The 57,671-nt window shown below is 36.9% G+C and carries 52 protein-coding genes and 1 tRNA gene (1 of these 53 running past the window's edge); 11 read left to right on the top strand and 42 right to left on the bottom strand.

Translation table 11 applies throughout. The annotated features are described in order from the left end of the window. Nucleotides 1–872 carry the 3' portion of a hypothetical protein gene (locus tag ACMGDK_RS00265; RefSeq protein WP_436806070.1) on the top strand. 445 nt of this gene lie to the left of the window's left edge, so the window shows 872 of its 1,317 coding nt (coding positions 446–1,317); the start codon falls outside the window, past its left edge; its stop codon occupies nt 870–872. A 36-nt stretch (nt 873–908) separates the two neighbouring features. Beyond that, the gene (locus ACMGDK_RS00260; RefSeq protein WP_007845674.1) at nt 909–1,148 is read left to right on the top strand and encodes a DUF8828 family protein; all 240 of its coding nucleotides are present in this window, start codon (nt 909–911) and stop codon (nt 1,146–1,148) included. 48 nt (nt 1,149–1,196) lie between these two features. Here the strand turns inward: ACMGDK_RS00260 and ACMGDK_RS00255 are convergent, their stop codons facing one another. From ACMGDK_RS00255 to dnaN, 3 genes are all read right to left on the bottom strand, one after another. After that, the gene (locus ACMGDK_RS00255; protein ID WP_436806069.1) at nt 1,197–1,607 is read right to left on the bottom strand and encodes an META domain-containing protein; all 411 of its coding nucleotides are present in this window, start codon (nt 1,605–1,607) and stop codon (nt 1,197–1,199) included. A 387-nt stretch (nt 1,608–1,994) separates the two neighbouring features. Continuing rightward, complete coding sequence (gene pheT / locus ACMGDK_RS00250; RefSeq protein ID WP_436806068.1) at nt 1,995–4,397, bottom strand: phenylalanine--tRNA ligase subunit beta; 2,403 nt, start codon at nt 4,395–4,397, stop codon at nt 1,995–1,997. A gap of 302 nt (nt 4,398–4,699) precedes the next feature. Next, on the bottom strand, nt 4,700–5,830 hold the full coding sequence (gene dnaN, locus ACMGDK_RS00245) for a DNA polymerase III subunit beta (protein WP_436806067.1): 1,131 nt from the start codon (nt 5,828–5,830) through the stop codon (nt 4,700–4,702). A 254-nt stretch (nt 5,831–6,084) separates the two neighbouring features. Here dnaN and ACMGDK_RS00240 point away from each other — a divergent pair, with 254 nt between their 5' ends. Next, nucleotides 6,085–6,441, top strand: coding sequence for a diacylglycerol kinase family protein (locus ACMGDK_RS00240; protein ID WP_436806066.1), 357 nt, complete (start codon nt 6,085–6,087; stop codon nt 6,439–6,441). 34 nt (nt 6,442–6,475) lie between these two features. Here the strand turns inward: ACMGDK_RS00240 and ACMGDK_RS00235 are convergent, their stop codons facing one another. The 6 genes from ACMGDK_RS00235 to purB form a co-directional block, all read right to left on the bottom strand. Next, nucleotides 6,476–6,658: a bacteriocin-like protein gene (locus ACMGDK_RS00235; protein WP_436806065.1), complete on the bottom strand. Its 183-nt coding sequence runs from the start codon at nt 6,656–6,658 to the stop codon at nt 6,476–6,478. Between the two features lie 68 nt (nt 6,659–6,726). Beyond that, nucleotides 6,727–7,353, bottom strand: a complete 627-nt coding sequence (locus tag ACMGDK_RS00230) for an SGNH/GDSL hydrolase family protein (protein WP_436806064.1) — start codon at nt 7,351–7,353, stop codon at nt 6,727–6,729. Nucleotides 7,354–7,396: 43 nt separating this feature from the next. Next, nucleotides 7,397–7,792, bottom strand: coding sequence for a barstar family protein (locus ACMGDK_RS00225; RefSeq protein WP_436806063.1), 396 nt, complete (start codon nt 7,790–7,792; stop codon nt 7,397–7,399). Nucleotides 7,793–7,865: 73 nt separating this feature from the next. Next, nucleotides 7,866–11,561 (bottom strand): phosphoribosylformylglycinamidine synthase, encoded by a 3,696-nt coding sequence (locus tag ACMGDK_RS00220; RefSeq protein ID WP_436806062.1) that lies wholly within the window; start codon nt 11,559–11,561, stop codon nt 7,866–7,868. A 30-nt stretch (nt 11,562–11,591) separates the two neighbouring features. Continuing rightward, the gene (locus ACMGDK_RS00215; RefSeq protein WP_436806061.1) at nt 11,592–12,551 is read right to left on the bottom strand and encodes a WG repeat-containing protein; all 960 of its coding nucleotides are present in this window, start codon (nt 12,549–12,551) and stop codon (nt 11,592–11,594) included. A gap of 47 nt (nt 12,552–12,598) precedes the next feature. Further along, a complete protein-coding gene (purB, locus tag ACMGDK_RS00210) occupies nt 12,599–14,026 on the bottom strand; it encodes an adenylosuccinate lyase (protein WP_436806060.1) in 1,428 nt (475 codons plus the stop codon). 261 nt (nt 14,027–14,287) lie between these two features. Between purB and ACMGDK_RS00205 the strand changes: the two genes are divergently transcribed. Beyond that, on the top strand, nt 14,288–14,437 hold the full coding sequence (locus ACMGDK_RS00205; RefSeq protein ID WP_436806059.1) for a bacteriocin-like protein: 150 nt from the start codon (nt 14,288–14,290) through the stop codon (nt 14,435–14,437). A 114-nt stretch (nt 14,438–14,551) separates the two neighbouring features. Here the strand turns inward: ACMGDK_RS00205 and ACMGDK_RS00200 are convergent, their stop codons facing one another. The 8 genes from ACMGDK_RS00200 to ACMGDK_RS00165 all read right to left on the bottom strand — a co-directional run bounded on the left by ACMGDK_RS00200 (nt 14,552) and on the right by ACMGDK_RS00165 (nt 25,060). Beyond that, nucleotides 14,552–14,689 (bottom strand): bacteriocin-like protein, encoded by a 138-nt coding sequence (locus ACMGDK_RS00200; RefSeq protein WP_436806058.1) that lies wholly within the window; start codon nt 14,687–14,689, stop codon nt 14,552–14,554. A 225-nt stretch (nt 14,690–14,914) separates the two neighbouring features. Next, nucleotides 14,915–15,328 carry a hypothetical protein gene (locus ACMGDK_RS00195; RefSeq protein WP_436806057.1) on the bottom strand — a complete coding sequence of 138 codons (414 nt, stop codon included), beginning with the start codon at nt 15,326–15,328 and terminating at the stop codon, nt 14,915–14,917. A gap of 278 nt (nt 15,329–15,606) precedes the next feature. After that, the gene (locus ACMGDK_RS00190) at nt 15,607–15,993 is read right to left on the bottom strand and encodes a hypothetical protein (RefSeq protein ID WP_436806056.1); all 387 of its coding nucleotides are present in this window, start codon (nt 15,991–15,993) and stop codon (nt 15,607–15,609) included. Nucleotides 15,994–16,076: 83 nt separating this feature from the next. Further along, nucleotides 16,077–18,404: a beta-glucosidase BglX gene (gene bglX, locus ACMGDK_RS00185; RefSeq protein WP_436806055.1), complete on the bottom strand. Its 2,328-nt coding sequence runs from the start codon at nt 18,402–18,404 to the stop codon at nt 16,077–16,079. Nucleotides 18,405–18,524: 120 nt separating this feature from the next. Next, a complete protein-coding gene (locus ACMGDK_RS00180; protein ID WP_436806054.1) occupies nt 18,525–19,232 on the bottom strand; it encodes a carboxylesterase family protein in 708 nt (235 codons plus the stop codon). A gap of 95 nt (nt 19,233–19,327) precedes the next feature. Next, a complete protein-coding gene (locus ACMGDK_RS00175) occupies nt 19,328–20,719 on the bottom strand; it encodes a glucoamylase family protein (protein ID WP_436806053.1) in 1,392 nt (463 codons plus the stop codon). Nucleotides 20,720–20,791: 72 nt separating this feature from the next. After that, nucleotides 20,792–22,207, bottom strand: coding sequence for a RagB/SusD family nutrient uptake outer membrane protein (locus tag ACMGDK_RS00170; protein WP_436806052.1), 1,416 nt, complete (start codon nt 22,205–22,207; stop codon nt 20,792–20,794). 12 nt (nt 22,208–22,219) lie between these two features. Then, nucleotides 22,220–25,060: a SusC/RagA family TonB-linked outer membrane protein gene (locus ACMGDK_RS00165; RefSeq protein WP_436806051.1), complete on the bottom strand. Its 2,841-nt coding sequence runs from the start codon at nt 25,058–25,060 to the stop codon at nt 22,220–22,222. 348 nt (nt 25,061–25,408) lie between these two features. Here ACMGDK_RS00165 and ACMGDK_RS00160 point away from each other — a divergent pair, with 348 nt between their 5' ends. Together ACMGDK_RS00160 and ACMGDK_RS00155 are read left to right on the top strand one after the other, a co-directional pair. Next, a complete protein-coding gene (locus ACMGDK_RS00160; RefSeq protein ID WP_436806050.1) occupies nt 25,409–26,077 on the top strand; it encodes a DUF4197 family protein in 669 nt (222 codons plus the stop codon). Between the two features lie 41 nt (nt 26,078–26,118). Beyond that, entirely contained in the window at nt 26,119–26,424 is a 306-nt protein-coding gene (locus ACMGDK_RS00155; protein ID WP_436806049.1) for a DUF493 family protein, read from the top strand. A 40-nt stretch (nt 26,425–26,464) separates the two neighbouring features. On the opposite strand, the gene ACMGDK_RS00150 is transcribed toward ACMGDK_RS00155, so the two are convergent. The 21 genes from ACMGDK_RS00150 to ACMGDK_RS00050 all read right to left on the bottom strand — a co-directional run bounded on the left by ACMGDK_RS00150 (nt 26,465) and on the right by ACMGDK_RS00050 (nt 48,520). Further along, the gene (locus ACMGDK_RS00150) at nt 26,465–26,815 is read right to left on the bottom strand and encodes an ArsC/Spx/MgsR family protein (RefSeq protein ID WP_436806048.1); all 351 of its coding nucleotides are present in this window, start codon (nt 26,813–26,815) and stop codon (nt 26,465–26,467) included. A gap of 84 nt (nt 26,816–26,899) precedes the next feature. After that, entirely contained in the window at nt 26,900–27,514 is a 615-nt protein-coding gene (locus ACMGDK_RS00145; RefSeq protein ID WP_034705905.1) for a deoxynucleoside kinase, read from the bottom strand. A 29-nt stretch (nt 27,515–27,543) separates the two neighbouring features. Beyond that, the gene (locus ACMGDK_RS00140; RefSeq protein WP_436806047.1) at nt 27,544–28,503 is read right to left on the bottom strand and encodes a hypothetical protein; all 960 of its coding nucleotides are present in this window, start codon (nt 28,501–28,503) and stop codon (nt 27,544–27,546) included. A 174-nt stretch (nt 28,504–28,677) separates the two neighbouring features. Further along, nucleotides 28,678–29,700, bottom strand: coding sequence for a glutaminyl-peptide cyclotransferase (locus ACMGDK_RS00135; protein WP_436806046.1), 1,023 nt, complete (start codon nt 29,698–29,700; stop codon nt 28,678–28,680). Between the two features lie 196 nt (nt 29,701–29,896). Continuing rightward, entirely contained in the window at nt 29,897–30,406 is a 510-nt protein-coding gene (locus tag ACMGDK_RS00130; protein WP_436806045.1) for a GNAT family N-acetyltransferase, read from the bottom strand. A gap of 6 nt (nt 30,407–30,412) precedes the next feature. Continuing rightward, on the bottom strand, nt 30,413–30,838 hold the full coding sequence (locus ACMGDK_RS00125; protein ID WP_436806044.1) for an SRPBCC family protein: 426 nt from the start codon (nt 30,836–30,838) through the stop codon (nt 30,413–30,415). An 18-nt stretch (nt 30,839–30,856) separates the two neighbouring features. Continuing rightward, nucleotides 30,857–32,470, bottom strand: coding sequence for a Na+/H+ antiporter (locus tag ACMGDK_RS00120; protein ID WP_436806043.1), 1,614 nt, complete (start codon nt 32,468–32,470; stop codon nt 30,857–30,859). A gap of 244 nt (nt 32,471–32,714) precedes the next feature. Beyond that, a complete protein-coding gene (locus tag ACMGDK_RS00115; protein ID WP_436806042.1) occupies nt 32,715–33,719 on the bottom strand; it encodes a bestrophin family protein in 1,005 nt (334 codons plus the stop codon). Between the two features lie 90 nt (nt 33,720–33,809). Then, the gene (locus ACMGDK_RS00110; RefSeq protein WP_436806041.1) at nt 33,810–34,487 is read right to left on the bottom strand and encodes a DUF2490 domain-containing protein; all 678 of its coding nucleotides are present in this window, start codon (nt 34,485–34,487) and stop codon (nt 33,810–33,812) included. A 131-nt stretch (nt 34,488–34,618) separates the two neighbouring features. Continuing rightward, a complete protein-coding gene (locus tag ACMGDK_RS00105) occupies nt 34,619–35,014 on the bottom strand; it encodes a DUF1398 domain-containing protein (RefSeq protein WP_436806040.1) in 396 nt (131 codons plus the stop codon). A 155-nt stretch (nt 35,015–35,169) separates the two neighbouring features. After that, nucleotides 35,170–35,619: a VOC family protein gene (locus tag ACMGDK_RS00100; RefSeq protein WP_436806039.1), complete on the bottom strand. Its 450-nt coding sequence runs from the start codon at nt 35,617–35,619 to the stop codon at nt 35,170–35,172. Nucleotides 35,620–35,663: 44 nt separating this feature from the next. Further along, nucleotides 35,664–36,206, bottom strand: coding sequence for an SRPBCC family protein (locus ACMGDK_RS00095; RefSeq protein WP_436806038.1), 543 nt, complete (start codon nt 36,204–36,206; stop codon nt 35,664–35,666). A gap of 9 nt (nt 36,207–36,215) precedes the next feature. Next, a complete protein-coding gene (locus tag ACMGDK_RS00090; RefSeq protein ID WP_436806037.1) occupies nt 36,216–36,587 on the bottom strand; it encodes a VOC family protein in 372 nt (123 codons plus the stop codon). Between the two features lie 10 nt (nt 36,588–36,597). Next, a complete protein-coding gene (locus tag ACMGDK_RS00085) occupies nt 36,598–36,993 on the bottom strand; it encodes a hypothetical protein (RefSeq protein WP_436806036.1) in 396 nt (131 codons plus the stop codon). Nucleotides 36,994–36,995: 2 nt separating this feature from the next. Next, nucleotides 36,996–37,466: a hypothetical protein gene (locus ACMGDK_RS00080; protein ID WP_436806035.1), complete on the bottom strand. Its 471-nt coding sequence runs from the start codon at nt 37,464–37,466 to the stop codon at nt 36,996–36,998. A gap of 12 nt (nt 37,467–37,478) precedes the next feature. Continuing rightward, nucleotides 37,479–37,934 (bottom strand): DUF1569 domain-containing protein, encoded by a 456-nt coding sequence (locus ACMGDK_RS00075; RefSeq protein ID WP_111954747.1) that lies wholly within the window; start codon nt 37,932–37,934, stop codon nt 37,479–37,481. Nucleotides 37,935–38,117: 183 nt separating this feature from the next. Further along, nucleotides 38,118–39,302 carry an ABC transporter permease gene (locus ACMGDK_RS00070; RefSeq protein WP_436806034.1) on the bottom strand — a complete coding sequence of 395 codons (1,185 nt, stop codon included), beginning with the start codon at nt 39,300–39,302 and terminating at the stop codon, nt 38,118–38,120. Nucleotides 39,303–39,304: 2 nt separating this feature from the next. Continuing rightward, a complete protein-coding gene (locus tag ACMGDK_RS00065) occupies nt 39,305–40,261 on the bottom strand; it encodes an HlyD family secretion protein (RefSeq protein ID WP_436807237.1) in 957 nt (318 codons plus the stop codon). Nucleotides 40,262–40,265: 4 nt separating this feature from the next. Next, complete coding sequence (locus ACMGDK_RS00060; protein WP_436806033.1) at nt 40,266–41,687, bottom strand: TolC family protein; 1,422 nt, start codon at nt 41,685–41,687, stop codon at nt 40,266–40,268. Nucleotides 41,688–42,106: 419 nt separating this feature from the next. Then, the gene (gene eco / locus ACMGDK_RS00055; protein WP_436806032.1) at nt 42,107–42,595 is read right to left on the bottom strand and encodes a serine protease inhibitor ecotin; all 489 of its coding nucleotides are present in this window, start codon (nt 42,593–42,595) and stop codon (nt 42,107–42,109) included. Between the two features lie 45 nt (nt 42,596–42,640). After that, entirely contained in the window at nt 42,641–48,520 is a 5,880-nt protein-coding gene (locus ACMGDK_RS00050) for an alpha-2-macroglobulin family protein (protein WP_436806031.1), read from the bottom strand. Between the two features lie 78 nt (nt 48,521–48,598). Here ACMGDK_RS00050 and ACMGDK_RS00045 point away from each other — a divergent pair, with 78 nt between their 5' ends. From ACMGDK_RS00045 to ACMGDK_RS00030, 4 genes are all read left to right on the top strand, one after another. Beyond that, nucleotides 48,599–49,294 (top strand): UbiA prenyltransferase family protein, encoded by a 696-nt coding sequence (locus ACMGDK_RS00045; protein WP_436806030.1) that lies wholly within the window; start codon nt 48,599–48,601, stop codon nt 49,292–49,294. A gap of 3 nt (nt 49,295–49,297) precedes the next feature. Beyond that, the gene (recF, locus tag ACMGDK_RS00040) at nt 49,298–50,401 is read left to right on the top strand and encodes a DNA replication/repair protein RecF (RefSeq protein WP_436806029.1); all 1,104 of its coding nucleotides are present in this window, start codon (nt 49,298–49,300) and stop codon (nt 50,399–50,401) included. 61 nt (nt 50,402–50,462) lie between these two features. Next, nucleotides 50,463–50,759, top strand: a complete 297-nt coding sequence (locus ACMGDK_RS00035) for a DciA family protein (RefSeq protein ID WP_436806028.1) — start codon at nt 50,463–50,465, stop codon at nt 50,757–50,759. Nucleotides 50,760–50,828: 69 nt separating this feature from the next. Next, the gene (locus tag ACMGDK_RS00030) at nt 50,829–50,990 is read left to right on the top strand and encodes a hypothetical protein (RefSeq protein ID WP_436806027.1); all 162 of its coding nucleotides are present in this window, start codon (nt 50,829–50,831) and stop codon (nt 50,988–50,990) included. 58 nt (nt 50,991–51,048) lie between these two features. Here ACMGDK_RS00030 and ACMGDK_RS00025 read toward each other — a convergent pair whose 3' ends face one another. The 3 genes from ACMGDK_RS00025 to ACMGDK_RS00015 are packed head-to-tail and all read right to left on the bottom strand — an operon-like array spanning nt 51,049 to nt 54,827. Continuing rightward, complete coding sequence (locus ACMGDK_RS00025) at nt 51,049–53,079, bottom strand: transporter-like protein (RefSeq protein ID WP_436806026.1); 2,031 nt, start codon at nt 53,077–53,079, stop codon at nt 51,049–51,051. 13 nt (nt 53,080–53,092) lie between these two features. Further along, a complete protein-coding gene (gene mtgA / locus ACMGDK_RS00020) occupies nt 53,093–53,737 on the bottom strand; it encodes a monofunctional biosynthetic peptidoglycan transglycosylase (protein WP_436806025.1) in 645 nt (214 codons plus the stop codon). Nucleotides 53,738–53,780: 43 nt separating this feature from the next. Next, on the bottom strand, nt 53,781–54,827 hold the full coding sequence (locus ACMGDK_RS00015) for an ABC transporter substrate-binding protein (RefSeq protein ID WP_436806024.1): 1,047 nt from the start codon (nt 54,825–54,827) through the stop codon (nt 53,781–53,783). A 59-nt stretch (nt 54,828–54,886) separates the two neighbouring features. Between ACMGDK_RS00015 and ACMGDK_RS00010 the strand changes: the two genes are divergently transcribed. After that, nucleotides 54,887–54,960, top strand: a tRNA-Arg gene (locus ACMGDK_RS00010). Nucleotides 54,961–55,301: 341 nt separating this feature from the next. Here ACMGDK_RS00010 and ACMGDK_RS00005 read toward each other — a convergent pair. Then, a complete protein-coding gene (locus ACMGDK_RS00005) occupies nt 55,302–56,792 on the bottom strand; it encodes a recombinase family protein (protein WP_436806023.1) in 1,491 nt (496 codons plus the stop codon). Nucleotides 56,793–57,671 lie beyond the last annotated feature (879 nt).

The following is a 57,671-nucleotide window of genomic DNA, read 5'->3' as shown; positions in this document are numbered from 1 at the left end:
TTTACCTTTCCTTTTCATTAATTGCTCTTTATAACATCAGATATAGTGCTTTATTCTTCATTGGAGGAACCGGACTTTACGGCTTGATATTTTTGAGAAAAAGATATTCCTTGATATTCATTATCTCCAGTATTATAGGACTACTGTTTGTGGGAGCTTATAAACTTTTATTTATTGATTATTTTAATGAAGATTATATCAAACAGGCTCTTTCTATAGGAATCCACCCCACTTCCAAGTTATTGAAAGAGTTAATTCAGGGATTGGCAACTTCTTTCAATCCTTTCATCCATATTGCAGATCCCCGTGGAAGCTTCATCAATTATGGCATTTATGGTATTGGTGCTTTGAATATTTTTTTAATGATTTATCTTTTTGTAAAAAATAAGCTGTCCGAAACAGAATATTTCTTTATCATTATCAGTATTTCCGGCATTGTATGCTCTTATTTTGTTCAGTATTTTTATTCGGTCATCCCTATCGATTACAGGATTATAGGACCTTTTATAATTCCTGTATGGCTTATTTATTTTAACAGACTTTTCAGGATTTTCAATACTAAAACGTATATAATCACAGCACTGAGCTTATTGTCCGGCTTGGTTTTCACCTGGCTGTCCAAAGGAAATTATCTTGAAAACAGAAAAGCTGCCTCGGATTTTTTAAAAAACGAGAAGCTGGATAAAGTTCCTATCCAATTTTTTATTTTAAAAGAAGAGGATCTGGAAAGAATACAGGTTGCAGAACTTTTAAGTACGGTAAATCCTGATATTACCCTTACTTTCAACCCTGAAGATACACTCCGCAGAACGACTCTTACAAGGTATAAAGTTTTGCAAAAAATTAAAATCAACAGGAACAAATATCAATAATTTTATTATCTTTGATTAAAGTTAAAATATAAAAAAATGAAATTACCAAAGTTTTTATTAGCAGACAATTCGGAATTTCCTGAAGATTTATTCGTAGTTCACACAGAATATCCAAGATTTATCTTAAACGTTGAGGAAGAGGAAGTTGAGTGGCTAGATGATTTGGAAGGTGACGATGAAGAGACTATGGCAGACGAAGCTACAAAAGTTGTAGAGGCTGCGTTTAAATGGTGTGATGAAGAGTTGGCTAAGTACGACGAAGAAGAGGAAGAATAATAACTACCTAAACATAAAAAAGGAACTCAAATTGAGTTCCTTTTTATTTTATTCCGCTTTATTGAATTTCAACAGCAGTAAATTATCTTTGTAAAGTTCTAAGGTAGTCCCGGAAATTACATATTTATTAGCTTTCCCTACCATATCCATAAAATTCTGCTCAACGCTCATGTTGTTGCACATCATTTTAGTAGATCCCATCTGTCCAGCAGAAAAATCACCTGTGGAAGGATCTATCTTAGCTGTTCCGAAATAGTTATTGCATCCCCCATTTCCATTGATCTTTTCGCCTTCAATATTAAGAGTCGGAACCTTACCCTTCACGTTATCTGCCAATGTCCATTTTGTATTGGCCAATGAAGGCTGTGCCTTTCCCACTTTAGATGCAGAAGCGCTGGACATTGTACCGCAAGATGCCAGAACGGCTGCCGCGGCTATACTTAAAAAAAGATTTTTCATTTTATTCTTTTTGATTTACTCAAATTTAAGGAAATTATATTATTTAAACGGATGGCAAAGGATTTTATTACTTTCGAAAGCTCTATTTTAGGATTAACTTCTAAAAATCAATGGGATTAATATCTTTATCTACTTTTTAGATAATGTTTTTATTTTGGGCTAAAGCCTGTTTATCTTGGCCAATTTTAAAACGGGATAAATCCCTTTTCTATTGAATGGTTGGTTATCCGGAGAATGATTGATTTTTTTTCTCTTGCAGATCTGCTGATTGAGCAGTTTTCTATACTTTAAAAACATATACTATAAGATTATGTAGAATTTAATTTGCAATGATTACGAAACAAAAAAACGGGCTAAAGCCCGTTTTAATGATATATTTTATCTGGATTAAGATCTTAATTCTGCGTTGTATTCTTTTTGAAATGCCTTGATCAGAGATTCCATTACTTCAGAAATTTCCTTCTCTTCCAATGTTTTTTCCTCATTAAGAAGTTCAAAGCTCATCGCATAAGATTTCTTTCCTTCAGGAAGATTTTTTCCTTCATACACATCGAATAGATTGATCCCTTTGATAAAAGGAGATTTATTCTTTTTCGCGGTCTGATACAGATCCTGATAGTTAATATTCTTATCAATCAATAAAGCAAGATCTCTTCTGATCTTATTAAATTTAGGGATATCTTCAAACTTAAGGACATTCTTGGAACGTAATTCCTGAGCCAGTTCAAGCTCTATTTCTGCATAGAAGCATTCCTGATCAATATCAAAGTCTTTTAATAAAACCGGAGATACTTTTCCAATTCTTACTAAAGTTTTTCCTCCGGCTTCATAAGCTAATGAATCGGAGAACCTTTCATCTGTTAAAGCAATTTCTTTATAATCAACTCCCAGTTTCTCTAATAAGACTTTTACATATGCTTTAAGATTGTAGAAGCTTACTGCAGATTTAGGCTGCAGCCAGTTTTCAGCAACGTCTCTTCCTGTAACAAGAAGTGCAAGCTGTTTTCTTTCTTCGTATTTATCTTTTTTATGGTAAATTTTTCCGAATTCAAAGAATTTGATATCCTGGTTCTTTCTGTTGATGTTGTACACTGCATTCTGAAGGAGACCTTCCAATAAAGATTTTCTCATGAAGGCAAGGTCACCACTCAATGGATTCAGTAACTTTACGGCATCGGTTTCATCTTTTACAGAAGTCAGTGAGTTGTTCATGGCTTCGTTGAAACCAAGTCCCTGCAGTGTTCTTGCCCAGTTATTTTCAAGCTCGTCCTGATCATTAGCACTTAGTTTTACCGGCGTAAAAGATATTTTCTGCGGAGCATCAATCTTATTGTATCCGTAAATTCTCAGGATTTCCTCAATCACATCAATTTCTCTCGTTACATCAGCTCTGTAAGCTGGCACGGAGATTTCAAGTCCGTTCTGGATCTCATTTAAAACCTGGATCTCAAGAGACTTTAAAATTTCCTTTACTTTTTCTCTGTGGATCTTCGTTCCTAAAATCTGTTCGATCTTTGAGAATCTGATGATCACATAATTATCTTCGATTTTCTTTGGATACTCCTCTAACAAATCGCCAACCAATTTTCCTCCTGCAATCTCCTGAATCATTTTAATAGCATGAGTTATTGCTGTTCTGGTAATATTAGGATCTACTCCTCTTTCAAACCTGAAGGAAGCATCCGTATTTAAACCATGAAATTTAGCTCCTTTTCTTACGGCTACCGGGTTGAAATAAGCACTTTCCAGGAATATGGTTTTTGTTTCATCTGAAACTCCTGAGTTCGCACCACCGAAAACTCCTGCAATACACATTGGATTATCTTTTCCATCTTTGATCATGACTTCAGAACCATTTAAAGTTCTTTCAACACCATCCAAAGTCGTGAATTTTGTTCCTTCTTTTACAGTTCCTACTTTCACTTTGCTGCCAGTGATCTTGTCTGCATCAAATGCATGAAGAGGCTGTCCGTAACCGTGAAGAATATAGTTCGTAATATCTACAATATTGTTGATCGGGCTTAAACCGATTGCTTTCAGTCTGTCTTTTAACCATGCCGGAGATTCAGCTATCTTCACTTCTGCAATGACAGCTCCGATATATCTGGGACACAGTTCAGCGTTTTCCACTTCTAAAGTGAAGTTATGTGAGCCTTCACCATTCAAAACCTCGGAATTCAGCTTCTCAAACGTTGATTTTTGCTGGTTGGTTGAAAGAAAAGCATGAAGATCTCTTGCTACACCATAATGTGACATAGCATCTGTTCTGTTTGGCGTTAAACCGATTTCGATCACTTCATCATTGGCCAATTCAAAATAGTCAGCAAAGTTCTTTCCTACTTCATATTTGGTTTCATCCAAAACCATAATTCCTCCGTGATCTTCGCTAAGGCCAAGCTCATCTTCCGCACAGATCATTCCCTGAGATATCTCGCTTCTGATCTTAGCTTCTTTGATCTCAAAAAAGTTCCCGGTTTTATCATAGATCTTAGTTCCGACAACAGCTACAGGAACTGTCTGCCCTGCTTCAACATTGGGAGCACCACAAACAATATTTAATATTTTCCCATTCCCTACATCAACTGTTGTTTTCTTTAGTTTATCTGCATTCGGATGCTTTTCGCAGGTCAATACTTTTCCTACTACAATACCTTCCAGACTGCCTCTTACACTCTCAAATTTTTCTATCCCCTCCACTTCAAGACCTATATCTGTAAGGAATTCTCCGATCCTTTCCGTTTTCAGTTCCGTTTTGATAAAGTCTTTCAGCCAGTTGTTTGATATTTTCATTTGCTATATTTTGAAAAATTATTGAATTTTCGCACAATATGTACTGTACGATTTTTCCCGTACAAATGTCGTGTTTTTTTAAGAAATAGAGAAATTTAGGAATCATTTTAAAACAAATAGTTTTTATTAATTACCCCTTGCTGAATAAGCAAATTTTACTATAAAAAAGATAAATATATTGATATTATAATTAGAATTTGTGGCTATTCACTAAAATTAATCTTTTAAAAACCAAAGCTTATTTAAAATAAAAAAAGAGACTGAAAAAATTCAATCTCTTATATTTTTAATTTATTTTAATATTACAATCCGATTACCGGCATTGATAGCATTAGAATATTTTCACTTTCTTCAAGACCGTCAAGAGGTTCAATAATTCCCGGTCTGTTAGGTTGAGACATTTTCATAGTGATATCGTCAGAACCTAAAATGGTAAGCATTTCCGTTAAAAATTTGGAACTGAAGCCAATATTAATGTCTTCTCCGTTATAATCACAAGGAATCTGCATATCCGCTTTGTTTGCATATTCTGTATCTTCTGCATGAAGGTGAAGAATGTTGGCAGACAGCTTAAATCTTACCTGATTGGTAGATTTATTGGACATGATTGACGCTCTTTTGATCGCTCCCAGAAGAAGATTCCTGTTGATCGTCAGTACATTTGGATTTTCTTTCGGGATTACTGCTGTATAATTAGGGTATTTACCATCTATCAGTCTACAGATCCAGATATGTTTTCCAAAAGTAAATTTAGCCATATTCTCATTGAAGTCGATCGTTACGTCTTCGTTAGAGCTGGCCAGAATATTTTTGAAAATGTTCAAAGGTTTCTTAGGCATGATGAATTCCATTGGCTCGGCATTCATCAGGTCTGTTCTTTTATAAACTACCAGTCTGTGGGAATCTGTAGAAACAAAATTGGTTTCATTTTCTCCAAACTGGAACAATACTCCGGTCATTACGGGACGAAGAGAGTCATTGCTTGTTGCAAAAAGGGTGTTTGTCAACGCTTCCGATAAAACTCCTGCCGGCATTGCCACACTTTGAGATGCATCAAATTCGGGAAGTTCCGGATAATCATCGGCATTATCCAGTGCTACAGCGAAATTGTCTTTCTCATCTAAAATCTCAAGCTGGCTTCCGGTTCCTTCTGCATTATCCTTTACAACGAACGTTAAAGGCTGTTCTCCATACGTCTTGATAAAATCTTGAAAAATTTTAGCAGGAACGGCAAATTTACCCGAATCATCAGACTTTACGTCCAGAGAGGTAACAAGAGTAGTCTCGCCATCAGATGCTGTAATGGTAACGTTATTTCCGTCTAGTTCAAAAAGATAGTTTTCTAAAATCGGTCTCGATTGAGAGCTTGATATTACGCCACTTACAGTTTGCAATGCTTTCTGCAGTTCACCACTTGAAATAATAAATTTCATAGATTTAAAAATAAGTTTCTACAAATATAATAAATAGAAACTATAATGAAAAAAATAATCTTAAGGAGTTTTGAACAAATATCATTAAGCTGTTTTAAGGCATGATTTTAATGCCCGGATTTACATCTAGTCATTAATTTTGATCAAAATCCGATCTTTATTTTCTCATTGATGAGTGAATATTGATATAAAAACGGGTACTGAATATTTTACTTGTATCAAATTACAAATCCTATCTTTGTTAAAAATAAGCTATGCAAAAACCGCCTGTTCACAGAAGTTTTTTAAACGCTTTCCGGGGTATTTTCCTGATGATAAAAACAGAAAGAAATTTCCGGATTGAACTTGCTGCTTTTTTTATAAACCTGGTTCTGATATTCTATTTTAAGCTTTCATCAATTGATACCATGCTTATTCTTATAGCGTCAATAGGTGTTTTAAGTGCTGAAATATTCAATACAGCTATAGAAAAGATATGTGATATGATTCAGCCTGATTTTGATAAAAGAATAGGGTTTATTAAAGATATTTCTGCGGGAGCCGTTCTTTTGATGGCGATTGGATCTGTTATAGTAGGAATTATTGTTTACTGGAAATATATATTTCAATAAAAAAGCATTTCTGAAAGAAATGCCTGTAGTTTTTTTAAGAGCAGTGAAAGTCCCAGGATTCGGAGGTCATACAGCCGTTAAATTTTGGACAATACCAGCCATAAGGATAATTACAATATCCGTTTTCATCAACAGGGACAGTAATCAAAGGTGGGTTTACCCCTTTTCCATTTACATTTTTCAGTTCCTGTCTTTTAAGTCTTTTCAGATTTTTCATACTTTTTTATTTGTAATTCTAAAACTACAAATAAAATTAATATTTCACCGCGTTAAGATAAATTAATCTTATAAATATTTTTCTATAATTGGTATGGCAGTTTCAGCCATTACGCCGTAGCCTTTTTCATTAGGATGAACACCGTCTCCGGAAAGCAGAATTTCCTTATCTCTTAAAAATACAGTGTAAAAATCAATATAATGCAAGGCATTTTCAACAGCAATGTCTTTAATAATCTGGTTATAAACAAGAACTTCCTTATTTGTTCTTAATTTCCCTGTTGCAGTTTTTACTCCGTCAATTGTCTGGGAAACCGGCAGAATGCTTACCAGATAAATATCATTCGCAAACTGTTTTGCATGATGAATGGCCTCATTCATATTATTTTTAAACTGGCCAGGACTTACCATAGGTATTCCATCTTTAATTGCCAGATCATTGGCTCCGTACCCAATAAAAACTATATTTCCTTCGGCTGAATTCCTGGCCGCCAGTTCATAAGGCATTCGTTTTAGCAAGCCTTCTGTAGTTTCACCTCCTATTCCCAGGTTAAAGATAATCAACTCATTGGCTCCTTCATGAAACTGCTGCAGGGCATATCTTTTAAGGATATCAACCCAACCTCCGAATACTCCGTCATATTCTCCATACGTAATGCTGTCCCCAAAGAACAGCCCATAAATCATTTTCTTCATATTTTAGAAGCTAGATATTAGATGTTAGAATCTAGTTTTTTTATCACTCCAAAATTAGTGTAATATTTTTGTGTGATTCTATAATTTCGACTAAAATTTCAAATAAGGTTTGTCCGTTTCCTGACAGCAAATCATCCAGCTTTTCCTGCATCAATTCTATATTAAATGGTTTTCCCTGTCTGATCTTGTTCTGGTAAAAATTCCGGGTTGATTCAAGTCCTAGATCTTCTTTTGATTTTTGGGACTCTTTCCATCTGATTTCAATTTTTTCTCCACTTTCAAATACTCCAAAACCTCCGTACAGGATATCGTCAAAGCCATCCAAAGTTCCTATTTTCCAGTCTGTATCTTTCATCAAAACTGAAGAAACCTCATCGTAGAATCCGGGCAGGTCTGAAAAATGACTGCCATTTATAGTGATTATTTTATAGGAATTCAATATTGTCTTTTTAGAAGTTTAAGTCTTTGTAAATATAAAAAATGACCGCCATTCAATGGCGGTCATTTTTATTTTATTTGAAGTATTCTACTCCGTTTTTGAATATATTGTGATAATTCGCGGTCGGTATGTTTTTCATGAGGCCTTCTGCAAAACGCTCAGGATGTCCCATTCTTCCGTAAATCTTTCCGCAAGGGCTGGTAACTCCTTCAATTCCGAATAATGAGTTATTTGGGTTGAAAGGCATTCCGTGGGCAATGTTTCCGTCAAGATCAATATATTGGGTAGCAATTTGTCCGTTTTCGTAAAGCTTTTTGATTTCTTCTTCGGAAGCCATGAAACGTCCTTCCCCGTGAGAGATCGGAATGGTGAATACCTGATCTTTCATTCCTTTTAACCAAGGGCTTTCGTCATTAATCACCTTTACATTCACCATCTGGGAAATATGTCTTCTAATGGCATTGTGGGCCAGCGTCGGAGAGTTTTCATCCAGATCTTTGATTCTACCGTAAGGCAACAGACCGGATTTAACCAATGCCTGGAAACCGTTACAGATACCGATGATCATTCCGTCTCTGTCCAGTAATTCGTGAACAGCGTTTTTCATCTTCTCGTTTTTCAAAACGTTTACGATAAACTTTGCGGAACCATCCGGCTCATCACCTGCTGAGAAGCCGCCTGAGAATGCAAGGATCTGAGATGTTCTGATCTCCTCCACCCATGCATCAATGCTTTCATCCAGCAATTGGTGGCTGATATTTTTTAAAGGCAAACTGCTGATCACAGCGCCTTCTTTCTGGAATGCATTCAGAGTATCGTACTCGCAGTTTGTTCCCGGAAATACAGGAGCAAATACTTTAGGCTTGGCAATTCCGTATTTTTTAATGACAATATTTCTTGGATGGATTGAGTTTGATTTCTCATCAATTTCAACCGTCAGCTTTTCTTTTTCTTTAGTTGGGAAAAGGTTTTCAAAAGTTCCGGTATACGCTGCCAGAAGATCCAGGATTGTAGATTCCAGACCGTTTATCGTTAAAACACCTGAGTCTTTTACTTCACCTATCTGCTGAAGAGAAGCATTACCCAGCTCTTCTTTTGATTCGATGATTAAGCTACCGATATTTTTAGCCAACAAAGCATTTTCGTCAATACTGATCTCTGCTCCCAGCCTGTTTCCAAAGCTCATTTTGGCTAAAGCTACTGCAGCACCTCCTTCTTTAATGGTTTTTACGGAAACAATTTTTCCGGCTTTGATGTTTTCAAAAATAAATTCGAAAATTCCTTTTAAGCCTTCATAATTTGGAAGTCCGTTTTCCTGAGGAATATGGTTGAAGAAATATATTTTGTTTCCAGCCTCCTTGAATTCTGGGGAAATTACATTTTTCTTGTCACCATTGGCACAGGCAAATGAAATTAAGGTCGGCGGAACATTCAGATCCTGATACGTACCGCTCATGGAATCTTTACCTCCGATTGCTGCAAGACCAAGATTGATCTGGGCATCATAAGCTCCCAAAAGAGAAGCTAAAGGTTTGCCCCATTTCTCAGGATTTTGGCCCAGTTTTTCGAAATATTCCTGAAAGCTTAACCTGATATTCTTATAATCACCACCCATAGCAGCGATTTTAGCAACACTTTCTACTACGGCATAAGAGGCTCCCAGCAGTGAATTCTGTTTTGAAATCCCGGTATCAAATCCCCAGCTTGCAAAGGAAACAGTTTCAATATCTTTTGCTCCTAAGATTGGCAGTGTCTGAGCACTTCCTTCCATCAATGTCTGCTGGTATTTTCCTCCAAGAGGCATGGCCACTGTTGTTCCTCCTACAGAAGAGTCAAACATTTCCAGTAATCCTTTCTGGGAAGCTACATTTTTATCGCTTAATATTTTAAGGAAGTTCTCTTTTGTAAAAGATGTTTCTTCTTCTTTTACTTCTTCAAGATGGGTAATTTTTACATCCTGTGATTTTGAACAGCCGTTAGTATCTAAAAATTCTCTTGAAAGATCAACAATTTTATCGCCTTTCCAGAACATCTGCATTCTACCTGAATCAGTCACTTTCGCTACTTCTACAGCCACAATATTTTCATCTTCACAGAATTTGATGAACTGCTCTTTATCTTTTGGATCAACTACAACCGCCATTCTTTCCTGAGATTCGGAAATAGCAAGCTCAGTTCCATTTAATCCTTCATATTTTAAAGGTAAAACGTCGAGATTCACTTCTAAAGAATCTGCAATTTCTCCGATGGCTACAGAAACGCCGCCTGCTCCGAAATCATTAGATTTTTTGATAAGTTTTGTTACTGCAGGATTTCTGAACAGTCTCTGGATTTTACGCTCTTCAACCGCATTTCCTTTCTGAACTTCAGAGCTCATCGTATGAATAGAGGTTTCGTCCTGCTCTTTTGAGCTTCCGCTTGCCCCGCCAACACCGTCACGGCCTGTCGCACCTCCTAAAATAATGATGGAATCACCATTGGCAGGCTTCTCACGTCTTACCCAATCAATAGGAACTGCTCCGGTAACGAAGCCTACTTCCATTCTCTTGGCTTTGTAGCCTTCATCGTAAATCTCGGAAACCATTGTAGTTGCCAGACCGATCTGGTTTCCGTAAGATGAATATCCGTTGGCTGCCTGTTTTGTGATGGTTTTCTGAGGTAATTTCCCCGGTAAAGTTTTATCAACAGGTTCTAACACATCAGCAGCACCAGTCAATCTCATCGCCTGGAATACATATGATCTTCCGGACAAAGGATCTCTGATAGCACCTCCCAAACAGGTTGAAGCACCTCCGAAAGGTTCAATTTCCGTAGGGTGATTGTGGGTTTCGTTTTTGAATAATAAATACCAAGGTTCTTTTTTACCATCGTATTCTGCTTCGATCTGGATGGTGCATGCATTGATCTCGTCTGAAACAACAAGATTCTCCAGATTACCTGTTTTATGAAAATATCTTCCGCATACTGTTGCCAGATCCATTAAAGAGATTGGCTTCAGCTCACGGCCTAAGAATTTTCTTTTTTCGATATAATCATTGAAAATGGTTTCCAATGTGTGTTTGAATGCTCCTTCAAACTGAATATCTGACAATTCTGTTTCAAAAGTGGTATGACGGCAGTGGTCACTCCAATAGGTGTCTAAAACTTTCAGTTCCGTTTCGGTAGGATTTCTTTTTTCTGTTTTAAAGTATTCCTGAATAAATTTCAGGTCATCCAATCCTAATGCAAAACCATGATTATTGTAAAAATTTTCAAGCTCAGCATCATCGAAACTGATAAAATTTTCATGGATCAAAACTTTTGTCGGAATTTCATCTGCAGGAATATTTAAGATAGAAAGATCTTTTTCCTGAGACTCCACTTTATTGATCAGAAGATCCTTGATTTTGACAAGATCTGCTTCAGAAACTCCTTCAAACTGGATCAGTTTTCCGCTTCTTACTTTAGATTTTTCATTCTCCGTCAGTAAAGCGATACACTGTTGTGCAGAATCTGCACGCTGGTCATATTGGCCTGGCAAAAACTCCATGGCAAAATAGGTTCCTTCGACAGGATTTTCTTCATGTAAAATATCAGTAACCGGATCTACGAAAGTGCTGTTGACAACCTTTTCGAATTCACCGTCATTCAAATTGAAAATATCGTACACATTATATACTTTCACATTTTTGATTGACGGCACAACCGCTTTTACTTCATCAAAAATTTTTGGACTTTCTACATCGAAAATTCCTCTTTTTTCTACGAAAATTCTTTTGTTATTAGACATTAGATGCCAGATATTTAAATATTATTAGACTTATTTACTTAATTTATTCGGATTATCGGGATGTTCTTTTTGAAATTGCTGAGCCTGTTCGGTCTCATTTTTCAGCCATTTCTGAAAAGGAATTTTTTCATTTTCAAACTCAAGTGCAAAAATACTTTTACCGTTTTCTGAAACTAGAAATTTAAAATCCGATATTCCTGCTTCCGTTTTTCTATAATCATACGTATTTACCTGATAGAATGGAAAGTTTTCTTTTGGCCTTTCTACAATTTCAAAAAATAACTTCTTTTCGTTATCAGAGAGTTTTGTGTAATGATTTACATAATAGATTTCTGAAAGCTTTTTATTTTGTTCATTGAAAAACTGAAGAATTGTCTTCTCTTTTTCATTATAATTAAATGGGTTTGGAAAATATTTCCCCCCAACTTCTACTACATTTTCGGATTTTGAAATGGGCGTTGCAATTTCCCCTTTGAAATTCATGACTCCCCAAGTCTCGCCAATTATTGCTTTGTGCTCATCTTCTGTTTTTTCCCAATCACAACCATCACAAAAAGCAGTGTAGCCATACTTGAAAGGCGATGCAAAATCATGAGTCGGTTCAATAACAACTGTTCCATTTCTGTCTGCAAAACCCACTTTTCCATTTTTAACAAACCTCCTTACACCTTCGGAAAAATAATCTGCTCCGTTGTCGTAAAAGAAAGGCCTATAAAGGAAATTACCTTTTTTATCATAGACATATCCCCATGCATTTTTTTCTTCTGCCTCTCCTTTTTTAAAACCATCAAAATAAATAGTTTCACCTTCAACTACTTCTCCATTTTCAAGGTTTGAGAAAATTTTAAATTGTGCAGGAACAATAATGTCACCTTTCTGATTTTTAACTCCAACCAAAGAGTCTTTTGAAATAAAATATTTTAAAACCTCTTTCTTCTGGGAAAAAGAAAGGATGGGTATCATGGAAATGAGTAAAAGGGTTCTTTTCATGTTGAATATTAAAATAAAAAATGCAGCCCAAAAAGACTGCATATATTTTATACTTTAAGATCAGCCTCCAGTCCTATCAAGTCTTTATTTTTATCCAGAATCGGCTGTACTTCATTGTTGATGAACTCCTCTGTCTGAATTGGTGCGAAACCGATAAAGTTTTTAGGATCTAAAACTTCTTTTAATTTTGATTTATCTAGTTTTAAAGAATCATCGTTTAAGATTCTTTCAATAAGGTCATTTTCTTTTCCTTCCTCTTTCACCTTTTTGGAAGCTTCCATAGAATGAACTCTGATTACCTCGTGGATTTCCTGACGGTCACCACCGGCTTTTACTTCTTCCATGATGATGTATTCTGTCGCCATGAAAGGAAGTTCCTCCATAATGTGCTTGTTGATTCTGTTTGGATAAACAACAATTCCGTTCATGATGTTATTCCAGATCAATAGAATAGCATCTACCGCTAAAAACGCCTGAGGAATTGTTAATCTCTTGTTTGCAGAGTCATCCAATGTTCTTTCAAACCATTGTGTAGAAGCTACCATTGCAGAACTTGTCGTCAGTGACATCACATATTTTGCCAATGCTCCGATTCTTTCACTTCTCATTGGGTTACGTTTGTAAGCCATTGCTGATGAACCGATCTGGTTTTTCTCGAACGGCTCTTCAATTTCTTTAAGGTTTTGAAGAAGACGTAAATCGTTGGTGAATTTATGAGCAGATTGGGCAATATTTCCTAGTAAGGCCACCACTTTAGCATCAATTTTTCTGTCATAAGTCTGACCAGAAACACCGAATACTTTTTCAAAACCGAATCTTTTTGAAAGTTCTTTATCTAAGTGTTTTACTTTAGAATAATCACCGTTGAAAAGCTCAAGGAAGCTGGCAGCAGTTCCTGTAGTTCCTTTTACTCCTCTGAAACGAAGAGTTTCCAGGAAGAAATCCAGCTCTTCAATATCAAGAACCAAACTCTGTAACCAAAGTGTTGCTCTTTTACCAACAGTCGTCAGCTGAGCTGGTTGGAAATGAGTAAATCCTAAGGTAGGAAGATCTTTATACTGAATAGAGAAATCTACTAAGTTTTTCATTACGTTAACCAGCTTTTTCTTCAAGATCAAAAGCCCGTCACGGATCTGAATAAGGTCTGTATTGTCTCCTACAAAAGCCGAAGTAGCCCCCAAATGGATAATTCCCTTTGCTGAAGGCGCCACATCACCATAGGTGTGAACATGAGCCATTACATCATGACGGAATTTTTTTTCATACTCAGCTGCTTTATCGTAATCGATATTTTCAGCATTAGCTTTCAGCTCAGCAATCTGCCCGTCTGTAATATCTAGACCTAAGTCTTTTTCAATTTCAGCCAAAGCTATCCAAAGCTTTCTCCAGGTACGGAATTTGTTATTATGTGAGAAATTAAACAACATTTCTTCACTGGAATAGCGCTCTTCCAATGGATTTTTGTAGGAATTCATTCTTTCTTTTACTTTTTAGATGTACAAAAATACGGATTTTCAGTGAGAGATGAAAATTGTCGATGCTGTTTTAAATTTTAGTCAAAGTTGGTCATTTATTCGTGTTTTTAAATAAGCTAAAATCTGTTTTTACAGTTTATTTTACAAAAATGATTTTAATTTTTCAACAAAAGGTGATTTTATCCAATTTATTTTCTAATTTAGTAAAACGTACAACTTAAAATTTACAGAATAAAATAACAAATCTAAAATCAACTTATTATGAAAAATCTAAAAAAACTATCAAAAAGTAATTTAAAAATGATTTCGGGCGGATGGGTTCCTCCACCGGGTGGATACTGCCCTGCAGGAGCTTGCCAATATACAGAAAATGGACCATGCAGAATTTACGACCCTGAGAAATGTTATTAAAAAATCTGATCTGAAACATTTCATACAAATGCAGATCAAGTTCTAACAATATTATAGAAAAAGCCGTTCTTCTGAACGGCTTTATTTTTTCTTAATATAAAGAACCATGTTACCCTATGCAAGTCCACATTCTGTTCCTACCGGGATACATTTTTTCACGAATGAACACCAGAAATAACCTGGCAAGCACATAGGAATACCTCCCTGAACTGTTTTCAATTCTTGTTTTGTAAGTTTTTTTAGATTTTTCATAATACTATTTTTTGTTTTTTTCCTACTTTATCAGCTTTTCGGATTTTGCTATAATTTGGCTATACTAATATACATTTTTTAGCTGAAAGTATAATTCAATCTTTATTATTTATCCTTTTAAAAATTATCAAAGAATATTTTTAATTAAAACAAACCAAAACCTACCAGCATTTCACAAAAAAAAGCCACTCTTTACGAGCAGCTTTTGTGTATTAAAAATTAGATTTACTGATAAATCACAACATTATCTTTTTTAAGCTGATATCCTTTTTTCTTAAAAGGAACTAAAATATAAGCTTCTTTAATATAGCTTCCACTTTTCCACTTTTTGCTTTTTCCTTCTCTCTCAAGGATAATGCTTTTTGCATTTTCATACGGAATGAAAACTTCAGCTTTTTTCATATCCTTACTAAAAATAACAGCTGTCATTGAAGTGTAACTTTTATCTGAGTTCACTTCTTTTAATTTAATTTTCTGTTCGAAAACCCTCACACAATCATTTTTGATTTGTGAATATGTATAGCCTGCAGAGCCTTTACAGCCATGAACATCTTTATCACCTCCTAGAACAGGCAATTTTTGTTGGGCAAAGGCTAAAAAACCAAGGAACATTGCGCACAATAAAATAGTTTTTCTCATATTAGAATATTAATGGTTAAGTTTTTTATACAATAACAATAGTAACAAGGTATTAGTTAATCTAAGATACAAAAAACCGCTCATTTTGAAAGGTTTACAAATAGATTATTTAAGTTATGTGTTTCCTAGATATTATATCACCAGAGTTGTTCCCATCATATTATACAATTCTCTAGGCCCTAGTAGAAAATACGTGTTCATAGAATTACACTCTTTATGCAACTAAAAAAAGAGAATGTCTTAATGGACAGCCTCAATTATACTTTATAAATCTGGATTTACTGATAAATCACAACATTGTCTTTTTTAAGCTGATATCCGTTCTTTTTGAAAGGAACTAATACATAGCCATCTTTTTTCCATATTTTACCTCTTCCCGCTCTTGTAAGAATCAGGCTTTCTCCATCTGTATCCGGAACAAAAACTTCAGCTTTTTTCAAATCTTTACTGAAAATCACGGCAGCCATTGAAGTAGAGCTTCCTTTAGGAGCAACTTCCGTTAATTTAATCTTCTGCTCAAAAACCCTTACACAATCTTTTTTAATCTGGGAATAGGTATATCCTGCAGACCCGATACATCCGTGGGCATCTCTGTCACCACCTTTGATCTGTGCGAAAGCAAAAGAACCCAGAAACATTGCGCTAAGTAAAATCGTTTTTTTCATAATTATTATCTTAAAGTTACAACTGTGCTATTAAAAATCATGCCAAAAGGAAAAGCCACTCAAAAGAATGGCTTGGGCTATTATTATTTAGTCCAGTTGATTTTTGAATGTTTCACATCATCAGAATTGGTTCCTATCATGATATCAAATTCTCCCGGCTCCCAGTCAAATTTCAATTCTCCATTGTAGAATTTTAAGCTTTCCGGTGTAATATCGAAAGTTACTTTTTTAGATTCTCCTTTTTTTAGGAAAATTTTCTGGAATCCTTTCAGTTCTTTTACCGGTCTGGTAATACTTCCTACCATATCTCTGATATACAGCTGCACCACTTCAGCCCCGTCATAATTTCCGGAATTAGTAACCGTTACTGAAGCCTGAATTGTCTGATTTCCTTTTGGATTCGGGTTTGAAACTGACATATCGGAATAGCTGAATTTAGAATAACTCAGACCATAACCGAACGGATATAAGGGTGTATTACATTCATCCATATAATTAGAACGGAATCTTTCATATACACATTTATCAACTTTATCCTGGCTCAACGGACGCCCAGTATTTTTTGCATTATAATAAATTGGAACCTGTCCTAAGCTTCTTGGGAAGGTCATCGGAAGTTTTCCTGAAGGATTTACTTTTCCAAATAAAACGTCCGAAATAGCATTTCCTGCTTCTGAGCCTGCAAACCATGCATTCAGGATAGTATCAGGCGTATCTTTTACATTGGTTAAAGCTAAAGGACGTCCTGTGTAAAGTACCATCGCGATCGGTTTTCCGGTCTTTTTCAGTTCATTCAATAAATCAACCTGAGACTGAGGAATGGTGATTTCCGTTCTTGATGAAGATTCACCGCTCATTTCCGCAGATTCTCCAATTGCCAGAACGATAACATCTGCTTTGTTTGCTATATCAACAGCTTCTTTTAACAATTGTTCTTTGGAACGGCTGTCTCTGTCTGTTTTTTTACCGTGAGCCGCATAAATATCTTCTAATTTTGCATCGTAATCAATGTTGGCACCTTTTGCAGAAAGGAATTTCACTTCTTTCCCATAATTAGCCTGAAGACCCTGCATTAATGAAACTGAAGCTGCATGCTTTGTAGCAACGCTCCATGTTCCGGCCATGTTCAGAGAGTTATTTACCAACGGACCGATTACGGCTACTGTACCTGATTTTTTCAGTGGCAATACATTATTCTCATTTTTTAATAAAACCATAGACTGGGCTGCTGCACTTCTTGCTATATTACGGTTTTCCATATTGTAAACCTCTTTTGCAGCCAGTTTTGCATCACCGTAACGGTAAGGATCGTCGAATAATCCAAGATCGTATTTTGCTTCAAGAATTCTTCTTGCGGCCATATCGATCTCGGCTTGTGTAACTTTCCCTTCATCCAGGGATTTTTTAAGGGTCGTTAGAAATCCTTCTCCTACCATATCCATATCTATTCCAGCCTTCAGGGCTAGAGCAGATACCTGCTGAAGATCTCCCATTCCGTGTTCTGTCATTTCATTGATCCCGGTATAATCGGTCACTACAAAACCTTTGAAATTCCACATTTTTCTGAGCACCTCGGTTTGCAGCCACCTATTTCCGGTTGCCGGAACTCCGTCCACCTCATTGAAAGAAGCCATTACAGAAGCTACTCCTGCATCTACTGCTGCTTTATATGGCGGAAAATATTCGTTGAACATTCTCACATGGCTCATATCTACCGTATTATAATCACGCCCGGCCTCGCCTGCTCCATATAACGCGAAATGCTTTACACAGGCTAAAATGGTGTTACCTACAGAAAGATCTTTCCCTTGATACCCATAGACCATATTTTTAGAAACTTCACTGCCTAAATAAGGATCTTCTCCGGAACCTTCAGAAACCCTTCCCCATCTCGGTTCACGGGAAATATCCACCATCGGCGAAAAGGTCCAGTTTATCCCATCAGATGAAGCTTCTTTCGCAGCAACTCTTGCAGATTGCTGTACCAGATTCATATCCCAGGAAGCAGCGAGGCCCAACGGAATAGGGAAAGTGGTTTCATAGCCATGAATGACATCCATTCCGAAGATCAAAGGAATTTTCAGACGGCTTTTTTCTATAGCGACCTTCTGAACTGCTTTAATTTTATCAGCTCCTTTTATATTAAATAATCCTCCTACTAATCCCTGCTCTACTTTTTTTCCGATATCTGAACTTTGAGCCTGCCCTGTCGTAAAATCTCCGGAGGTAGGCAGATTGAGCTGGCCAATCTTTTCATCTAAAGTCATTTTAGACAAAAGATTTTCTACGAAAGCTTTTCTTTTTGCCTGATATTGGGCTGTCTGATAAGACTGGACCGGCTTGGTAACCATTTCCTGTGCAGAAAACACGGGAGAAAGCGCTAAGGCTGCAAGTACAATTAACTTTTTCATAAATCTATCTTCTTAAATTATAGTTCTAATTTTATTGTTTACTGGGGTTTTTATTTTGTTGGATAACGCAAAGGCGCTGTTTCTCTAAGCTTTATATTTTAAGACGCAAAGATCCAATCTCTATTCTCCTTTTTTCTTAGACAACATCCATTCGTACAGTTTTGGATCCGAATAGGTAGAGTCCCAGGAATTGTGGTTATCATTCGGGAAGATAACCAATTCTGCCGAAGGGTTTACAGGATGTAAACTCTGGTAAAAATTAAGTGCATTTTCAGGCAGAACAATATCATCCATTCCGCCATGAAAAATTTTCATATTCAGATCTTTGTACTGATTGATATTAGCATACATGATCCTATCTGTAGGTGCGCAGACAGACACTACTGCTGCAAACATTTCAGGGTGTTCCATTGCCAATTTCAATGTTCCCCAACCTCCCATTGAGAGCCCTGTGAGATAAATTCTTGAGGCATCAATTTTATATTTTTTCTGAATTTCCTTGATCAGATTATAAATTGTCACTGTATCCCACCATGAATCTGCAGGACATTGTGGCGCTAAAATAGCTACGGGTTCCTTGATCAGGTTTTTGTAAGTAAACGGACTGTGAGCCTTGACTGCTTCGAGATTATTACCTCTTTCTCCTGAACCATGAAGAAATACAATCAACGGGACATTTCCTTTTACCTTTTGGGGATAATCGAGAATATAAGATATCTTCTCTGTTCTTTTAATTTCTTTATTGAGTTCTGCTTTTATTTCCTGGGCATTCACCTGTAGTGAAAATGGCAGGATTAAAAGCGGAAGGTGTTTCAGTTTTAATTTCATATTGTTATTCGATTTTGGCTAATTATTTAAACGAATGAAGTTTTCTCGATTGAATATAATTTACTATTGAATAAAAATAGCATTTAAAAATCAGATTATTTGATTCCGTACTTCTCAGACTGGAAACTTAGTTTTTTAAGGCCCTGCTGAATTTCGGGTGCATTCATAAATAATTTCCAAAGGAATCCTGTTCTGTAGTTTTCAATCATAGGCGCTATTGTCCCCTGATCTATTGCTAGGTATCTTGGGGTAAACCAGTTGTTGTAATTCACTGAAGTTGCATCATAGGGTCCTGCTGACCCAATAAATTCTGGTTTCTGAGTATATAGAAATTTCAGAAAGCTCATAGATTCTTTTGGGGTGTAGGGAAAGCTGCTCAGGGCTGCGGTAGGTGTTATCACGCCATTGTCATTGGTTGGCATATGAGCAGTGTATCCTGTACTTCCGTCTTCATTTCTTGTGTATCCGGCTGTTAGTCCCCAATAGTTTGGTCCATAACCTTTCCACTGTTTTGGGTTTTCAACGCAGTATTTATAGTCGATAAGGACTTGATTTTTGTTTAAGTCAAAATAATTTTTCACCAGTTTATCAGAAAGCCCGGTAGGATCCAAACCGATGTAGGAATATTGTGACCAGAAAAGCGGTCCGCCATATTCTTCGGCATAGTTATGTTTTACGTACAGAGAAAGTCCATATTTTGTTTTATCTGTAAGGTAAGTTCCGTTTCTCGTCCAGCCTTTGTAATACGTTTCGGCATCGATAGGATGTGTCGGTGATGAAGCGGCTAAGATGTACGTGATAAGGCATTCGTTATACCCTTCCAGAGGAAAATTCATTTCCCACTGATATTCCGGTGACCAGTGCCAATAAAGGACTTTTTCACCTCCTTTTGTATACCAGTTCCATTGAATTCCTTTCCAAAGCTCATCACATTTTGAGGCAAGGGCTTTTTCTTCTGCATTTCCGCTTTTAAAGTATTCGCGTACCATCAGAATTCCTGAGGTAAGAAATGCGGTTTCAACCAGATCTCCCCCGTTATCCTTTTTCCCGAAAGGAACAGTTCTTCCTGTTTCTCCGTTGATCCAGTGAGGCCAGGCACCTTTATGACGGTCTGCTTTGGCAAGGAAATCCATCATATGGGTCAGCCTTTTTACAGCTTCCTGCCTTGGAATAAATCCTCTTTCCACTCCCACCAGAAGTGTTGCCAATCCAAATCCTGAGCCGCCCGTTGTCACTACATGTTTGTCATTATCCGGATAGATATTGTCTTCGTGGTAGCGCTCTCTTCCCAGCATGGATTTTGGCTCAGCATAATCCCAAAAATATTTCAGGGCATCTTTCTGAACTCTGTCCATGAGCTGTTCATCGGTGATGCTACTTTTCACAGCTTCATTTTGAGTAGTTTCCTGTTTCGGAGCATTGGAGTTTTTGCAGGAATATGCAAAAAATAAAGAGGTTACAGCAATTGATAATACGGTCCTTTTCATGAAATCTTTTTTAGCTGGTTTTACTAAAAGAAGAGGAGAACTTTCATTCTCCTCTAAAGTTTTATTATTTATTTAATATCCTGGATTTTGCGTCAAAACCCCATTGCTCTGTCCTATTTCTATAAAAGGAATCGGGAAAAGCTCATTCTTTCCAGTCTTGAATCCATAAGGAGCCAGCACTGTAGCAGCCTGTCCTGTTCTCACAAGGTCTACAAAACGATCGCCTTCCATAGCAAGTTCAACTCTTCTTTCATGCCAGATCGCTGTTCTCAAAGCAGATTGAGAAGATGCTGTGGTATTTGGCAACTGGGCTCTTGTTCTTACTTTATTAAGATTTGTAATTGCTGTTGCAGTATTTCCCAATTCATTTGCAGCTTCTGCATTGATTAACAAGACTTCAGCAAAGCGTAAAACTCTGATATTTTGGACAGACCCATCGTCACAAGCTGTATTTTGCTGACTTTTAGGCACATAAGCTTTTTGATTATACGTATTAACGGACGTTGGATTGGCATTAATAAGGTCACCTTCCGGTGTAATTTCGCCGTTTCTCAGAATCGTCAATTCTTTACGAATATCACCAGGCTCAAAAGCATTCTCCAGTGCTTGTGAAGGAGTAAAAAAGCCCCACCCGAACTGATCCTTTGCTCCTTGTACCTGTGAATACTGGCTTCCTTTGTACTGTCCTGTACAAGCGCAGTCAATTTCGAAAACTGATTCCGAACCAAATTCACCAGCCACTCTAAACAAATGGTTGAAATCAGGATCTAATGAATATCCCATTGCAATTACCTGGCTGGAAGCATCATAAGCTTTCTGCCAGTCTTTTTTATACAAATAAACTTTTGATAACATTCCTAAGGCAGCACCTTTGGTTGCTCTACCTAAATTTGCGGCATCATATGATTGTGGCAAAGCCTGTGAAGCTGCCGTTAAATCAGAAATTATAAAATTATAAACTTCATCTGATGTATTTCTAGGAATATTATAGTTTTCCTGAAGACCATCAAAAATTGGAACGCCTCCGTATATTCTTACCAAGTTAAAATAAAAATAAGCACGTAAAAATTTAGCTTCGGCTAAAAGTCTATCTTTTAAAGCAGTATTCATTTCAATAGCCGGAACTTTTGAAATCATCTGGTTACAGCGGGCTATTGCCTGCCACTGCCCACCCCAGTATCCTTTAACACCATCATCACTAGCAGTATAAGTAAACTGATCATACGCATTAATGAAAGAGGCATCTCCTGGGTTTGAGCCTTTTAATACATCATCAGCCGGCACTCCAAAAAGATATTGATATGGAAACGCTGAATTATCCCAGCTTCTTAAAAAATTATAAATTGCATTGGTAGCCTGTATGGCATCACTTTCTGTTTTAAAGAATTCTGAAGCATCAGTTCTCCCTTCAACAGGTATATCTAGATAATCACTCTTGCAGCTTAAAACTGCAGAAAGCATGAATATGGAAAATATGATTTTTTTCATGATAAAATTAAATTAAAAAGTTACATTAACCCCAACCGTATATATTGCAGATATAGGATAAATATTATTGTCTATACCCATCTGTACTCTATCTGTATTCAAGATTTCCGGTGAGAAACCATGATACTTAAAGCTTGTCCAGGGGTTTTGAGCACTTGCATAAAAACGTAACTTCTGGATTGCAGTCCCTAAAACATCTTTTGGAAGGTTATACCCTATCTGAATATTTCTGATTCTGAAAAAGCTTCCGTTTTCTACATAAAAACTGCTTGGAACAATAACTCCCTGGTCATTGGTGGTCATGGCATATGTATTTGAAGTACCTTCTCCATGCCATCTGTTATTGTAGAAATCTAGATCCCAGCTTTCATTCCCAAATCTCTGTTCTCTGTTATAGTTATAAATTTTGTTTCCGGATACTCCCTGGAAATCCATTGCCAGATCAAAATCATAGATAGTCACATTAAATCCAAATCCATAAGTAAATTTCGGAATCGGACTTCCTAAAAATGTTTTATCATTAGCATCTATCACACCGTTTCCATCTCTGTCTTCAAACATAAAACCTCCCACAGTTTTTTTCACAGACGAATAAGTAGGAGCTGCAGCTACCTGCGCATCGTTTTGGAATACTCCGATTACATTATACCCATAGTATGAACCTACAGCCTGTCCTTTTTCAAGTCTTATGATAGGATTACCAAATAAGCTTACCCCAGGCTGGTTATATGAATCTGCATATACACTTGTAATTTTGTTATCCAGGGTAGTAATATTACCAAAAACACTGAACTTAATATGGTCGTTCACTTTTGCATCATAACTAACAGAGCCTTCAAATCCTTTATTGTTGAAAGAATAGGCATTTGTTACAAAATTATTAGCATTACTAGCCCCAGATGTCGCTGGTTGGTTAATACCATAAACTACATCTTTAGAATCTTTATCAAAATAAGTGGCCTCAATTTTTAATTTGTTATTAAGTAAAGCCATTTCAAGCCCTAAGTCCCGACCGGTAGTCGTTTCCCATGTAATAGTTGGGTCTACAATTCTAGTAATTGTCTGTGCAGGATTACCAACACCACCAAAATAAGCTCCACCTGTAAGAATACTAGTAAGATTATCATAATCTCTCGAAACTTCCGGATTACCAAGTTTACCCCAGCTTGCTCTTAACTTCAATAAATTAAATACATTCTGATTACTCATAAATCCTTCTTTCGAGATCACCCAGCCTATACTTACTGCTGGAAATACTTTATATCTGTCATCAGAAGAGAACCCTGTTGCCCCATCTCTACGAACCGAAGCATTTAAAAGATATTTACCTGCGTAATCATAATTAAGTCTTCCAAATGTCGATTCAATCCTTTTTTTATAAGGAGTAACAGCACGTGGATCATCTGGTGGGCTTATAGTAGTTCCATAAATTTCATTTCCTGTAGAAATATCAAGACTACTATCTTTACCATTAAATAAAATATCCCGAGCTTCTAAATAGTTTTCACGATAATAATTTTGGGTACGTGAAAAACCTGCCAGCAATTCAATATTATGAAGACCTAGTTTTTTCTTCCAAGACAATGTGTTATCCCACACATAATCTCTGTTTCTGGAATCTCTTGTTACCAAAAGAGACCTGTTTGGTAAAGGAATATAGGTTGCAGTAGGAGTAAATTCATACTTACTGGTATTTGTATTATCAGAAGTATAGCTCACTCTCAATGTAAAGTCTTTAAGAAACTTATACTCAGCCCAAATATTATTCAGCATACGTTGCTGCCTGGTTTTTGAGCGGAATAAATCAAGCATTGCTCTAGGGTTTGTTACACTTACCAAAGTAATATAGTCATAATTATTGGTAGTAGGATCAATCGAATAGAAAACAGGTGGAGCATTATATGCTGTCAGTAAAGGGTTGTTTGCATTATTATTATGAATGTCAGCCCAGGTAAAGTTATCTCCGATCGTTAAATTATCAGTAATCTTATAAGAAAGATTAATTCTAGTATTTAATCTTCCAAAATCATTTCCCGAGTTTATACCGCGTCCTGCTTCTAAAGTTCCCTCATCTTTTAAGTAGCCTAAACTTAAAAAATAATTCAATTTACCTAGATTACCTGAAGCAGAAATATCAGATGAGCTGATAATTCCTTGTGACAACACTTCATCGAACCAGTTTGTATCTGCTGGAAATTGAGATCTTGATATAATTTTTGTAGGATCGAATGTCTGTCCACCTACACGTATATCATTCATATACTTTTCATTATATAACTCAACGTATTGGTCTCCATTAACCATTTTCGGAACGTTGGTTACCTTTTTAACTCCAAGATATGAGTTGAAATTAAAGGTGGGCTTTTTACCCTTACCCGTTTTTGTTTTAATAATGACTGCTCCATTAGATGCCTTAGCCCCGAAGATAGCTAAACTGGATGGATCTTTCAGGATGCTCATTGATTCTATATCCTGTGGATTCAGGAATGAAATATCATCCGTAATCATTCCATCTACAATAAATACCGTTTTCCCGGTTATGGATCCAATACCTCGAATATCTACTCTTGGTGATGCGCCAGGTGCACCGGAGTTAAGAATCTGAACACCAGACACTTTACCTTGGATAGAACTGATGGGATTTGAGTTAGGCCTGTCTGATATGTCCTTAGCACTAATTGTAGCAATGCTTCCGGTCACATTTTCTTTTTTCTGAGAGCCATATCCTATCAAAACCACTTCCTCGATCTTCTGCTCTTTGAGAGTGTCTTTCGGTGTAGTCTGCGCATTGACGTTCATACCGAAGTATAAAACCGCAATGAGGCATGAATACTTTAAATCACGTTGTTTCATATAGTTCAATTTTATTCGTACAATCAATTTTAAAACATGTCCTTCTTGGTGGAGTTATTTAAATTCTCAAAAAAAGACATTACTCAAAAATAGAAAAAAAATCGAACATTGTTAACATATCATAAAAATTTAAAAAAAACAGGAAAATATTAAACAAAAAATCAAATAAACCAAATAAGGACAACTAAACTTTATTATAACTATCAATTTATAGCAAAATACCCAATCGGAAATCTTTTATTTTCAGCAACAAATCCCCCAAATCGGTAATAAGAATTTAATATTTTGTTAATACGGTTATAGTGTTTACCTTTGGCGCAATATTTGGAAAAATAAGAAAAAAGAACAATGAAAAAATATATTATAGCAGCAGCGCTGTTAATTGGAACAGGAACATTAATTTTCACGAGTGTTCAATCCTGCACAACAGTGGCTACTTCCGACCTTGGGTTATCTATTATTAAAAGGGTTTTACTGAACGGTATAGATAAAGGGATGGGAATTTACAGCAACAAGGAAGCTTTCCTTCAAAACAATATGGTAGATAAGGCTCTCCCAAAGGAGCTTAGAGACATCAACTCTACCCTTGAAAAAATTGCTCCTTCCCTGGTAGCTAAGGAAAGAGATTTTATTGCACAGGCAGCAGCATATACTGTTAACATATCAAAACCTATTCTGCAAGGGGCTGTAAACAGTTTAAATGCACAGGATGTTACGAGAATCATCCAGGGTACAACAGCAACACAGATCTTAAAAGAGAAAACCTCTCAACAGCTAGTGGCTGCCATCGCTCCCAAAGTGGATGAGAAACTGAATGAATATGGAATTGCAAAAACAATTAATACCGCTCTTTCAGGAAATAATCTTCTAGGAAGCCTACTTGGCGGAAGCAGCAATGTAAATACTGGTGGATTAAGCAGACTTGCATCTGAACAGCTGGTAAACGGACTGTTCAATATCATCGAAGATTACGAGCACCAGAACTCAAAAGCACTGCTTGGACCGCTTGGAAAATAGAAAAATTTTCGCTATATTTATATATAATTTAACAACTGCAGATGGACATATTACAAGGAAATCAACACGCAAGCCCTCAGGATTTTTATAATTCCCTGAAGGAAAAACTGGAAGGTCACCATGACTTCCCTGAAGATTATTTATTTAAATTTATCATTCCCACAGATCAGGCAAAGCTTACTGAAATTTATAAAGTTTTTGACGGTATTAAGTTTACATTGGGAAACCGAGAAAGCAAAAACGGAAAATATACTGCATGCAATATCAACGCATTCGTTCTGGATGCAGATCAGGTGGTGAATATTTATAAAGATGTCGCTAAAATAGAAGGCGTCATTCTATTGTAAAAAAAGAAAAAGTCAGCTTTCGCTGACTTTTTTATTTGTACTATTTTTCAATAAAGAACTTTACATTTTCAATAGGTCTTCCCAGCATGGCAACAGATCCTTTGATTAATATAGGTCTCTGTATCAGGGAAGGATTCTCAGACAGGATCTTGATCCACTCTTCCTCAGAATAATTTTTATCAGCATAATTTTCCATATACAGCTTATCTGTTTTACGGATCATATGAAATACACTCTGATTCAGCTTTTTCAGTACCGTTTTGATCTCTAAGATGCTCAACGGATCTTCCATGATGTTGATGATCTCAAAAGATACACCGTTTTCATCAAGATACTCGAGTACAGCATTTGATTTAGAGCAGCTTTCGTTATGTAAAACCTTAACCATCATAATGTTACTATTTAAAATTGAACTTTCCCCTTAAAGTTAGGAAGAATAAATGGGGAGCTTCTCTTAAATTCTGATAAAAATTTGTTAAAACAATCCGTTCAGCTCTGCTTCAATCTTTTCAAGGATAAATCCGAAATCTTCGGGCTTTTCTACAAAATCCAGGTCATCCACTTCAATTACCAGAAGTTTTCCTTCGGTATAATCGGAGATCCATTTTTCGTATTTCTGATTGAGTTTTGACAGGTATTCAATACTGATCGATGCTTCGTATTCCCTTCCTCTTTTGTAAATCTTTTTTACAAGATTCGGAACGTCGGACTTAAGGTAAATTAACAGGTCCGGAGCGGAAACGAAAGACTTCATCAGACCGAAAACAGATACATAGTTATTGAAATCCCTGTCTGAAAGAAGTTTCATATCATTCAGGTTTTCAGCAAAAATGTGCGCATCTTCATAGATCGTACGGTCCTGGATAATGTTTTTACCGCTTTCTCTGATCTCTTTTACCTGACGGAATCTGCTTCCCAAAAAGTAGATCTGAAGTGCAAAACTCCACTTGCTCATATCCGCATAAAAATCTTCGAGGTAAGGGTTATGGTCTACATCTTCAAACTGTGCATCCCATCCGTAATGCTTGGCAAGCATCGTGGTCAAAGTTGTTTTACCGGCACCAATATTTCCTGTAACTGCAATATGCATTCTCCTTAGTATTTTTTATTTAATCCTGACTAAACACCTGCAGCCTGAACATCAAAAGCATCTTCCATCAGCTTCTGTAGAGTATTATCCGGAGCCTTTTCCTCAGATTCTTTCTTCTTCTCCCCGTCAGCTTTCTTCACGTCTTCCCCCACAGGTGGCTCTGGGGCTGGCGGTGCAGTTTCCTGCTTAATTTCGGGCTCTGTCTGCTGTTTAGTTTCTTTTATTTTTTCAAGGTTGTAAAGATAGAGTTTGTTCGCTTTGATTTCAAAATAAGAAAGGATGTTTTTATCCACAATTTGCGCCTCTTTATCTTCAAAAATTTTAACCATTCCTTTTTCGGGGTCATACTTCAGAATCGAATTGTCCGCGACCACTAAAATAACATCGTTCTCCCGTCTGAATCTTTTCCCGTTTTCAAGCGGAGCTTCAAAGAGTTTTTCAAATTTCAGCGAATATATCCTGATATGTTTTCTGGTCAAAATATAGACTTTGTTTTCAAATACAAGGAGATCCATCATATCATCAAAACTGATATCAAAAGGATAAGAATTAATGGTTGTATCGTTCCTGAAATTGTACTGGATCAGTCGTTTCGTACTGTCATCCAGAAGCCACAGCTGCTGGAGATCTTCTGCATAGGCCATTTTTATAAATCCGAATTTCTGTCTGAAATCAATCTTCTGGATCTCATTCATATTCTGATCTACAAATTTCATTTCCTGGGCATTTTCTGAAAATAATGCCAGGCTCAGCGGATTCTGCACAGACTGTACTTTATACGGGACCGTCAGCATCATTTTTCCCAGCTGCTTTCCTAGAGAATCATATTTGGTAAAACTGAAATCTTTGTTTTTATAGATATAGAGATTGCCGTAATCGTCCGCCAGCATGTCTTTAGCCTCCTTCAGTTTCAATGTATCCAAAGGAAGGGACTTCTGTGCATGTACTGTACAGAAAAGCAAGATAAATATGATGTAAAGTAATCTCAAAATCTATTTTGGTAAAGATAACTTTCCTATGCGGAACGTCGGCAATTTACACACTTTTATTTAAATTTAAAAAATGAATTATTGAATAGTAACCCATCCATTTTTAGCCTATCTTTTAGTGAAAAACAGCGCTCCTGAGGAACGCTGTTTTTTATAGATTAATCTTAATTCGGATTATTTAATCTGAACTTCGTAGATCTTCGGCCAGTTTTTACCTGTTACCAGCATATTATCCCCTTTGAAAGCAATACCGTTCAAAACATCATCACTTCCTTTGGTATTCTGCTTGGCAATATCTGTAAAGTCAAATGTACCTACTACCTCTCCCGTTGCAGGATTGATCTTTAATACGAATGGTTTCTGCCATACATTAGCATAGATAAATCCGTTATGGTATTCCAGCTCGTTCAGCTGATCATAGATTTGCGAGCTTCCTGCCACCGCAACATATTTGATTAATTTTGAAGGGTCATTAACGTCAAGGAAGTATAAAAGCTTGCTTCCGTCTGATGCGATCAGGCTTTTTCCGTCATAGGTAAGTCCCCAGCCTTCGCCCAAAACATTCGGGTAAGCAAATTCTGAAAGGAGCTTTAAAGAGCTTTTATCATAGATATAGCCTTTTTTGCTTTGCCACGTCAGCTGATATACCTTATCGCCTACGATCGTGCTTCCTTCAGAGAAATCTTCCTGAGCCTGCTTTGTAGAAGCCAGCGGAGTTGTAGTTCCCAATGTATATTTCAGGATTTGTGAAGAACCGTTCTGCCCGTCACTTTCATAGATCGTATTTCCTTCAATCTGGAAACCCTGCACAAAATTCTTTGGATCATGTGGATATTCAGCTATGATCTGATAAGCGATACTTTTTTCAGGATTTTTTGCAAATACATTGATGGTTGCATCCTGATTAAGGGTTTTTCCACCTTTTGTTTTGATATTAAAAGTAACGGCATTATCACCTAATGTAAAGAATTTAGGATCAACAGTTAAGCTTGAAGTTTCTTTGTCACCAAAGCTGATGCTGATACTTTCTGCATTTTCCGTCACTTCTTTAGGAAGCTCAAGTTTATCACCGAAATGATATCCTTTTTCTACCATTGAATTATTATACTCATTCAGAGTGTTCAGTATCTTTTCATCCTTATTACAAGACGCCAACATCAAAACCACCGCCAAACCTACTATTATATTCTTTTTCATTGAATTTCTAAATATTTCCCCAAAAATAGCAAATTTTATTCCGTATTGCCAATATTATCAGCAGACTGAACGAATTGTAATATATAACCGCTGTTTCTATACACTGCCAACTCCCTCCAATCCTAATTAAAAGTCTGATATCAAAGAAGTTTTACTTTGTTTTAATATCTTCCAGGGCATAGCGTTGTGAATGTTGTCATTGTTTCAGTGATTCAAAAGTACCTTTGTTAATTTTCATATTAATGGAAAGCCAAAGCTCATTATCGATGCTGACTTCGCTCATGACATCCAGATCAATTTCAAACCCTACTTTCTTATAGCATTCAATGGCTCCGGTATTCCAGTCGTACACGTTCAGTTCAGCTTTTTCTCTATTCAAGTAGCTGAAGCCATATTTCAGCAGTTCCTGTACAATTTTCTTTCCATAGCCTTTTCCCCGGTTGTTTTCATCCCATATCAGTATTCTTCCAAGCAGGAAAGTATGGTCTTTCAAAAAGATTTGAGCATGGCCAATCACACTGTGTTCTGATTTGTCAAAAACCCTGAACATGAATCGGTTTTCGTTTTCCAGATCACTTTCCAGCTGTTCTTCAGTCAGGGGAAAATGATAGGCAGGACCAGCAAACTGGAGGAGTGCTCTCTTATCTTTTATTTTAGAAATCAATTCAGGGGCATCTTCTGTTTTAAAAAATTGCAGCTCGACCATATCTTTTTATTTTTCCAGGTATTCTTTCATACTCTTTCCAATAATTCCGTTCCAGCCTTCAGTAAAACTTTTCCTTGAAAAGTTTTCACCCAAACCATTGAAACCTTCAATATGATCATGAGTCAATGTTATCAACGTTCCAATGTCTTCTTTCTGAAGGTCCCACGTTACAGTAGTTACGGCATCTGACAGTTCAGGATATGACCACGTATGTTTTAATTTTTTTTCAGGAATTATTTCCAAAATCTGGCATTGGTGATGATATTCTTTTGCTTCACCGGGCTCATAGAAATTAAATTCTTTTCCTGTTTCCAGGATAAAATCCTGGATATCAAAATACCAGAATTTCATTTCTTTTTTATCAGTCAATGCTTTCCAGACTTTTTCTGCCGGAGCATTTATTTTGTACTGAACAGTGATTGGTGTATTCATCGCATCAGGTTTAATTGTTTAACTGTGGGAGAATCCGGTAATCTTTGCTTCATCAAAATCAAGCTGCATTTCAATGGTTCTCATGACGTGGTCATCAAATATTTTCTCCTTTTTCATTCTGTGTAGCTCATTTCTCTGGGCCTGAATGATCTGGCGGAGCACATCTTTATTTTCATTGATAGCATTGACGTAATCTCCTGTAGAAGCCATACATTGGGCTTTATCTGCCATTAGCATCATTTCGGTTTCCAGCTTATGTTTCTGGTGACGTACCAACGTGTTTTTTTCTGCCAGCTCGGAAAAATCATTTTCCATTTTGTGCAGTGCAGTTTCTTTAAGTTTACGCATAAGGATCACTTCCTGCTTTTCTTCAGGGAGCTCACTTCCCGCATCATCTATTTTTAACCATTTTAAGATAGGGGTCAAAAGAAGTCCCTGCCCTACCAATGTGATCAATATAATAACGAAAGTTACGAATAAAATAATATTACGGTGCGGAAAAGCTTCTCCGTTTGGTAAGAAAGCAGGAATTGAAAGCGCTGCAGCCAGAGAAACCACTCCTCTCATGGCAGCAAAACTGATGATAAAAGGTTCCCGCCAGTCCGGTTTGGGAACTTTTAACCTTAATTCTTTTGAACAGAGCCTTGGGAAATACATGACAGCATAACTATACAATATTCTGGTAAAAATGATAGCTCCACCAATTACAACGCTGTAGAAAATGCCCTCTGAAATTGTGTAATCTTTCATAGCGGCAACAACTACCGGAAGCTCAAGGCCGATAAGGATAAAAATGATGGTATTCATCAGAAATATGAGTACACTCCAGACATTTCCTGACTGTATTCTTGAGGTATGGCTTAAATAGCAATGTGAATTATACGACATCAAAAGACCTCCGGCAACGACGGCCAATACACCTGAAAAATGGAAGTGCTCTGCTCCTACATACATGATGTACGGAACGATCAGTGTAATCACTGTATCAATATTGGAGTTGGAAGGAATGATCCTTAATAACGCTCCGAACAGAAGCCCTGTGGCTATTCCCACGGCCACTCCACCTACCGCCATCAGAAAGAAATCCTGAATAGCATCCCTCCATATAAACTGACCAGAAATCACGGCTGCCAAGGCAAATTTAAATACAATTAAACTGGAGGCATCATTGATAAGACTTTCGCCTTCCAGAATACTGGTAATCTTTTTAGGGATCTTCATATGCTTCAGTACAGATGTGGCTGCTACTGCATCAGGCGGAGAATTCACCCCTCCAAGCAGGAAACCCATGGCAACAGTAAGTCCCGGAATAATAGAAGATGAAAGATAAGCTACTACAACTGAGGTTAAAAATACAAGCCCGAAAGCCATCGAAAAGATCTGTTTCCGCCATTTGTGAAAATCCTGCCACGAAGTAAACCAGGCGGCTTCAAAAAGAATCGGGGGAAGGAAGATCAGGAATACAAGATCCGGCTCTATTTCAATATGCGGCATCCCAGGGATCAGGCTGATCAGAAGACCGGCAATAACCAGGAAGATGGGATAAGCTACTTTCAGCTTTTGCCCTATCATCACCAATATCATTACAGATAAGAGGACTGCAATGGATATGATAACATAATTGTGAATCATTTTGAATAGTTTTTTTAAGTTGTTTTTTGAGTTTGGTTAAGCTTAAGGCGCTAACTTTCAGATAAACTGAACCTTTTTTGTTGGTTATCGCAAGGGCGCGAAGGTTTTTAAATATTGAATTGTTTTTAAGGCAAGAAAATTAAAGATTTTCAGCTATGCTTTTTACTTTTTTATACTTTGCTTTTTTGTCTTTTTAAAACCTATAAGGTTGGATTTTTATTAAATTGGAACCGAACTTTTGGTTTTAAAGTACAATATTGTTTTTTGGAGTAATAGCCGGCGGAAGATCAGATTCATCCAGCATATCTCTCATATCAATCTCTATAGTACGGCTGATCTGGGTGATCGGCACATCGTTCGGGCTTCCTTCAAAAGGGTTTACGGAGGCTTCACCTACACTGTCCAATGTATGGAAACACCAGGTTACCATCAGTGAAAACGGAATATTGAACCATATCGTCCAGCCTTCCAAAACAGTTCCTTCACCTAGTTTATCCAGTTCTTTCAGTAATCCAAATGGGACAAAAAGAATGAACAGAAGCAAAAGATATGTTGTAATGGATGAGAAGTTTCTTGGATAAGGAAAATTCTTGATCCTTTCTGCTTTTCCCTGGTCATCTGTAAATTTTATCAGCTGCTGGTTGATCTGTGTCCATTGAAAATCGTTGATATCTCCTCTGGTATAAGCTTCGGATAATTCTTTGCTTTGACTGGCCATCAGCTGTGTTGCTCTGTTTTTTTTGCTTAAAATGTATTGAAGCTCAGTTTCAGAAAGATATTTTTTCAGCTCATCGTCCAACTGACTGAGCCTTTCCGGAATATCATATTTTTCAGCATATTCATCATACTGTGCTGTTCCCATATTTTCCCAGGCTCTGGGTTCCCTTAACTGAAAACGAAGTGCTGTAAGCCATGCATAATGACGGTGAAACATTTCTTTTACTTTTTTAGGATCTCTTGCAGAAAGGGAATCTCTCAAAATATAACCAAAACTACGGCTGTCATTAATGATAGCACCGTAAATCTGTCTGGCTTCCCAAAGTCTGCTATAGCTGGCATTATTTTTAAAACCCACAATAAAAGCTACTGCCGTACCCAAAATAGCGATTGGCTGCCAGGGAACGGAAACGAATTTCCAGCCTAAAAAGTATAATACCGTAGGTATTGCCGACAATATCGTTAGAACATAGATACTTCGTCTTGTCCAGGTAGCGAACTCAAGCGCCCCAAATCTTTTCCCTGAATGCATATGTGTTTATTTGTTTTGATCTGTTGATTCTATTTTTCTAAACTAACAGTTTTTTTTCTTCATCAAGGCATCCGGCACGGACTGTCAGTATTAATTTTTATTAAAAGGAATATTATTATAAAAACCGATTTGGATTTGTCCGCGGTTTCTGTTTTCCTGGATCTGGTTCATATAACCGGCTTCTATCCGCATGTTTTTATTGATAACATATCCTAAAGCTCCATATACTCTGTTTCTGTCGAAAACCGGACTGTCAAAATGCAGAAAGATCTCATTATATACTGACGCATACAGGGATTTCGGAAGCATTTCTTTTTGGGTAATTGGTATATTCAGTCCAATCATATAACGAAATCTCATTCTAAAATCATCCTGCAGAAAACGCTCTTCCAACCGGTATCTGTGCTGCAGATTAAAGCGTCCGAACTTCTGTTTTGTAATGAACTGCTGGAAAATCCTGTGTTCAATATTCTCTTTTTTCTCTCCATTCACATAAGGCTGACTTAGAATAAAGCCGTACCCCAGTAAAATATTGTTGTTATTTTCTGTAAGATCATATCCAATTCCCGTACGGATCAACAGCTGTTCAAGATCTCCTACCGCATCAAAATTCCGGTACTGGACTTCGTTGTGCCAGTTCAGTTTCTTGCTGATCTTATTATTTCCAAAATACATGTACCATGCTCCCAAATCATTTTTCTGTGCAACTGCCGTTATTGACCCCAGACTTAATACTGTAAATATCAGCTTCGTAAAGATCTTTTTCATGTTATCTAATTACTATTATCTATCGTACACAACAAAATTAATAATTTAAATCAATAATAACAAACAATATTGAGTGGGAATTTAACTGATTATTTTCAATTAAAAATATTTCAAATTAATGAGTATAGTTCTTAATTAGCCGGAATCTGCTCTATCAGAATCTCATTGCCTTCTGTATCAAAATAAGTACAGGTCATGGCATTAAGATCCATTTTCCAGCCTTTTATTCCGTTCTCTGCACAGTCGATGCAGAATGTGGGATAATCTGTTCCTCCTTGCTGATGAAGCTTTAATCTTGTTTGAAAGCGTTCAAGACCCAGATGTTCTGAAACAGTAAGGTCGTCATACTTCTTTCCGGTTTGTGCTGTCTCGTTATCTGTATCATAATACTGGGTATTCCCATCAGTAACGTCAACAGTGTACTTTGAAACACCAAGGTTTTTTATAGCCTTGATATATTTGGGGAAATCCGCGCCGCTTTTTACTTTCTGATGTTCTGCTTTGATCTGCTCAATTGTAAATTTCATTTGTGTTATTTTTATGTGTTTTTAATGGTTCATATTTCAGCTTCCTGCACTTTATCAAAAGTATGCTTTTTCAAAATGTAATTATATTATAAAATAAAACCGGCAGATATCTCAGCCGGTTAGTTTAACTATATTTCGTATACAAAATATAAATCTTAAGGATGCTGTTGCATTTTTGCAGGATCATCATAGTTTACCATCCAGTTGATCCCGAATTTATCGGTAAACATTCCGAAATAAGCACCCCAAAAAGTATCTGCCATAGGCATTGTTACCTGTCCTCCGGCAGAAAGCCCATTGAATAATTTATCTGCTTCTTCTGTAGATTCTGCATTGATTGAAATAGAGAAATTATTTCCTGCTTTGAAGCCGGAAGACCACTCACCTCCTGTATCACTTCCCATTAAAATAGTTTCTTTAGATATTGGAAGAGATACATGCATGATTTTGTTTTTATCTTCTTCAGGAGTTTCTTTGCCTTCCATTGGAGGCATTTCCCCGAAAGTTCCGATGTAAGGATATTCTCCTCCGAAAACTGATTTATAGAAGTCGAATGCTTCTCTGCAGTTTCCATTAAATGTTAAATAAACGTTTACTGATGCCATTGATTGTTTTTTTAATATTAGTTAAGTTTTAATGAGCTTCTGTTTTAAGGTCTCTCAGATAATTCTTTTAACCTGGAAAGTCCTTTCTGGTAATCTTTTCCTATAGCATCTTCCATATTCATAAACAATTTCATCACTGTGAAAGGATAAGGTATTTTTGAGGTGAATCCCCAGGTGGCCTTACTTCCATTACCTTCCGGAACAATTTTCACGTAGGCATTGGCTTCACTTTCATACGGTGTTAAAAATTTGATCTCCGTATCTATTCTTTTGCCTGCTGTATCCACTTTCTTTACTTCCTGGCATCCTTTTCCGGCAGCATCTTTTTCACTGTCCCAGCATACTTTTTCACCGGGCTGGCCGGTAGTTCCGGTCCAGTCTTTTTTCATGGCCGGATCCAGGTCATTCCAGGGGCTCCACTGGTCCATAGCTCTTAAGGTATTGGTCTGCTGCCATACTTTTTCAACGGGTGCATTGATCGTTATTGATTTTTCATAGACACAGTCTCCTGAGATAAAAGCAGCCACAACCATCCATAAGATGAGGATAGAAGCCAGGACAAGGATAATTCTTTTTAATATTTTCATAATTTGGGTTTATCGGTGTTGATCAATTAATATCATGTTTCCGTCAGGATCTTTCAGGAAAATATGTTCCGGTCCTGAAGTGGTTTCATCTGCTGCTTTTTCAAGCTCTACCCCGTTTTCTTTTAAATGTTTCTGAATGTCACGTACGTCATCAAAAGACTCCAAATTTTGGGCATTTTCATCCCAACCCGGATTGAAGGTAAGCATATTTCCGTCAAACATTGCCTGAAACAGACCAACCAAAGTGCTTCCGTTTTTCATGATCAGGTAATTCTGTTCCATACTTCCGCCCATAGCAGTAAAACCTAGTTTTTCGTAAAAATCCTTAGACTTCTGAAGGTCTTTCACGCTTAAGCTGATTGAGAATGCTCCTAATTTCATAGGTGTAATTTTATTTTTTTAAAGCCAATTTACTTCCTGTAAACACTAATCCCCACACAAGAATTCCTAAGACCCAAAACCAAACCGGAGTAGGCAGAGAGAACATCATATATAGAGTTATGAACAGGAAAATAACTCCGCAAATGACTGCAGAGGTGTGTTTTCCATTGTTAGCAACTTTTGAAGCTGTAAATCCCGAAACGAAGGCTGCCAGTGCATATCCAATGATCACAAAGAACAGCGCCATAAAAGGTGCATGGGCTACATATTCTTTCATGGCTACCATATCACCGCTTGCAGCTCCGGCAGGAGGCGGATACAGCTGATGGCCTATTTTTTCAATGATGGTAATGCAGATAATCCCTGCAATGAGCCCGGCCGGAACGGCCAGTATTCTTCTTAACATGGTTATTGATTTTTTAAACGGGTTTTGAAGTCCAGTTTTCCATCATAACTTTTCCAATCACCAATAAATTCTATATACTGACCTTCTACTTTTTCAGTTTTTTTATTCCATTTGAAGGTATAAATAAATTTACCTTTAAAAATACCGGAGTGTTTTCCTTTGGGCTCCTCTGCCAGCTCATAGTCTCCAAATACTACTCCCTTTCTTTTAGCATCTTTATACTTTGTAATCGTTACTTTACCTTCATACTTCGCATAGTTTTCATCCACGAGAGAATAGCCGGAAATAAAATATTCCTGGTCATTTTTTTTATTCTGTTCGGAAATATTAACCTTGAGCTTCAGTTGCTGTCCGCGATCTCCTATTGTTCCGATATAAGGTTTGCTGTTGTTCAGCCAGACCGTTGAAATATCCGGCATCTGCCCCCATGCAAAATTGCAGGCAAGAATGAGGATCCATAAAAATTTTTTCATAATGTGTAATGTTTAAACGCCAAATTGGGAAAGGTGATGGTTCAGATGCTTGGCAAACATATTATTCCACTGCTGCGAAGTTAATTTACCAAAAGAAAATGATTCTTTTCCATCGAAGGCTTCTGCACCCAACTGCTGTGTTTTTTGGATAAAACCGATCAGTCTTTTCTTCTCTTCGTCAAAATTTTTCCTTCCGGTAATTAAGAACTGGGGAGCTGTAGGGGAATCTCTTGGATAGGCTTTTTCTCCAACCACTTTAGGCTTTACAAAAGTTTTTAGAATAAATTTCGCAATAGAGCCTGGTTTTTTATGCTTTTCAGGTTCGTACACCATTTCATAGGATACGCTGCAGTGGGCAAGCATCTGATCAACCGTCATTTTCCCCCATAAACCGTGGGTGTCCTCTACCAGCTTATTTATCCTGTCAATATAGTTCTGAGCATCTTTTGCATCAAATACATTTTCCATAATATGTCTAATTATCTGAAAGCAAATATATCAGTTTTTTCTTTTGATTTTTACAGGGTGATAAAAAAAACGATGACGTGTTTTCTGGGAACAGGTTTTAAGGGTTTGGAATGTAGATTTATGAATACAAAGTGTGAGGTGAATAGCTAATACAAAATAAAGCTTACTCCAACTCTTACACTTTTAAATATTCTCCGTTTCCTTCGGGGCAGCATTTTTAAAAATAAACCAAAGCTTAATCTTTAAGGCAATCCAGCCAAGAACAGCATAAACCAAAAGTAAGATGCTTAAATGCTTTAGATAAGGAAATGTAAGTTCTACGGAGCCCTTCTGAATCAATAAAATTTTAAAAGCCTGCAGGAAAGGAGTCAAAGGAATGATGTTGGCAATGAACTGAACGAAGGCAGGCATCGCGCTTAACGGCCATGTGAATCCGCTGATAATAAATGCCGGTGAAGCAATAACCATCAGGATTTGGGTTGCCTTCAATGCATCCGGGATAAGAATACTAATTAATACACCTAAGAACGAAGCAGAACCAACAAATACCGCTGTCAGAAGAATAAAATTGAGTATTCCTTCGGGCATCGGAACCCGGAAAATCATATGCATAAAGTAATAGACCCCAACGATAAGAATGGAGAAAACCCAAATCGGGATGACTTTAATCAGCATGGTCGGGAAAGCCCATTTTTTCATTTTAATGTATTCTTTTGCAAAAGAACCTCTTTCAAACTCAGCAGCAAAACTTACCGCCATTGCCAAAAGAATAACCTGTTGAAGAACTACAGCCAGCATCGCCGGCCACATAAAGATCAGATAATTTCCTGTGGTGTTGAAAAGTGTGATATAGTTGGCTTTAAACGGCTCATATTGTGTAGCAGCTTTTGTAGCAGGCATTCCTGCTTTCTGCAAAGCTTTGATTGATGCTCCTGCTGAAAAAGTTCCTATGGTAAGCTGAAGTGCTTTGGATGCAAAATTGGCGGTAAGAACGTTTCCGGTATTGATGTATACGTTCAGCTCGGGGTATTTTTTCTGGAGCATATCAGCTTCAAACCTTGACGGAATAATCACAACAGCAGCTGCTTCATGTCTGATCACTTCATCTTTTATACTCAGAGGTTCTTGCGCATATTTAATGATGCTGATGCTTTTATTATCATCCAGCATATCGGTCAACTGGCTTGACAATGGTGTATTGTCCCGGTCGATAACAAGAACCGGAGTATTTTCCACTTTTCCGCTTTTATAGACGAAACCCAGCAATGTGGCATAGAATACCGGAGCCAGAAAAAATACGGTCCTCAGGGTAGAATTGCCGATAAAAAGCTTGAATTCCCGTTTTAAAAGCCGAAAAAATTCTTTCATGATTATTTCAGGATAACGTTAGCATTCACCAATATACTTTTGGCTTTATTCATGTCAGCAGGCTTTACTTTGATTTCATAAACAGCGTCCTGCAGCTGGTAATCAGGGTAAGCGGTTGTAATATCTGCATATCTTGTGAGCTGTTTGATGTATACAACTGTTCCGGTGAGGGTTTCTTTATTATAAACGACCTGCATATTCACCTTCTGCCCTTTTTTGTATCTTGCAATAGCACTTTCGGGAACTGTAAACCTGAAATAGGTGCTTTCGGGAATATATCCGTTGAATAAAGCAAAACCTGCCGTAGCCAGCTCGCCGGTATTCAAGCTAATCGTTTCGATTTCCATATCATTGGTGGCGATGATGTATCTTTCGGAATAAGCTACATTCGCTTCCTGAAGCGCACCTTTGGCCTGTGAAGCCTGTCCTGCCGCCATTTCCACTTTTTCAAAACGGGTTCCTCTTTTTACATCATCTAGTTCAGCTATTACCGCATCATATTGGGCTTTTGCGCCCTGAAGTTTTGCATAAACCTCATCGTATGCCTGAGGAGACATGAGGCTGTCCCGGTACATATTATTGGCTCTTTTAAATGATTTCTGGGCAAATTCATACTGCTCCTTCAAGCCTTTATATTTAGCCTGAAGCTGTCTCAGCTGATCTGCCGTAGCTCCGTTTTTCGCCATCTGCTCCTGAGCCGTGGCAGCACTTACCGCACCCTGGGCCTGTGCAATTTTTGCAGAAACCTCCGGCACATCAAGCAATGCCAGGGTATCGCCTTTTTTCACAGTCTGTCCTTCCGTTACATATATTTTGAGGATTCTTCCGGTCACTTTAGGCGCAAAAGAAATCACATCCTTTTTGGTTTTTCCTTCGGAATCGTTCAGGCTTTCTTTTTTTTCGCTGCAGCTCCCTACTAGAAAAAGAACAGCAAAGAGTATGAATATATTTTTATGCATCATTTTAATGGTAAGAATTATAAAGTTTGGTAATATCAAGCTCCTGAGTCGATCTCATCAGTTCTATTCCGGCTCTTCTCTGGTTAAAAAGGGCATTTTGGTATTCAAGCTCTACCACTTCAAGATCATTTTCAGCATCGATGAGCTGTGATGATTTGCTCATGCCATACCTGAATTCTTTTTCGGCCTGAACCAGTGCATTTTTGGCCAGTTCTTTTTCTTTAGCTTTTAAAGTGATCTGAGCGGTTGCTATGTCGTAATTGGTTTGATTATTGGCCAGGTTCAGGGTTAATTTTTTTAAGGCGTCTTCTTTTTTGTTCTGAAGGACTTCTTTTCCCACTTTCGCGGTTTCTTCTGCGTGTTTTCCCTCTTTTCCGTCAAAGATCTCCCACTTAAAACCGACACCAGCCGTCAATAATGGAAGTATATTTATATTGGTAGGCCTCCAGTCCAGTTTTGCTCCTTCATAGCCCAAAGCCGGAACCGCCGGAATTACATTTTCCGAAGTTTTGATACGGCTTCCGTACAGCCCGATATAGTATGCTGATGCCATCAGCTGTACTTTGGGGATCATCCACGTTCTTTCGGCTTTTATTTTGTAATCTGCTGCTGTTATTCCATGTTCCAGTGCACGGACCTCAGCTCTTTCTTCTATTGTTTTTTCTGAAGGTAAAAGTTCTACGGGAGAAAGTACCGGATCAATCATTCTGAGACGTTCTTTATTAATTCCCGTAAGGATATACAGCTGGGTAAGAAGAAGCTCTTTTTTGCCTTCATATTCTACCATTTTAGCATCCAAAGTGGCCTGTGCCAGTTCTATTTTTTTATGATCATATGGAGTGATCAGGCCATAACCGAGAGCTTTATCTGCTGTTTTCCGATTGATATCCAGCCTCTTTTTACTTTCATCCAGAACTTTTTTAGACTGGTGGATCAATGCCAGCTGATCATATGCCTTGGAAATATTGGCCACAACATCATCTCTGGTTTTTTCAAGGAGAATATCTTCGGAAATTTTCTTTTCTTCATTGGCTTTTTTCAGGTATTTTACTTTTCCACCTGAATAGAGGAGCATTTTGGCATCTGCTTTTGCAATTCCTGAAAAACCGGAAACATTGAGGTTATTATTAAAACTTCCTTCGGGAATATTGATAAAAGGTGCGAGATTAATTTCGGGTGATGTTAATCTTGCGGTCGCGTTCATATATCCTACCTGTCCGCTTACTTCCAGAGTGGGAAGAAAAATGTCTTTCAGTTTATGCCCGTCAAGATCTGTAAGTCTGTTTTGGGTAATCTGCATTTTAAGGTCGGAATCCCGGACCATTGCACTGTCTAAAAGTTCTTTAAAGTCCGGCGCAGACTGTGCCCAGCCAAAAGCAGGGAAAGCCAAGAAACTAAACGTAAAAATCAATAAATTGTTTTTCATGGTTTATGTTTATAACAAATATAATGCAAAAAAATGTTAAATCACTGATGATAATTCTTCAATATGGTAAATTTAAAATAAGTTTAAAAAATGTTTAGTTTTAATCATCTATTTGTGATCAAGATAGAGGATCCGTTTAAGTTTAATTTAAGGAATGTTTTAATTGGGAAAAATTGATTTTTTTATGAAGTTTTTTTTATTTAACGAGTTTTATCGCAAGGATAGACAAAGTGATTTTAAATGATCTTAGCTTAAGAGAAACAAAGGCGTTTCACTTATTAAAGTAAGACAATGCAAAGATTTTGTGATTTACTTTGCCAACATTCCAGTCTTTATATTGTAAATTAAAGCAGTACGTTTATTTTAAACAAAAACTCCCCACGAAATGTGAGGAGTTATTATTTTAAAAGTCATTCAGATTATCTCTGAACCGCTGACTTCATTTTAGCATCGGGACGTAAAATCCTGTAACGAACTTCAAGGTCTTTCGGTACGTAGAATACCAAAGGTAACTTGCTGTTATATCTTACAATCTCAGGTTTAAGCGTTACAAATTTCTTGGTCTTCTTTTGATCCGGACACGCCATTAATGTGCCTCCAGCTTCACCATTCGACTCTACTTCATAATAATTGTAGCCCCAACCCTGAAGATCCTGGGTTTTCACCTCTCCCATCAGGAAATATTTATTACAGTCCAGCATCTTTTCAGCGCCTACAAAAAATTCTATTTTTAAATCGTTTTCATTTTTTGCGACTGGCAGCTGAATATATACCTGCTTGAATCCGTCTTTAGCTTTTGGGAACATCTCAATCTCCAGCTTTTCAAACTTTTCTGCTTTCTTTTGTGCGAAAGCATTTACACCTGCAAACATAATCAGTCCCGTCATTAAAGTTTTTGAAAATCTCATCTTATTTTATTTTAAAAATTTTTACTACTTCCCTATAGCCAAAAATCATTCCAAAATCTGAACTTGGGTTCCTTTTGTATGGGCATTCATCTGCGGAGCATAGTAATTCTGCATCGTAGTGATCCCATTGGAGAACTTTCCGGCTGCATTGGATACCAGATCATATTCAAAGACATATTTTCCTTTCGGCATGTACTGAATATAGAAATTGGTGGATGCATCTTTGGTAGACTGATAATAGCCTAAGCTGTTTTTCCACTGGTAGCCGGACAATGCATCGGTTGGTTCAAAACCTGCCGCACGCATATCTTTAATATGAATGAATTCCATATCTCTGTCTGTATTCAGGATCATTCTTACGGTTACTTTATCGCCTATTTTTAAAGGTGTATCTGCTGAAATTTTCTGAAGCTCTTCGCCGTTTACTGTTTTCACTTTTTTGTAAAGTTCTTTGGCAATGGAAATATAGTTTTCAGAAGATTTTATTTTATCCAAGTCTTCATAATACTGCCAGAATAATCCGCCCTGCACAATTCCCGGACCCGGCTTGGTCACGGTAACAGTTCCTAAATTCTTATCTACTGCATCGGTTTTCACTGTTGATTTCACATAGCCTGTAGCCTGGGTTTGCGGAGCTAATTCTTTTCCACCCCAAACGATCGTTGCCTTATCACTTTCAGCACTTGTCCATGATTTTCCTGAGTTTAAGATCGTAAAGATCACTTCCGAGGTTCCTCTTGAGCTTCCCCATGAATTCACTTCTTTCTGTGTAATCAGCCAGATCTTCATATCTTCGATCATTTTCTGATCATTAGGCTTTAATGTACTGAACGCTTCTAAAGCACCTGCATGATTAACTACTTTGGATCCGAACCAGCCCCAGTCGTTTAAGTTCTGCTTCCAGTAAACGCCCTGAGTTTTTGTATCGGTAGAGGTTTCTTTCAGATAGTTCATTAATTTATCTGAAACGTCTTTTAAGGCATAATCATTCATCAGTAAAGCAGCACGGTGAAGTCCGAAGAAAGTGAAATCTGTGATCTTCGCTGTTTTTGCTTTCTGTTTTACCAATGATTTCAATGACGCTCCTTTTCCTTTTAACGGGTACTGTTTTTCCCAATAGTTTCGGGTATCAAGATAATCAATGGCCCAGTTGTTCCAGATGTTATCCTTCACATTCCAGTATTTGTTGATTTCATTGTCTACATACTGAACGAGTTTCGTTACCAATTCTTTCTGCTCTGTTCCCTGATAATCTTTCGCATTCTCTTTTAACCATTTGTTGATCTTACCTAGGTTTTTAAGAATGTACAGCGACGTTCCGTAAGAACTTGGATATCCGGGATACCAAGAGAAGCCTCCATCAGGATTCTGAAGTTTTCTAAGATCATCCCAATCCTTATTGATTGAATTTCTCATCGTATTGGCATCAAATAAAAGAGCCAGTTTCTGCATCTGTTCGCCTTCGTTTTTACTTTCCAGCACCCAAGGAGTTTCTTCCAGTAAAAGCTGTTTCAGTTCCTGATTTTTTTCCAGGTTTGAATTCAGTAATCCTTTACTTTGATATTCTTCAAAAACAGTCTTCATTTTCGGATTGGCCTTGAATATTTCAGAAGCCAGTACATCCGCAAACCATTTGTTAAAGATCACATCGGCAGAACTGTTCTGATCATTTTTCAGACTAGGTAATGCGAACATGATTTCCCAGATCGGATTTGTGGTCAGTTCCAGGGTATTGGAAACATTCGTGATGGTCGCAGAGTTTGTATTGGTAAGGTTATCCAGAACAAATGTCTTGGTTTCACCTTCTTTCACAAACACAGGTACAGCATCTGTTACCAGCATTCGGTTCGGAAGCACGGCAACTGCCTGCTGTTCTCCATCTGAATAAGCTCCTGCTTTGGCTACTACTTTTAAAATGATGGAAGACACATTATTCGGAACTTTAAGCTTCCAGGTTAATGCAGTGTTTCCTTTTTCATTTAAATTAAAATTCTGCATCCCTGCACTGATCCCGAATTTGGATGAAATATTTTCGTTTGTAAAGGCGTCCAGAATCTGAAGCTCTGCTGAACCGCTTAATTTTTTATCGGTAAGGTTAGAAAGTTTTGACTGAAGATTCAGCTCATCGCCTTCTCTTAAGAATCTCGGATAATTTGGTGTTACGGAGAATTCTTTCTGTGTCACCACCTGTTTTTCCAATACTGCTGCTCTGGCATCTTTGGTGTGAGCTAAGAACATCAGTTTCCATTTCGTTAATGCTTCCGGAGAAGTAAATTCAAAGCTTACATTTCCTTCTGCATCTGTTTTCAGATCAGGATAGAAGAAAGCGGTTTCGTTCAGGTTTTGACGTACTGGAACTTTTTCCAGGTTTTCTTTTGAATCTTCTTTATCTAGGGCTTGATCAGCCTCAGTATTCTGAATTCCAGCAGCATTAGATTTCATCACTTTTTTGGCCTTATATCCTACTGCCACCACCTCTTCGATGTTTGCTGCTCTTGCATTAGCAACCGGAGCTGGCATTGCCGTACTTTCTAACTGTATTCCTGCCACTCTTCCTCTTAGACCATAACTGCCAAAATCACCATCGAACCAATTAAAGTTTGGTATCTCTACATATTTCCCATTGTAGTATTTCACTCTTTTCTGATAGTATTGCTGAAGAAGATATTGTCTGATATCGTAAGATGTAACGATAGAATATGGCGTATATAAATTCTGCCAGCTAAAAGTATTCACTGCAAACTGATCCAATGACATATCGTACATATTTGCCAATACTTCAGCGTTTACTTTTTCTTTATCATTTCCTGAAACTTTCACCGTCCATTTTTCTTTTAAGTTCGGTTCCAGTTTATCTCTGAAGGTAACGGTTTCAATTTTTACAGGCTGTTCGGTGTCTTTTATTTTTAAAGTTACAGATTGGGTCTGCACATCGTTGAATGCGGCAATCTGGAACTGGATATTCAATGCTGACACGCTTTTGTCTTTCGGAATATCAGTTGTGTATTCAAGGACTCCTTTTTTCAGTTGGTGCACTTCTGAAACTGTTTTTCCTGAACCGTCCTGGATGAATACGTTGACAAGCGCATCCGGAACTGCGGAATACACATACACTTTAGCCTTCTCTCCTCTCGAGAATTCATTCTTAGGCTCAATAACGGTCAGGAAGGTTTTTTGTGAAGATTTTAAAGCTCCTTTATCCCAGATACTGAAGTTCTGAGAAGATTTTATGGTGTCTTTTCCTTCGATATTATACAGTTCTAGCTGGTAATCGCCTGCTTCCAGTTTTCCTAAATCCAATTCCGCCGTCGGTTGCTGCTGTTTTTCAGAAATTATCTTTTCTGCTTTCAGATTTTTGGTCTCTTCGGCTTTGTCAAACAGATCGTGTGGGAATTTGCTTATGAATTCTTCTCTGGAATACTTCGGAAGATCCTGAACTTCTGTTGCAAAATTATCTCTGAAAATTCTATTCGGTACCGCCAGTTTTGACAGTTTTACGTTATAGGATTTTTTAAGATCCTGTTCATTATAATTCAGGGTTTCTACTTTCAGTTTTACATTTTCATCACTGAACGTATTCTTGATTCCGTCCGCTTTAATATAATGAGAAACTGAAGCTACTTTCAAGTGTGTATTGGCAGACTGCGTTTCTCCATTGATATCTGTTACCGATGCATTAATCTCATAGTTATCGATCTGAATTCCTTCCAGTTTTTCATCTTTTTTAAGATCAAGACGAATCACAAATTCTCCTTTTTCATTGGTTTTAGCCTCGCCAAGGATAGAATTTTCATTATCATCACCACGCGGATACCACCAGAAATATCTCCATCTGATGTTATGTTTTTTGATCTCGTAATTTACGGTTGTATTGCTCAAAGCCACTCCGGAGAACATCATTGCTTTTCCTTTCAGCTCTATGGTCTGTCCGTATTTGTATTCTTCTTTTACAGGATCAAAAGTCACTTCAAACTTCGGTCTTTTATATTCTTCAACTCTGATGTCTTTATAACCCTGAGATCCTTCATCTGTTCTCAGATAAAAAACTCCGTTCAGCTGACCTTTCGGAAGAATAAAGCTTCCGTGATAAGATCCGAATTCATTTGTAGAAAAATTCTGCGAAGAAACTTCCTGACTATTAGCATCCAGAAGTGTGATTTTCTGTTTTAAGCCCGAAATTACAGCTTCTGTCTCTTTATCTAGCTTAGTATTGATGACTTTGAAATAAACAGTCTGTCCCGGTCTGTAAATTGCTCTGTCTGTAAAGATCTGAGCCAGAGTTCGGGCCTGCTTATTTGGATTGTAATCTTCTGCATTTCCGCTATTTCCATACACCTGCATGATCTGGAAATCATTGGTCTTAGGCTGGCGGATGAGGAAAGTTCTGTAATATTCTTTGCTGTCTGTGGAAGGGAATTTAAAAACACCGTTCGCATCAGTTTTTCCGTCAATTTTATTTAAAGTTTTATTAGCAACAAATTCATAGAAAGTAAGACTTTCATTTGCTGCAGGCTTTCCGTTTTCACTATTCACCAGCTTCAGTGTATTGGAAAGCTGGTTTCTGTCTGTTTTTGTCTGGTAAATTATTCTGTTTCCGGAAACCAAGAAGTAGAAATTCTGTTTGGAATCATTGTCTTTTAGCTCAGATCCTGCAACGGAATATTCAACAACATAAATTCCGGAAGGCAGAGGTTTGATCTCCAATGAAGTTTTATGAACCTGATAGTCTTTGGAATCGCCAAGCTGGAAGGTTTCTTTTCTTACCAGGCTCTTTTTAACTTTTCCAAAGGTATTGTTATAAGAATTCTGTACATACTGCATCAACGTAGTAAAATCTTCTTTTACTTCATAGATGTTCAGAGAAAATTCCGCCACATTCTTATGGTCCGCTACAAAATGGATCGGCAGATTATTCTGGGTCTGCTGCTCATATTTAATGGTAAGAAACGGATTGATGATCTGGTTTTCCTTATTTTTTATGTTTTCAATAAATGGAGATTTCGGATACTGATTCTTTGCCTGAGCTGCGATGGCCAAAGCTTCTTTCTCTTTCTTTTTGGCAAGAAGCTCATTCATGATATCTTCCATGATAATCACTTTATAATCTCCTTCTGTTTCAGATTTCAAAAGATTCTGAAGCTGCTCAAGCTTGTCTTTACATTGATTATAATTGCAGTTCTCCGTCAGCTTTTCTCTCATGAAATACAACTTTGGATTTCCGCTGTTTTGTGCAATCAGTTCATCAAAAGTGGCATTAATCTGTGTTCTGTTCTCTGTTAATTCATTTTTTGTAAAAAGACCATTTTCAGAAAGAAAACTGATCTTTTTCATAGAATACCACTCATAGACGGTCGGAAAATAAGCAATATCCTTAATCTCTGTAAAAATATCCTTATACTTTGACAGTGGAATTTTCTTCATCTCCTGCTTCTGCTGGTCAAGCTCCTGATAGCTTTTTTTCAGATAGTTTTTAAAGTCAAGCTTAGTCCAGGTTTCGATCTGGGAAAAATCCTGAGAATTGATATTGGTTCTGCTCTCTATTTCCCATGAGTTCTGGTTATAATAGTCCATAAAGAAACCATTCAGAAGAACATTATATACCAATTTCTCTTCTCCTTTAAGTTTAGAATCTGTTTCCTGAAGCTTCTTAAAAAATTGGGATGCAGAATCATTTTTATCATCATCTACTGTTTGGTTGACAATACTGAATTCCGCTTTCAGGGAACGGATGAGCTGTATGGTATTATTTTCTTTCATGGCGTGGTTTTGTATGTCTAAAATGATGGGAAGATTAGATTTATAAGCACCTTTCGCACTGTTTTCAGTTACTTTCTTCCACTGGTCGTCATAGTATTTTTGTGCCGAAACAGCAGAAAAGCTCAGCATTAGAAGCAAAAGCATAAAAATCTTGGAAAATATTTTCATATATGTTATTTTTGATAAATGAATTTCTTAAAAATACTGAAAAAAACTGTCATTGACAGCCAAATTTATGTCTCCGTTATGGGAACTTTATTTGCAGTATTTTTCATGAAAGAGCAAAACACATTCCGTTTCCCTACCATACTGCTCATTTTCATTACTTATTTCAGCGGTTATCTTTACACGAAATACCAATATACCAGACACTTTTTGAAAATACTGGTGCTGAACGCAGCAGCGGGTATTGTGTGTGCTTTTCTGATCATTCATAATCATAATGGGATAAGACTTCTGAAATGGTTTATCATTGTGGTTCTGGGATTACTATACAACAGTTTTTTCCTGGATGTTTATATCCGGAAGATTCCATTGCTGAAAGTATTTTATGTAGGCCTGGTCTGGGCGTTGGTCAACAGCTGGCTTACACTCCCGGAATTCAGTCTTGCTATTTTCCTGATCAGCTTCTTTTTTATAACGGCGCTCGTTCTGCCTTTTGATATCCGGGATATGAAAAGTGATACGGTACAGACTTTTCCCAAACTGATCGGCGTACAGAATACAAAATATATTGCTTACCTTCTAGTCTTTATCAGCATGCTTATTGCTGCATTTTTTCTTAAACCTGTTTATGGTACTGCATTTTTTCTATCGGGAATTATCACCTTTATCCTGATCTATTTCTCTGAAAATAAAAGAGATGACGCTTATTTTTCTTTCGGGATAGAAACCTGCTCTGCACTTCCTTTTTTATTTTTACTAATAATGGAGTATTTTTGACGAATGATAATCAAAAAGCTTTCCCTTTACAATTTCAAAAACCACTCGGAGAAGAAGTTTGAGTTTTCTCCGCAGATCAACTGTTTTGTGGGAAACAACGGCGCCGGAAAGACCAATATCCTGGATGCGCTGCATTATTTATCTGTAGGAAAAAGTTTTTTAGGGAATACTGATTTTAACAATATCAAAAGGGAGGAAGATTTTTTCTCCATTGATGCAGAGATCCTTAATGAAGACAGTGAGGATATTATCAAGATTTCTCAGCCTAAGGAAGCCAAAAAGATCATTAAAAAGAATGATAAAAGCTATGACCGACTTGCGGATCACATTGGATATCTGCCGAGTGTAATGATTTCACCATATGATTCCAACCTGATTTCGGATTCGGGGGAAAGCCGGAGAAGATTTCTGGATTCTATGATATCCCAGACCGATTCGGAGTATCTTTTTGACCTGATACAGTATCAGAAAACGGTACAACAGAGAAATGCGCTGCTAAAATATTTCGCTAAAAACAGAACCTGGGACAAGGATTCTCTAGAGATCTATGATGGCCCGATCTCAAAATTCGGAACCAATATTTTTGAGAAAAGAAGAAATTTTGTTGAAAAACTCGGGCCTATTGTTCAGAATTTTTACCAGATTATTTCCGGAGGAAAAGAAATGGTTTCTGTTTACTATCAGTCAGATTTAAGTGACAGCTTTGACTCCGCTCAGCCTGAGAAAGCTTTTAGAACCCTTTTAACGGATAGTCTTGAAAGAGACCGGATGCTGACGTATACTTCAAAAGGAATTCACAAAGATGATCTTCTGTTTGAAATGGATCATGTATTGATCAAAAAAATAGGTTCACAGGGTCAACAGAAATCTTTTCTCATCTCTTTAAAGCTGGCTCAGATGAGTCTTGTAAAAGAGCTGACAAAAAAAACTCCGATCCTTCTTCTTGATGATATTTTCGATAAGCTTGATGATACGCGAGTTTCACAGTTGATCGAGCTGGTTAATCAGGAAAGTTTCGGACAGATTTTCATTACGGATACGCACAGGGAACGTACGGAAAGTGTGGTGAAGAAAATTAATGAGGAAAGTATAATTTTTGAGGTTTGATAAAGTTTTAAGATTATTCTCGAATATCAGACGTCAAATCCCAAACCCAGAAAATCATTCCATGAAGAAGAATAAAAAACGTGAATTTCAATCCTCGGAACTTGTAAAATCTTTTGCAAGGATTTATGGTTTTGAGCATAAGCTGATTGCTTTTGAAATTAAAGATTTTTTGGAAGATTATTTGGATGAAAGCCTTTTTAAGGAGATCAAAAGCGTTAATATTGAGGACAAATGCATCATGATCAGGATCGATTCTCCTTTGCTCAAGCATGATTTTCAGATGCGGAAAAGCTTTTATCTTAAAAAATTCCAGGATAAGTTTGGAGAGGATAAATTCAATGATATAAAAATTACATGATCATATTTATCTAAGCTTAGTTTTAAAATTAAATCATATATTTGGGAACAACAAATAGATCACCAGACTATGAAAAAATTAATATCAAAAAGACTGACAAGAGAAAGATTAAAAAAAATCCAGGGAGCTGCAGGCCAAATTTGCTGTGCTGTAAGCTGTGCCAATGAAAACGAATGTGCATACTGGACCCAACTTCCAGCAAAATGTCCATTACTCCCTATCTGTATTTAAAATTAAATAATGCTCCTTAACGGGGCATTATTAATAAAGATGATGCAATCAAAACAATCTAACGCTCTTCCGGCTTATTAGAAATAGTACTGCTCATCAGGTCATCCGCCTTTTTATCCAAACCTGAACGCAACGGGAAGAAAAACTTAAACGGATGCTTTACAAAATATTTGAAAATCTCCCTGTAAATTTCACTTACCTGCCCAAAATTCATTTTCCTTGATCTGAATGCCAAAAACATGGACAGACTAAAGCTTACCAGGAAGTTGAAGAATCCTATAAGAAAAACAGTGAAGAAAGATATACAGAAGGTGTAAGTATCCACAGAAAAATCTTTTCCATAAAGCCCTAAAGCAAAATTTCCGGCCGCGAAAGTAATATGCCTGATATCAAGATCCAATCCGAAAAATAAGCCTACCGGAGCTGTTGCTCCTAAAAATACCCCAAACCAGAAATTGGAAACGATTCCCGGCCAGTTTTTAGCATAATATTTAGATAAACTTTTTGCAAATTTCTTTCCTAAAAAACTTCTGATAGAAAGATTTTTTGCAATTCTTTCCGGAATCTGGTAGAAGACTGAATTGTTTCCTATATTCCCTGAAATAATCCCTGAAATAAACAGGTAAAATCCAGCAATACTGGCATGTAATATAGCTTTTGACTTGAACGGATCAAGGTCTTTTAGTAATTTATCTGACCGTTCTACGGCTAAATTCTGGGAGAAAAATACATCCAACCCATAAATGATCGCCAGCGCAATCGGGAATGAAAGAAGCACATTGCCTACAAATGCAATGAACTGGCTCCTGAAAAGCTTTGATACCAGATGGGCAAATTCAGTATTATTACGCTTGCTGTTTCCCTCTTCAGACAAAACTTTGGTCATCGTAGCCGCAGTCATTGCAGGCTGTTTGGTAGCCAGCGTAAAACCCATCAGATAGATCATAATGAACCCCATCGCGTAGTTCATTGAGTATAAGAAGGCATGTGAAAAATCGCTTCCGGGAATATATCCGTAAAGCATTTTCAAAACACAAAGCACACCAACGATAATTCCTCCTCCACTGGCTTTATAAAACATCGTCATATATTCCTTCCGGGTAGATGTGATGTAATGAGTACCGGTTTCTGCCGTGTGGTTGGTTATAAGATGCGAGAGAAGACGTGTGCTGTCGTTAATCAGGTCTGCAATATTATTTTTATGGGACTTGTAGCTGAGTATATTAAAGATCAGCTGTTTAGACTTTATGGTAATATCCTGCTCATTATCAATCACCAAAAGCTGTACGATCTCATAGATCCTTTCGGTCTGCTGGCGGATTTTAAGCAGCGACTGGTTGATTTTCCCGGAAATCCCATATTTAGCAGAATTTTTAAAAGCAATATTGACAAATTCATGACAGTGCTCTGTATAGATCTTGATCTGCTTATAGCGGCTGTCTTTGGAATGAAGCTGCAGCTCCGGATCATTTTTAAGATCTTCAGTAAGGGCTTCCAGTTCATTCTGAAGAGCCAGAAAAGGATTATCCAGGTTTCTGTATTGAGGTGCCATTCTTACGACCTCCACTTCCATAGCCATCCCTGTAACACGCCAGGAAAGAATGCTCATCGAAAAGATCAGTTCTTTTTTGACATTGGGTCTGGTAATGAAATCTGAAGCGCCCAGAAGGCTTAAAAATTCATCAATTTCATTCTCCGGAAGATTGTGAAGATATTTCAGATCGCTTTTGGGTCTAAAGCTAACGTTATCAATCATGTACCACACCGTTTTTTCATTTTCTACGGGCGGAAGTATTTTGTTAAGGATTCTTTTTTTAAGTTCCGGAAAGAAAGCATTTTCCGAAAGAATATTAGCTTCGGTAAGGGAAAGGTTGAAGGGTCTCCCTTTGAAAATATTATGGATGTAATGTTTAAAATTTTCAGCAAAATCCGGATTATTTCTTAGAAAATTAAGGACATCTGTAAAATCTGCCCTTTTAATGCTCTCTAAAAACTCGGCAAATGGTTCTAAAGAAATAGTCTCGTTCTTAAAAGAGAAATATTTTTTAAGAACTGATTCAAAATTTGTGCTGGAATTAAAAAATTTCATTAGGGCAAAGATACTATTTCAAACTCACATTCCTCATCTGTCTCATGATCCAATTGTGTTTCTTTCTTAAATAAGGGGATGGATTTTTAGGATCATATTTCTTTGGATTAGGCAGTACGGCAGCAATCCAGGCTGCATCTGAAGCACTTAAATCTTTGGATGATTTTCCAAAATAATACTGAGCTGCAGCTTCTACTCCAAATACACCCTGTCCCATTTCGATCGAGTTCAGGTATCGTTCTAAAATAATGTCCTTGCTCCACACTTTCTCAATAATGAAGGTATAAACGGCTTCCAGTCCTTTTCTGAACCAGCTTCTTCCCTGCCAAAGGAAAATATTCTTTGCAGTCTGCTGGGAAATGGTGCTTCCGCCGCGGATTTTCTTTCCTTTCTCATTATTCTTCATGGCCTTCTCAATGGCTGTATAATCAAACCCGTTATGATTAAAGAATTTCTGGTCTTCAGAAGCAATCACCGCTTTTTTAACATTATTTCCCATTTCATCATAGGAAATATAATCTCTGTGCAGCTTTCCAAATTCGAAAAGACCTCCAATCTGCGTAATGGTAACCGGCGGATTAAAGAATCTGCCCCAAATAATAAAAACTACATTCAGGACAAGAATAATAAAGATAGCCTGTTTAACTTTTTTCCACATAATTTTGTCTAAAGGAACTGCAAAAATAAGCAATTCACCCGAGTTATTGAAGCTCTTTCATATAGGTTAACTTATATTCCGGAAGAAGTTCGGGATGGAAGATTCTGATGTAATCTTTCAGGATAAGATCGGCCCGTACAGCACCACTTTCAAAAAAGTCATTGGCTTTGATTTTTTCTTTTCCTGCAACGGTATAAATTTTTCCTTTGTTGAATACTTCCAGCTTTCCGTAGAAAGGATTGCCGGCCAGCATCTCTTTTTTTGAGGTGTGATTTCCTGCATTCACCCAATACTGCACTTTCCCTGATTTGGCATATACTTCTTCAAAACTCATCGTCAGAGACTTTTCTTCTTTATTGTCTTTCATGATATAGGAAGCATTGGCATCTGTAATATAGTTGGCCACAGAGGTTTTTCCGCCCGGAAGATACCATACATCTCCGTACATTTCATTGGCCAGCACCACTGGTTTTTCTTTTCCTTTTAATGCCAGCTGCTTCAGGTCATTATAATTTTTTTCAATTTCTTTATATCTAGCTTCAGCTTCTTTCTCTTTTCCAAAGAATTCCCCAAAAATTTTGATATACGCAGCTTTTTCTAACGGAAGCTGTTCCATATATTCATCCAGAAAAACTACCTGAATTCCATTATTTTTCAGAAGCTGATAGGCATTGTCGAAACTTGCAATATAATTGGTGAAAACTGCATCCGGTTTCATGGAAATGATCTTTTCTACATCATATTTCTGTTCGCTCCCCACATTCTGGATCTTACCTTCCTTTAAAAGATTTTGAATTTTCTCTGAATAAATGTACTCCGGACTGGAAACTCCAACAACCAGATTTTCCGCACCCAATTCAGAAATATATCCTGCCATGCTTGCATTTAAAAGGATAATTCTCTTAAACGGAGTCTGACTTGATTTAAAATTATAGGTGAAATTTCCTGACTTCAACTCTAAAAGACCGTCATGCTCTTTAAATTGAGTGCGACTGGATATATGGGTCCAGTCCGAGGACGATTTTTTTTGTTCTCTTTTACAGGAGATTAGCGCTATAACCGTAAATAAAAGTAAAATTCTCTGTTTCATCTTTCAAAGAAAAGAAAAAAGTGCTATATTTGCAAACCTTAAAACATCAAGGAAACGACGGCCTCGTGGCGCAACTGAATAGCGCATCTGATTACGGCTCAGAAGGTTACAGGTTTGAATCCTGTCGAGGTCACTTAAGGAGACAACTATTTGATAGTTGTCTCTCTTTTTTTACGCATAAAAGTCTCTATATCAAACTTTTACAGCCTGACATTTTATGGTTTGAATTTTTTGATGTGAAATCCCTAGTCCATCTGAAACAGACAGTCTAAAAGTGCTCTATCAGAGATTTCATCGGTATTGAAGCATAGTTTGAAATCCCATTAAGGTTCTAGTATTTTTTTCTCTTTCGGTTTATCATAATTTTTTGATACTAAATATAGTAATTCCAATATAATTTTAGCGTCCTTCTCATTTACCTGAACTCCATTCTTGGCCAGAATAATAATTGCTTGTTCTACTGAAACATTCCTATCAATGAAATTCATTTTTCTTATTAGTTTTTCGGTTACTTTTTTTTAATAATATTTTTGAAAATGCTTGATTCAAGTCCAAAGAGAGATCTCCTGTTTTATAATCAATATTAACTGGTGGAATAAGACTCACAAGACTTTTTTTATCTGAGATGTCAAACTCGGAAAATTTTCGAAAAACTTCGACTAATTCTTTATCTTTTATTTGATCCCTTTTATCAATAGCTTTTAATTTAAGAAAAATATCACGCGCTTCCTTCTTAAGATGCCTAATGTTAACTTGATTCTCTTTTTTTAATTCATTGTAGTCATCAATTTTTAATACTCCTGCTAAAAACAACTTTCTGCCTTGAGAAAGAACTTGCCCCTCTTCTTTTATTTTTCTCTCAATTAAATTTTGATTGTACAAATAACTTGCTTTCAGTGTCTTTATATTCTGGTCTTGTAAAATACATTTAAATAAGTCAATTGTATTATTTGATAGTATTAATTGCTGAAGCTTATTTTGATAACAATCATTCAGAAAAACTGCGTTTATCCTTGTCCTACAGCGATCATGACAATGATAATATGGGTATTTTTTTGAACTTCCTTGTGCAATACTTCCAGTGAGTTTTCGATCACAAACAGGACAAATCAAAAAACCTCTAAGAAAAAACATTGCTTTTAAATCATCCCTCTTAGCTGTAGTTTTTCTTTTTGTATTAATGACAGACTGAACCTGATAAAATAACGATTCAGATATTAAAGGTTCATGCAAACCTTTTATCATTTGTTCTTCATTAGATTTAAGTTTGACTGATATAAGCCCACAATAAACTGGATTCCGTAAAATTCTGAAAAAGTGTGACCGTGAGCATATCAATCCTTTCTCATTAGCCATTCTCATGATTTCAGAAATCTTATGATCGTTCTGGGCAACTTGATGAAAAGACCACTTTATAATATCCGCTTCAGGTTCTTTAGGAGCAATAGTTTTTTTACCATCCATTAATGTCAAATTAATAAATCCGATAGGTGCCTTATTAGGATACCTACCCATCAACTTCGCTCGACGAATACCATTTGCTGTATTTTGAGCCCTCCGAGTATTTTCCGCTTCCGGAACCGCTAAATATACAGCCAGCATAACGGTACTTTCCGGCACAGAAAAATCTATTGGTTGATCAATAGCCATTGCTGTTGTTTTATATTTCCGAAGCTTTCCAATCATTTCGTAAGCATATTCAACATTACGACTGAATCTGTCCCATTTTATAAATAGTATGTTTTTATCTTCTCCTGATGATTTCTTTTTAATTTCTGAAAACAATTCTTTCCACTCAGGTCGGTTGAAATTTTTGGCAGAATAGTCTTCACGATAGATTCCTTTGACTTCGATATTGTTATATTTACAATATTTCAATAATCTATCTTCTTGCTCAGGCAGGGAGTAACCTTTTCTTTTTTGTTCATCTGTACTTACGCGGACGTATAAATAGGCTGACTTCATATAATTAATGTATTTATTTGATTTACAAATTAATATTTTTAATCATATGAAATGATAAACAAAAAGCAGTTTACGCTATATCAATTAAAAAGGGAAATTCAGTAGAAACTTTCATAGCAGCAGCAGTAATTAATGACATTCTCACATCAATATGACACCTAGATATCAAAAGTATTTTTAAGGAACTGCAAAATTTTCATTACAATAAATACATATCTTCCTGTCATTAAGGATACCGCAGTAAAAAGGAAATATTACAGCAATAATGATTTAATAGCATAAAATCTATTTTAATATTTCATCCTTAATCCAAAGTAGATATTATTAGCAGAATCACAACACCCTGTTTTAACACACTCATAATCAAAGTCTATCAAAAATTTTCACCCAAGCAAATACAAGCCTTATCAACTTTTTACTCTCTCCTAGCATAATAATTCCAACCAAATTAAACTCCAATTGACATGCCTTGTAATTCGTGGATGTTATATTGTTTGTTTTTAGTTACAAACAATCATTAAGTTTAAATAATAATATTAATGGTCTTCTAAATCAAAGTTAAAATACCTTCCCGATTTACACAATATTATTCTCTTTATTACGGAAATCCATAATGCTAATATTTTAATATATCGTAGATTTCTCTTACCAAAATATTTATTATATTTAGTCAAACCAATAACTATGAAGGGATACACAATTGTGGATTGCCAGGCCATTAACCCACATATTAAATTTTTAAGGATTAACCCGACAGATCTTAAACTCACTCTCAAACATATACTTGATTCATTAATGAACCTTGTAAATCGTCAGCAAAAAGTGTACTGATTTAGGCTCTCACTTAAGGAGTGTTTCATAAGAGATTAATTTTTAAAT

Source organism: Chryseobacterium hilariae (genome assembly GCF_051400735.1).
Classification (GTDB): Bacteria; Bacteroidota; Bacteroidia; order Flavobacteriales; family Weeksellaceae; genus Chryseobacterium.
Note: the sequence above shows the minus strand (reverse complement) of the source record. Positions and strands in the feature narration are given on the sequence as shown.

What these genes read in the sequence shown, in the direction of transcription:
- ACMGDK_RS00015 (WP_436806024.1), bottom strand. Translation starts at nt 54,827, where the DNA reads ATGAAACAGAGAATTTTACTTTTATTTACGGTTATAGCGCTAATCTCC.
- ACMGDK_RS00230 (WP_436806064.1), bottom strand. Translation starts at nt 7,353, where the DNA reads ATGAAGAAAATGATTTATGGGCTGTTCTTTGGGGACAGCATTACGTAT.
- ACMGDK_RS00240 (WP_436806066.1), top strand. Translation starts at nt 6,085, where the DNA reads ATGCAAAAACCGCCTGTTCACAGAAGTTTTTTAAACGCTTTCCGGGGT.
- ACMGDK_RS00105 (WP_436806040.1), bottom strand. Translation starts at nt 35,014, where the DNA reads ATGAAATTTACAATTGAGCAGATCAAAGCAGAACATCAGAAAGTAAAA.
- ACMGDK_RS00190 (WP_436806056.1), bottom strand. Translation starts at nt 15,993, where the DNA reads ATGAAAAAAACGATTTTACTTAGCGCAATGTTTCTGGGTTCTTTTGCT.
- ACMGDK_RS00045 (WP_436806030.1), top strand. Translation starts at nt 48,599, where the DNA reads ATGGGAACTTTATTTGCAGTATTTTTCATGAAAGAGCAAAACACATTC.
- ACMGDK_RS00130 (WP_436806045.1), bottom strand. Translation starts at nt 30,406, where the DNA reads ATGGTCGAGCTGCAATTTTTTAAAACAGAAGATGCCCCTGAATTGATT.
- bglX (WP_436806055.1), bottom strand. Translation starts at nt 18,404, where the DNA reads ATGAAAAAGTTAATTGTACTTGCAGCCTTAGCGCTTTCTCCCGTGTTT.
- ACMGDK_RS00155 (WP_436806049.1), top strand. Translation starts at nt 26,119, where the DNA reads ATGGACATATTACAAGGAAATCAACACGCAAGCCCTCAGGATTTTTAT.
- purB (WP_436806060.1), bottom strand. Translation starts at nt 14,026, where the DNA reads ATGAATTCCTACAAAAATCCATTGGAAGAGCGCTATTCCAGTGAAGAA.
- ACMGDK_RS00005 (WP_436806023.1), bottom strand. Translation starts at nt 56,792, where the DNA reads ATGAAGTCAGCCTATTTATACGTCCGCGTAAGTACAGATGAACAAAAA.
- ACMGDK_RS00215 (WP_436806061.1), bottom strand. Translation starts at nt 12,551, where the DNA reads ATGAAAAGAACCCTTTTACTCATTTCCATGATACCCATCCTTTCTTTT.
- ACMGDK_RS00090 (WP_436806037.1), bottom strand. Translation starts at nt 36,587, where the DNA reads ATGAAATTAGGAGCATTCTCAATCAGCTTAAGCGTGAAAGACCTTCAG.
- ACMGDK_RS00145 (WP_034705905.1), bottom strand. Translation starts at nt 27,514, where the DNA reads ATGCATATTGCAGTTACAGGAAATATTGGTGCCGGTAAAACAACTTTG.
- ACMGDK_RS00110 (WP_436806041.1), bottom strand. Translation starts at nt 34,487, where the DNA reads ATGAAAAAGATCTTTACGAAGCTGATATTTACAGTATTAAGTCTGGGG.
- dnaN (WP_436806067.1), bottom strand. Translation starts at nt 5,830, where the DNA reads ATGAAATTTATTATTTCAAGTGGTGAACTGCAGAAAGCATTGCAAACT.
- ACMGDK_RS00255 (WP_436806069.1), bottom strand. Translation starts at nt 1,607, where the DNA reads ATGAAAAATCTTTTTTTAAGTATAGCCGCGGCAGCCGTTCTGGCATCT.
- ACMGDK_RS00200 (WP_436806058.1), bottom strand. Translation starts at nt 14,689, where the DNA reads ATGAAAAATCTAAAAAAACTTACAAAACAAGAATTGAAAACAGTTCAG.
- ACMGDK_RS00150 (WP_436806048.1), bottom strand. Translation starts at nt 26,815, where the DNA reads ATGATGGTTAAGGTTTTACATAACGAAAGCTGCTCTAAATCAAATGCT.
- eco (WP_436806032.1), bottom strand. Translation starts at nt 42,595, where the DNA reads ATGAGATTTTCAAAAACTTTAATGACGGGACTGATTATGTTTGCAGGT.
- ACMGDK_RS00205 (WP_436806059.1), top strand. Translation starts at nt 14,288, where the DNA reads ATGAAAAATCTAAAAAAACTATCAAAAAGTAATTTAAAAATGATTTCG.
- ACMGDK_RS00115 (WP_436806042.1), bottom strand. Translation starts at nt 33,719, where the DNA reads ATGCATTCAGGGAAAAGATTTGGGGCGCTTGAGTTCGCTACCTGGACA.
- ACMGDK_RS00220 (WP_436806062.1), bottom strand. Translation starts at nt 11,561, where the DNA reads ATGTCTAATAACAAAAGAATTTTCGTAGAAAAAAGAGGAATTTTCGAT.
- ACMGDK_RS00195 (WP_436806057.1), bottom strand. Translation starts at nt 15,328, where the DNA reads ATGAGAAAAACTATTTTATTGTGCGCAATGTTCCTTGGTTTTTTAGCC.
- ACMGDK_RS00025 (WP_436806026.1), bottom strand. Translation starts at nt 53,079, where the DNA reads ATGAAATTTTTTAATTCCAGCACAAATTTTGAATCAGTTCTTAAAAAA.
- ACMGDK_RS00065 (WP_436807237.1), bottom strand. Translation starts at nt 40,261, where the DNA reads ATGCATAAAAATATATTCATACTCTTTGCTGTTCTTTTTCTAGTAGGG.
- ACMGDK_RS00060 (WP_436806033.1), bottom strand. Translation starts at nt 41,687, where the DNA reads ATGAAAAACAATTTATTGATTTTTACGTTTAGTTTCTTGGCTTTCCCT.
- ACMGDK_RS00075 (WP_111954747.1), bottom strand. Translation starts at nt 37,934, where the DNA reads ATGGAAAATGTATTTGATGCAAAAGATGCTCAGAACTATATTGACAGG.
- ACMGDK_RS00135 (WP_436806046.1), bottom strand. Translation starts at nt 29,700, where the DNA reads ATGAAAAAGAATATAATAGTAGGTTTGGCGGTGGTTTTGATGTTGGCG.
- ACMGDK_RS00070 (WP_436806034.1), bottom strand. Translation starts at nt 39,302, where the DNA reads ATGAAAGAATTTTTTCGGCTTTTAAAACGGGAATTCAAGCTTTTTATC.
- ACMGDK_RS00160 (WP_436806050.1), top strand. Translation starts at nt 25,409, where the DNA reads ATGAAAAAATATATTATAGCAGCAGCGCTGTTAATTGGAACAGGAACA.
- ACMGDK_RS00030 (WP_436806027.1), top strand. Translation starts at nt 50,829, where the DNA reads ATGAAAAAATTAATATCAAAAAGACTGACAAGAGAAAGATTAAAAAAA.
- ACMGDK_RS00035 (WP_436806028.1), top strand. Translation starts at nt 50,463, where the DNA reads ATGAAGAAGAATAAAAAACGTGAATTTCAATCCTCGGAACTTGTAAAA.
- ACMGDK_RS00235 (WP_436806065.1), bottom strand. Translation starts at nt 6,658, where the DNA reads ATGAAAAATCTGAAAAGACTTAAAAGACAGGAACTGAAAAATGTAAAT.
- ACMGDK_RS00050 (WP_436806031.1), bottom strand. Translation starts at nt 48,520, where the DNA reads ATGAAAATATTTTCCAAGATTTTTATGCTTTTGCTTCTAATGCTGAGC.
- ACMGDK_RS00175 (WP_436806053.1), bottom strand. Translation starts at nt 20,719, where the DNA reads ATGAAAAGGACCGTATTATCAATTGCTGTAACCTCTTTATTTTTTGCA.
- mtgA (WP_436806025.1), bottom strand. Translation starts at nt 53,737, where the DNA reads ATGTGGAAAAAAGTTAAACAGGCTATCTTTATTATTCTTGTCCTGAAT.
- pheT (WP_436806068.1), bottom strand. Translation starts at nt 4,397, where the DNA reads ATGAAAATATCAAACAACTGGCTGAAAGACTTTATCAAAACGGAACTG.
- ACMGDK_RS00260 (WP_007845674.1), top strand. Translation starts at nt 909, where the DNA reads ATGAAATTACCAAAGTTTTTATTAGCAGACAATTCGGAATTTCCTGAA.
- ACMGDK_RS00165 (WP_436806051.1), bottom strand. Translation starts at nt 25,060, where the DNA reads ATGAAACAACGTGATTTAAAGTATTCATGCCTCATTGCGGTTTTATAC.
- recF (WP_436806029.1), top strand. Translation starts at nt 49,298, where the DNA reads ATGATAATCAAAAAGCTTTCCCTTTACAATTTCAAAAACCACTCGGAG.
- ACMGDK_RS00100 (WP_436806039.1), bottom strand. Translation starts at nt 35,619, where the DNA reads ATGGCATCAGTAAACGTTTATTTAACATTTAATGGAAACTGCAGAGAA.
- ACMGDK_RS00120 (WP_436806043.1), bottom strand. Translation starts at nt 32,470, where the DNA reads ATGATTCACAATTATGTTATCATATCCATTGCAGTCCTCTTATCTGTA.
- ACMGDK_RS00085 (WP_436806036.1), bottom strand. Translation starts at nt 36,993, where the DNA reads ATGTTAAGAAGAATACTGGCCGTTCCGGCCGGGCTCATTGCAGGGATT.
- ACMGDK_RS00180 (WP_436806054.1), bottom strand. Translation starts at nt 19,232, where the DNA reads ATGAAATTAAAACTGAAACACCTTCCGCTTTTAATCCTGCCATTTTCA.
- ACMGDK_RS00170 (WP_436806052.1), bottom strand. Translation starts at nt 22,207, where the DNA reads ATGAAAAAAATCATATTTTCCATATTCATGCTTTCTGCAGTTTTAAGC.
- ACMGDK_RS00125 (WP_436806044.1), bottom strand. Translation starts at nt 30,838, where the DNA reads ATGAATACACCAATCACTGTTCAGTACAAAATAAATGCTCCGGCAGAA.
- ACMGDK_RS00080 (WP_436806035.1), bottom strand. Translation starts at nt 37,466, where the DNA reads ATGAAAAAATTTTTATGGATCCTCATTCTTGCCTGCAATTTTGCATGG.
- ACMGDK_RS00095 (WP_436806038.1), bottom strand. Translation starts at nt 36,206, where the DNA reads ATGAAAATATTAAAAAGAATTATCCTTGTCCTGGCTTCTATCCTCATC.